The sequence below is a fragment of the Pseudomonas sp. TWP3-1 genome (genome assembly GCF_049896625.1).
Classification (GTDB): domain Bacteria; phylum Pseudomonadota; class Gammaproteobacteria; order Pseudomonadales; family Pseudomonadaceae; genus Aquipseudomonas.
On record NZ_JAFCUQ010000002.1, the window covers coordinates 230687 to 287068 of the forward strand.

Below are 56382 nucleotides of genomic sequence, written 5' to 3' on the forward strand. Positions count from 1 at the left end.
CCCGCGACAAGGCCCACATCGAGCTGACGCTCAATGGCGATATCGGCTGGAGCCTGTTCCCGTGGCTCGGCCTGGAACTGCACGAGGCCAGCGTCGCGACCCTGGCCAAGCCCGCCGAACCATTTGCCGATCTGCAGATGCTCGGCCTGTCAGTGCGCGTGCTGCCGCTGTTGCGCCGCGAAGTGCAGATGAGCGATGTGCGCGTTGAAGGCCTGAATCTGCGTCTCAACCGTGACAAGACCGGCCACGGCAACTGGGAAGACATCGGCAAGGTGCCGGTGAAACCCGGAGCAACGCCGCCGGCCACTCCCGGCGAACCCGCGAGTGAGCCCACTGTAGCGGTGGAAAAACCGGCGCAGCCGATCCGGCTCGACATCGACAGCCTGACCGTCAACAACGCCCGCGTTGAATACAACGACGAGTTGACCGGCAAGCAGTTCAGCGCCGAAAGCATCCAGCTCAGCACCGGCCCGGTTCACGATTCGACCAACATCCCGATCAAAGCCACGGCGTTCCTCGGCACCAATCAACCAGTGCTGCGCGTACGCACCGAACTCACTGGCGAGCTGCGCTTCGAGCGTGCCCTGCAACGCTATAAGCTGGAAGACCTGAAGCTCAGCGGCGAAGTCGCCGGTGATCCGTTGCAAGGCAAAACCGTGACCTTCGCCGCACAGGGCCAGATGCTGCTGGATAAAGCCGCGAACGTCGCCGAATGGACCGGCATCAAGCTATCCGTTAATCAGCTGCGCGCCTTGGGCGAACTGAAAGCCAACGACCTCGACAAGACACCGCAGATCAGTGGCGGCATCTCCATCGCCCAGTTCGATCTGGCAAAATTCGTCGACAGCATCGGCCAGAAACTGCCGGCCATGGCCGAAGGCAGCCTGAGTAAAGTCGAGCTGGTCAGCCGCGTCGCGGCCACGCCGACCAGCGTGGCGTTCGACAACATCAACCTGAAACTCGACGACAGCAGCTTCAGCGGGCGCATCGCCGTCGAAGACTTCGCCAAGCAATCGCTGCGCGCGATTCTCAAGGCTGACACTTTCAACGTCGACCGCTACCTGCCGCCGAAATCCGCTCAGGCCAATAGCGCCACGCAAGTGCGTCAGGCCGAAGTCGCCAGCACCGAAGCCGACGCGCTGGCCGGAGCCGGCAGCACGCCACTGCCGGACAAACCGAGCAAAAGCGCCTGGAGCACCGAACGCCTGTTGCCGGTCGAGCGTCTGAGCAAACTCGACGTGAATGCCGACCTGAGCTTCGGCCAGTTGACCCTCGACAAACTGCCGATTCAGAACGCCGTGCTCAAGGCCAACGGCCAGGGCGGTTTGCTGACCCTGGAGAACCTGCGCGGCGAGTTGTACAACGGCGACTTCGAGTCCAAAGGCACGCTGGACGTGCGCCAGGCGGCGCCGATCCTCAACCTGCAAACGCGGATCAACCGGGTGCCGGTAGAAAAAATCCTCGAAAGCCAGGGCAAGAATCCACCGGTCAAAGGTCTGGTCAATCTCACCAGCAGCTTCACCGGTAGCGGCAACAGCCAGCAGGCGCTGATCGAGACCCTCAACGGCAACGCCAGTTTCGTGATCAACAACGGCGTGCTGCTCAACGCCAACCTTGAACAGCAACTGTGCAAAGGCATCGCCACGCTGAATCGCAAAACCCTCAGCGGCGAGCCGCGCGGCAAAGACACGCCGTTCCAGGAACTCAAGGGCAACCTGACGTTCCGCAACGGCGTAGCAAGCAATCCGGATCTGAAAGTGCGCATTCCGGGCATGACCGTCAATGGTGACGGCGACATCGACCTGCGCGTGCTGGGCATGGATTACCGGGTCGGCATCGTCGTCGAAGGCGACAAGAGCGACATGCCGGATCCGGCCTGTCAGGTCGGCGAGAAATACGTCGGCATCGAGTGGCCGCTGCGCTGCCGTGGCCCACTGGAACTCGGCGCCAAGGCCTGCCGTCTGGACAACGAACGCATGGGCCAGGTCGCGGCCAGACTGGCGGGCGACAAGCTGAGCGAGAAGATCGACGAGAAACTCGGCGACAAAGTCAGCCCCGAGCTGAAAAACGCACTGAAGGGGCTGTTCAAGCGATGAGAGCGGAGCAGTTTTCAACGGCGGTGCTGGAATGGTTCGACCGCCACGGCCGCCACGATTTGCCGTGGCAGCAAGGCATCAACCCGTATCGGGTGTGGGTCTCGGAAATCATGTTGCAGCAGACGCAGGTCAGCACCGTGCTGAATTATTTCGACCGTTTCATGGCCTCGCTGCCGACGGTCGAAGCGCTGGCCGAAGCGCCGGAAGACGAAGTGCTGCACCTGTGGACGGGCCTCGGTTACTACACCCGTGCGCGCAATTTGCAGAAGACCGCAAAAATTGTCGTCGGCCAGTACGGCGGCGAGTTTCCGCGCGATGTCGAAAAGCTCACCGAGCTACCGGGCATCGGCCTGTCCACCGCTGGCGCGATTGCCAGCATCAGCATGGGCCTGCGCGCGCCGATCCTCGACGGCAACGTCAAACGCGTGCTGGCGCGCTTTACCGCGCAAGAGGGCTACCCCGGCGAGCCGAAGGTTGCCAAGCAGCTGTGGGCCACCGCAGAGCGCTTTACGCCGCAGGATCGGGTCAACGCCTACACCCAGGCGATGATGGATCTCGGCGCGACACTGTGCACGCGCAGCAAGCCGAGCTGCCTGCTGTGTCCGCTGGAAAAGGGCTGCGAAGCGCACATGCTTGGCCTGGAGACGCGCTACCCGATTCCCAAACCGCGCAAAGCCATCCCGCAGAAACGCACGCTGATGCCGATGCTGGCCAACGCGGACGGCGCGATTCTGCTTTATCGCCGGCCATCTACCGGACTTTGGGGCGGATTGTGGAGCCTGCCGGAACTGGATGATCTCGACGACCTGCAGCATCTGGCGGTGCAGCACTCGTTGCAAGTGCGCGAACAGCAGGCGCTGCCGACGCTGGTGCACACCTTCAGCCATTTCCAGCTGTCGATCGAACCCTGGCTGGTTCAGGTACAGGAGGCCGGCGATCACGTGGCCGAGGCCGACTGGCTCTGGTATAACCTCGCCACCCCGCCGCGCCTGGGCCTTGCTGCCCCGGTCAAAACCTTGCTCGAACGCGCGGCCACCGTTTTGAATGCAGGAGTATCGTCATGACCCGCACCGTAATGTGCCGCAAGTACAAAGAAGAGCTGCCAGGCCTAGAGCGCCCTCCATACCCGGGCGCCAAGGGTCAGGATGTTTTCGAACACGTCTCGGCCAAGGCCTGGGCCGACTGGCAGAAACACCAGACCCTGCTGATCAACGAAAAGCGTTTGAACATGATGAACGCCGAAGACCGCAAATTTCTCCAGGGTGAAATGGACAAGTACTTCTCCGGTGAGGAATACGCCCAAGCCGAAGGCTACGTGCCGCCAGCAGAATAACCCCCGGAAATCCGGGGGCGGATCGTAAGCGACGGAATTAATTTAAGAAATTTTAAAAAAGTGTTTGACGTAAATCCGAAAAACCCTTTTAATGCGCCCCGTTGCCCAGATAGCTCAGTCGGTAGAGCAGGGGATTGAAAATCCCCGTGTCGGCGGTTCGATTCCGTCTCTGGGCACCACCTTTCGTTTTCAGGTGATGCCAAGCACACCTGAAAGCACACAAGAAGCCCGCCTCGTGCGGGCTTTTTGCTTTCTACGGTTCCCTACCGTTCCCTTGTAAGCCCAAACATATATGAGTAGATTCGTGAGTAGATCCAGTTCGGTCTACAAATCTACTCACACCTCCGCGGCAAAAGCCCGGCTGGTGCGGCCTGCAAGGAGGCTGCGTGCCACTCTCAGATACCACCATCCGTACCGCCAAGCCGAAGGACAAGCTTTACCGGCTGACCGACGCCAATGGCCTATGCCTTGAAGTAACCACGACCGGCTCCAAGCTGTGGCGTTATCGTTACCGCTTCAACGGCAGCGCGAAGATGTTGGCGCTCGGCGCATACCCTGCGGTCACCCTTCTGAAAGCCCGTCAGCTTCGCGATGGAGCGCGCCAGCTACTGATTGAGGGCACCGACCCCGGCGAGCAGAAGAAAACGGCCAAGCAAGCGCAGAAGGTCGAGGGGCTGACTTTCGAGACGCTGTCGCGAGAGTGGTTTGCCTACAATGCTCCCCGGTGGGCTGAGAGCACTACCTACAAGGCCAAGCTGTATCTGGAGAATGATTTGATTCCGGGTATCGGCGCCCGCCCGGTAAAAGCAATCACCCGGCCAGATCTGGTGGAGCTGGTGCGCAAGGTGGAAGCCAGGGGCACACTGAATGCCGCAGGCAAGATCCGCCAATGGCTACACCAGATATTCCGGTACGGACTGGCCAAGGGCGTCATAGAGGTCAATCCGGCCACCGACCTCAACGTGGTAGCTGCGCCAACGAAAGCTGCCCGCCATCACCCACACATCACTTTTGCCGAATTGCCCGAGCTCTTGGCCAAGAGCGAAGCCGCGAATATCCATTTACTGACTCGGCACGCCATTCGCCTACTGGCGCTGACGGCCGTTCGCCCTGGTGAACTTCGCCAAGCCCCCTGGGCAGAGTTCGACCTGGATGCCGCTCTCTGGACAATTCCCGCCGAACGCATGAAAGCCCGCCGCCCTCATATCGTCCCGCTGCCCCGCCAGGTCGTCACCATCCTGCGCCAGCTCCATGAGATCACTGGACGCTACACGCTGGTCTTTGCTGGTGCCAATCCCGAACGACCTATGAGCGAGAACACCGTCAACAAAGCACTGCGAGTAATTGGTTACGAAGGTCGGCAGACCGGCCATGGTTTTCGTCACCTGCTAAGCACCGAGTTAAATGGTCGCGGGTACAACAAGGATTGGATCGAGCGCCAGCTTGCCCACGGCGACAGTGACGAGATTCGCGGTACATACAACCATGCGGCCTATGTCGAGCAGCGTCGAGAAATGATGCAGGCATGGGCTGACTCGATCGACGCACTGTGTGCCAGCACACGCTTGAGCAACCAATTGAAGAGGGCGTCATAAATGGCTTGCGATTACCTCAGGCACATCAATCTCCAAGAGGTCTATGAGCAGATTGAAGAGTTCACACCCTACAAGGGCGCAAGCCTGTCAAATATTCAGCACCAATTTGGAGAAACGCTTTCCTTCTGTTTTGAGGAGCTGTCCTACGCAGCGTTTGAGCAATGTCCTGATGACGCCTGGAAGGTTTTTCCAGCGGCCGAAGTGGCGGCCGAAGTGGGAGATATCATTGAGGCTAGCCTAGAGCGGATTGCGATGGCTGCCGAGATAAGCATGCCAAGCCGCAGAGCTTCGGCGAACGTGGCGATCAGCAAGCTGACAACCCTTTCTATCCACGCCTCATTTGGAGATTTTGACTACTGGGAAAAAATCAGCCTGATGACTTATCAGTATGACCTTTTATGCTGGCTTTATAGGAAAAGCAAAATCGAAGAAGCCTTCGAAGTATACGAGCTGATACTAAGAACTCACGGGGAATTAGCAACGCAGTATGCAAAGAGCTTTACCTCCGCGCTAAAGAGTGAACTCGCACGCGATCGAGCAACGAAACGTCACGCTCCGACCAACAGAATCAAACTCGATTTGCTCGCCGAGTGGGATAAGACATCTGGCGAATACAAAAGCCGCGCCGACTTTTGCCGAATTATTTCTCAGCGTGACGGGCTCCTCTATCGGACCGTGTATGACTGGATTGCCACGCACGATCGAAACAAGTCCTGATCTATCTACAGCCTGCGCAGCAAACTGTACTGTTTGCTGCGCAAATTGAACGGTGTGCGCTGCACGCCGGACTGTCAGTAAGGCCTTCCTAACACGAGCATTGCCATCGTCGATTACCAACAACGCCCTAGGAGGCGCAGACGATGGCAACGCAATCCCACCTTATTCGCAAATCTGAACAACCGGCTATTACGGATGATCTACCCGTACGATTTATCAAGCTAGCCGCCGTTAAAACACTGACCACGCTTTCCACGTCCGAGATTTACCGGCGCATTGCAGCGGGGCGATTCCCTAAACAGGTAATGCTCGGGCCAAAGTCTGCCGTCTGGATTGAGGCCGAGGTTATAGCGTGGTGCGACTCCCTGATCGCTCTGCGTGGGGAGGCGGCATAAATGACAGACAAAAAAATGGCCGACCAACAGGCCAGCCAAGAAAATACTCACGTAGAGAATACCAGCGGAACCGCACAACGTGCTCGCCTTTTGGAGCGCTTGAAAGCCGGCCCGATTGACACCTTCACAGCCATTCGCGAGCTGAACATCGTTCGCCCTGGTGCTCGCATCAACGAGCTGCGCGCTCTCGGCCACAAGATCCTCACCCATCGCCTCGACCTGACCGACGACCAAGGCCGCAAGCATCCACGCATAGCCCTTTACTACCTCAGCACCAACCCGCCTGCCGGGGTGTCTGTATGACGACTACCCCAATGTCCTGCGATGAATGGTCTATAACTTCTCTTGCCAGCAATCACGCCCGCCGGTATCGTTTCCTTTGTCACATTGCTGACAACGACCTTGGCGGGTCGAATAGTAAACGGCGCAACAGCGCCCCCATTACGATTGCAGGCGCTTTTTTTGTGCCCGCATTCTCGTGTTATGGCGGGTTGCGCAGGAGCACCTTCGGGTGCGCCGGGCTCCGTTTACCCCGGTCCGCCAATCCTGTGCAACTCGCCACCCTTCTCTGCTTGGCGGCAGATCGGAGTGGCTCCAATGAAGTAAACGGAGCTACACCCATGACACACGCCCTCATTCCATCAAAAATCCGCGCCTTTGCTCACCGCCGCCTGGCCGTGAGCGCTCTCCGCGCAAACTCTTCCCTTTCCACTCGCCTCTCCCGCTACAACGTCAGCATGGTCATCGCCCGCGCTCTTGAAGCTGATGGGGGTGCCGTATGAACGCCCCTATCCTCATGCCCGCCAATCCTCAAGCCGACGACCTCAGCGACGTGCAAGACATCCTCGTTCTACTGAGCCTCGCGCTTGCCCTCATAGCCTCGCCTACCACGCCCATCATCGTCGCCCGCGTCACTGCCGTCATGGCGCAGCACACCGCCATGGCCTGGGCTGAACTTCTCGACGATCTAATCGCAGTGCAAGGAGGCGCCCAATGAGCCGCCAACTTTCAACGTCGACAAGCGCCGAACGAGAACACGCATCTCAGTGGTGGAGTGTCCTCAATCAGTTGCGCATTTCCAACGAGTTGCCTGAGTGGGTTCACGCCCAAGGCATTGGTAGCGATGCCGACTATCAGGAGTCGTTGCTGGATAGAAGCATCGTCAATCAGGCCCTGTTTGGCGTCGACGAGATCCAACCGGGAGACGACCTCGATCCATGCGCCTATGAGTGTCAGCGTCTCATTGATCTGATTGAGTTGGAGCGCACCCGTTATCTGACATGGTGGACCATGCTCAGCGAAATGCGGGCACGTAGACAGCTACCGGATTGGGTTCTGACTAATCGCATTGGTAACGGCCCGGATCATGAGCGGTGGTCTGACAAATCGGCACAGGTCAACCAGATGCTGTTTGGACAATCACGCGTTCGCCACTTAGCGACGCAGCTTCGGCTGCCTGAGGGACCACGCCCCGACTCTCGCCAGCGCACAGCGTCGGTGACTCCCGTGAATTGCTGATTCGATAAAGGTTTAAGCACATGAAAATTCAAAATGGCGCGCCGGCGCCAACGGGATCGGCTTGCCCGAAAAAAGCCACAGAGCTGTTCTATGTGACCCATCCGAAAGCGCTGAAGGCGTTGCTTGGCCCGTTTCTGACGGAGTCTGACGCCGAGTGCGGGCGCGTCGTTATGCGCAGTGCTGACGCCCAGGTGACAGCCTGTCTCGTTGAATCCATCGACGACATCACGCACTGGCACGCAGTGAACAATGGCCGGGTTTGCCGAGTCTTCGCTGGGAGCGCTAGTCATGGATGACGCAGCGATCTTGTTCCGTGATGCGCTCCAGGCTGTTTATGGCTCGCTCGACTGGCTCCCTGTGCCCGATGGCAGCATTCACCGGTTCCGCGTTCCCGACGACAAGCCTGGCACTCTCAATGGTTGGTATGTCCTGTACCTGGACGGTATCGCCTCTGGTGCGTTTGGCAGTTGGAAAGTTGGTGATACCAGTACCTGGTGTAGCCGAGAGCCGGTAGACGCCCGGGAGGCAGCGCAGATCCGCGAGCGAATTGATCAGGCCCGGCGGCAGCGCGAAGCTGAGCAACTCCGGCGCCAGCAACAGGCCGCCGAGAAGGCCAACCACTGGTGGCGCAACGCTCGCCGCGCCGCGCCAGACCACCCATACCTCTCGGCCAAAGGAGTTCGCTCCTACGGCTTGCGGCAGCGCGGCGCTGATCTGCTGATCCCGCTGTACCTGGATGGGCGCTTGGTCAACCTGCAAAGAATTGCTCCGGACGGCGGCAAGCGCTTCCTGTTCGGCGGCCGGATCAAGGGCACCTACTCGCCGCTGGGCATCATCGAACCGGGTTCTGTGCTTTGCATCTGCGAAGGGTGGGCGACGGCCGCCAGCCTCCACCAGCACGGCGGCTACGTCGTTGCGGCAGCCATGAACGCGGGCAACCTGATCCAGGCGGCGATGGGCCTTCGCGCTCGCTACCCGGACCAGCCAATCGTCATAGCCGGCGACGACGACCGGCTCACCGACGGCAACCCGGGACGCACAGCAGCGAACGCAGCCGCGGCAGCGGTGGGTGCCGAGGTGGCCTTCCCCGAATGGCCAGAAGGTTCGCCCGATGACCTTACCGATTTCAACGACCTCGCAAACTGGAAGCTCGCCAATGGCCAAGCCTGATACCAACGTGATCAACCTTCGGCCAGAAGCCGCAACCATCGCGCCGGCTCGTCCTTGCTGGGCGGTGTACGAGCACTGGGTGACCAACGAGAACGGCCGCAAGTTGCGCCCGGGCGTTTACTGGCACAGCTTTAAGCGCACCGCTGCGGATCAGGACGACGCCGAGAACGACGCCGCCGACAGGCCGATCAGCGATGAGTGGATCTCAAGCCCAGTCATGGTCGTGGCGCGCACCACCAACAGTGACGACGGCAGCGAGGGGCGACTCCTCCGACTGGTGACCGAGGGCGGGATCAAGGAGTGGATCATTGCCATGGAAGTATTCGGCGGCAGCGGAGAGGATGCCCGGCGCGCCCTGTTTGGTATGGGCGTCATCATCGCCCTTAAGAAGCGCAGCACGTTCATGGAGTACCTGCTCGATCAGCACCCCGCCGAGGTGTTCGCCACTACCTGCCGGCCCGGCTGGCATGAGTCAGGTGCGTTCGTGCTGCCCGGGCGGACGATCGGCGCGGCCAACGTGCGATATCAGGCCAGCAACAAAGCCCAGGTGCTTTTCAGTCAGCGTGGTGAGCTCGCGCTGTGGCAATCGGCCGTCGCGGCCAAGTGCGCGGGCAACCCGGTACTTACGCTGGCGATCGGCTGCTCGCTGGCTGGTCCGTTGCTGAGCTTGGTCGGCGTGCTGGGTGGCGGTGTTCACCTGGTGGGCGACAGCTCGAGCGGCAAATCTCTGGCCCAACTGATCGGATCGTCGGTGTGGGGTGACCCGGGCGTGTTTGCCGCCAGTTGGGACATGACCAAGGGCGGCCTTGAGATCGAGGCGTCGAGCCGCAACGACACCATCCTGCCGCTGGACGAGATCAAGCGCGCCGACCCTAAGCGGGTACAGGAAATGGCGTACTCACTCGCCAACGGCCAGGGTAAGGGCACCATGACCCGGGAGCGAGAAGCCCGAGGCAAACTGAGCTGGCGCCTGCTGACACTCTCCAGCGGCGAGCGCTCCCTCTCTGAACACGCCGCCATATCCGGAAATGCCGCCCACGCCGGCGCCGAGTTGCGCATGGTCGACGTGAACGCCGGCACCCGCACGCACAGAGCCTTTGACGAACTACACGGGCTTGAGGGCGCGGACTTCCACCGGCAGCTCACCGTCGCGGTCGGCGCCCACCATGGCCACCTTGGGCCAGCCTTCGTGGAGCGCCTTGTCGCAACCGACGATAAGCCAGGCTTGCTCAGCGACTTTGACGGCATCCGCGCCCAGTTCGTCGAGGACAACGCCCAGGCCGGGCGCGTAGCTGATCGGTTCGCCGTGATCGCACTTGCGGGGGAGATGGCCATCGCTTTCGGCTTGCTGCCTTGGGAACAAGGGACCGCCCTCGCCGACTGCCGCCTGCTTTATGGGGAATGGCTCTCACGTGTAGGTGGCGGTAACGCAGAGGATCGCCAGATCCTGGCCGGCATCCTCGACTTCATCGACAAACACGGCAGCAGCCGGTTTTCCGATGTCGACGCCACGGAGGTGGATGCCAAGGTCTTCAACCGCGCCGGCTACTGGGAGCTGGTAGCGGGCAAGCGGCTCTACCTGTTCAACAAGTCCGCACTCGTCGAGGCAGCCCACGGATTCGGCCTCACCCGCGTGATCAAGGCACTGGAAGTTGGTGGGGCCCTGGCCAAGCGCGACACCGATCGCGATAGCCGCAAAACCAAAAAGTACCGCATCCCCGCCGGCGGGTCGGCGCGCCTGTACGTCATCGATCCCGAAGCAATGGACAGCGAAGGGGGCGGCGCATGACCACCATATCCACCAAGTACGAATGCCCGAGTTCACAGGAACCTATAAACGTGGGGAACAGGGGGAACGGGGGAACAGCCAGTAAACTCGTGGCCTGTAGTCGTTCCCCCTTATTAGATGTATGGGGAACAGGGGGAACACAAACATGTTTTTGAATATAGAACCCCCAGTCTTTCTGAGCATTTGGTTATCACTGTTCCCCACAAAAAAACGTGGGGAACAGAATCCCCCTCTGAAAGCCCCGGAAACACTGGCTGTTCCCACTGTTCCCCCGTTCCCCCGATTTTTTTCTAGAGACACATATGGGCAATGGAGCAATCAGGCCGAGGTGACGACATGAGCCTCCTCTCCGGCCTGCTAGATCACATGCCGCCACCCCACGCGCCGGAGCCGCCAGGAAGACCAGCGCCAGCTCTATCGCTTGTTCGCAACATCGAATATGCACCTGCCACATCACCCAACATGAGCGCCGCCAGCGCATCGCCCGAATGGCGCCACGCCCGTGACCAATACCTCAACCACATCATGGTGTGTCGGGCCTGTTATGCGCCGACATCCCGTTACTGCCTGGCTGGTGCCGATCTGCGCGCCAGCTACGAGAGAACCCCGATGGAGTCGCCACAAAAACCGGACGGCTGACACGCCAAACTACTGGTTAAATATACAGATAAGGTCAAATCTGCTAATATTAGGTTATAACCTTGCATCGGAGAATGAGTATGAGCTCAAGCACCAAGACCCGAGGCCATCAAACCAAGCCAACCCGCGCAGAGATCAGCGCCGCATATGAGCGCCTGCGCATTGCGGCGAACTCAGGAAGCGTACAAGCGAACGCCGCACTGATCGCCCTAGCGGAACGCCGCACTCTCCTTCCTATGGAGGTTTTGGTCGCATGACCGTTCCTCAAATTACCCAAGGCTCTCAAGCCTCCCTTCTCCCGCGCCGTCAGAAAATGACGGCCCAGCATCGCACCACGTGGAGCTGATATGGACGGACTACTCGATTTCGCTAAAACACCGGAAGGCCAAGGGTTGTTGGCAGCTGCTTTTGGTGGGTTGGCCGGCGCTCGCCGCGGCGCCCCAATAAACACACTCGGTGCTGCCGGACTGGCTGGGATCGGCGGATACAGCAATGCGTTGCAGCGACAATCCACCGATCAGTATCGAGGCATGCAGGCTCAACAAATCCAGGCCAATCTGAAGAAGCAAAACATGGCAATGGACATGGCTCAGCGCATGTTCGGCGGCCAGTCGGCGCCCGGAGCGCCGCAGGATAGCGCCATGCTGCCAGACGCGGCCTCGTACGGCGCGGCGCCCAGTGCAATGCCGCAGACCCAGGGTCGTCAGCCGCAAGGTGCTTTCCCGCTCGGCCTGAACGATGTCGCGGCTTACAACATGCTCGACTTGCCCAACGGGTCGACGCTCCTTGACCTCTACAAGCAGGCCAACAACCCGCAAGAGCGCAAGGGCGGTAACTACTACGTTGATCCGCGCTCTGGTCAGCAGACCTACATGCCGAAGATGGCCGAAGGCGTGATGATGAACGAGCAGGGCCAGGCCGCGCCCGTCCCTGGTGCCGCACAGGCCAATGCCGGCTACAAGGGTGCTGAGGCGGGTTCTGTGACGGCCGCGCAGTTCCCGTATGCCGTAGCCCAGAAGGACGCCGCGCAACGCGGGGCAGCAAGTTACGACCCCATGAAAGTGGTCGGCCAAGATGGAAACGAGTACTTCGTACCACGCCTTAATGTCGCCGGCGGCACGAGTGGCTCTCCGTCTGGGCAGGGTGGCGGGTTCATGGCCGGCCGAAATCCGGTCAATCAGGCCGCGACTCAAGACCTGAACAAAAACTGGATCACCAGCACGTACCAGCCAACTCTGGATTCCGGCAAAACCGCTGGGGACATGAGAAATTCAATCCAGGCGGCACGAAATATCGATCTGAATACGGGGTATGGCACTGAAGCCAAGGCGCTTGGAGCCAACGTCCTGACCAGCCTTGGGATCGCTCCAAAAAATGCGGAGTTGTTCGCCACAAACGCGCAGAAGTTTCAGTCTGTAGCCATGGATCGACTGCTAACGGTGCTTGGCGCACAGAAAGGCCCCCAGACCGAAGGGGATGCCGACCGGGCAAGCAAGACATTCGTCAGCCTCAAGAACACGCCGGAAGCCAATACTTTCATCCTGGATCTGGCAGAGGCAAAGGCTAATCAGGATGCGCGGAAGGCCCAGTTTTATCAGGATGCGTTACCTCAAGCGCAGAAAGAGGGCGATCTGATGCGCATCGATCGTGAGTGGCGAAACATTCAGGGTTCTATCTGGAACGACCCTGTGCTCGGCCGCTGGCAGAAACGCTAATGGATCTCTTCGGCCAGCTTGAGAAAAAAAACGGGCTGCCTTCGGGTCTACTGGACGCCATGTGGTCAGCCGAGTCGAGCCGCGGCCAAAACATGCAATCCCCAAAAGGCGCCCAAGGCCATTTCCAGTTCATGCCAGCAACCGCCCGGCAATACGGTCTGACCGACCCTAACAACCTCCCGCAATCAGCCACCGCAGCAGCACAAATGCTCTCTGACATGGTGCAGCAGACAGGCAGCGTGCCCAAAGCACTTGCGGCATACAACTGGGGCATCGGCAACGTGCAGCGCAAGGGCATGGATGCAGCCCCGGCCGAGACGCGCAATTACATTCAGAAGGTGACAGCCAACATGTCTCAACAGGAACCGCAAGACGATGCCTGGGCTGCACTTCGCAGCAAACACAGCCAACTGGCGGCACAAGCTCCCGCGGAGGACGATGAATGGAGTGCGCTAAGGCAGAAGTACTCTATGCCAGCGCCGCAGCAGGGTGAGCCAGGACAATCTGCACCGACCAGCCAATCCATGCAGCTCGCTCCTGTAGATGCGCAACAGGATCACAGCACTCTGCCGGATCGCCTTGCTGGCCGTGGCTGGCTTGAAAAGGGCACACTTGGCGCTGGCAAGGCTGTCGCTGACTTGATGGAAGGCGTTGGCCTGCGCAGCGTTCTGTGGCCCAACGGCTGGCAGCGCGCTCCTGGCGCAGACAAGGACCTCATGTCTGATCCGGCCGGTATCGTTGGGAATATCGGCGGACAGGTTGGGCTGGCCTATCTTGGTGGTCGCGGCTTGCAGGCAGGTGGTAAGGCCATCCAGGCTGCGAGCGCAGCACGCGCAATGCCAGCGGTAAAAACGGTCGGCAGCCTGATCGAGGGCGGCGGGAACGCCTTAATTAGCCCTGCGAGCTATAAACAGGCGGCCGGTGCTGGTGCGGCCTTCGGGGCTTTAGCGCAGCCTGGATCGTTGGCAGAGCGGGCGCAGCACTCAATCATCGGAGGTCTAGGTGGTGCAGCCGGTTTGGCGGTGGGGCGAGGCATTGGGAGCGCTGTTAATGGAGTTATCGGCGGTGCCAAATCTTTGCTTACCCCAAGAGCTCCAATTGAAATGCAGGTTTCAGCCAAGCTATCCAGTAAGGGGATCGACTTCGGATCGCTGCCGCAGGCTGTCAAGGATCAGGTGGTCAACCTTGGCAAGAAATCCATGGAAGACGTGGACAACTTGGATGCCACGCAACTCGGGCGGATGGCTGACTTCAATGCGCTGGGCATCAAGCCAACACGCGGATGGCTGAGCCGTGATCCTAAGCAGTGGTGGATGGAGAACACGCTTAACACCGTTGACGACCAGATGCAGAAGCGCTTTGTAGATGCCAACCGGTCGCTGTTGTATGGCGTGAGAAAAGGTGCAGGCGATGCGACGGACTACGAGCGCGGGCAAGTCCTGCAAAAGTCCGTTGGCGACTATGACGCAGGGCTGAAGTCGAAGGCAGACAGCCTGTACCAGGCCGCACGCAACACGGCTGGCCGCGACATCCCGCTCGACCCGCACAAGTTCGTCAATGACGCCTCTGTCGAGCTTGACCAGCAGATGCTGGGCTCGAAACTGCCGGCGGACACGCTGGCCTGGTTCCAGAAGGCAACCACCGGCAAGGAACCGTTCGACATGGGGACTGCCATGCAGCGCCTCCAGGCTCTGAATGGGCGGATCTACAGTACGAACGACAGAGCTGAAGCTGTAGCACTCGGGATCGTCAAAAAGCATCTGCTCAACGCCATCGACAATGGCGAGACAGCGGCATTCAACCCGACGCCAGGCATGCGCAGCCCGGGTTCGGCTCCGGGCGCCTCCAGCCAGCCGTTCACCGCTGCACAAATCGGCGGTCAGCCAAGGTTGCCAGGTTCTACGCAGGCTTCCAGCGGCAGCATGGCCCCGTTCCAAGGTGGTGTTGGCCCTGCAACTGGCGGCGCTGCACAAGCTGGCGAACAAGGAGCACCTGGCATTGCCGAGGCATTCCGCTCGGCTCGCTCGGCCGCGGCTGACCGGTTTCGATTCCAGGAGGCCAGCCCGCTGGTCGAGAAGATCCTGAAAGGCAATTACGCGCCCGAGGATCTGCCCGACATTGTCGGCAAAATGAAGGTGGATCAGCTCAAGGGCCTTTCGCAGCTTGAGCAGGAGCGCGGCGTTCCTATCATGAGCTCATTGCAGGATGCGGCGCGCGCCTATGTGCGCGATGCCTCGACACTCCAGGGCGAAACAGGTGGCGCCTTTTCCATCAACGGAATGCGCAAGGCCATCGACAAAATCGGGCCCGAAAAAGGCAAACAGCTCTTCGGAAATGATGGGTGGGCGGAATTCCAGCGAATCTTGCGGGTTGGCGGCGCTATCAACAATCCACCAATGAAGCCGGCCGGTTCGACCACGGCGTCGAATGCGTTGCGATTCATACAGGCGATGCCAAAAATCCCAGGCATCAATGGTCTGCTCAACATGACCGTTACTGCCGCCGGCAAGGCCAAGCAAATGGCTGACGTTGGCTCGGCGCTGAATCCGCCATTAAGCATGGTGATCCCGAAAAAACCGCAGCCAAGCATGCTGCCAATGCTCATGGGGCCAGGATTATTGGGGTTTACGGAGCAATAACGGCTAGTCCTCGTCGGGGTTGATCAGGACGATTTTCCTGATCCTGCTGCCTTTGGGCAGATGCTTTTTGGCCAGGATGGTAAGCCAGTCTTCCAGCTTTACAAGGAGCTGGACGCCAGCGAACACGGCGGACATCTGCAGCACCTTCAACAAATGCTCATCAACCACACGAACCTCCAGGGCGCACTACCCTTCACTCAACCAAGCCCGCTGACGTGGGCTTTTTACTGAGATGACCCAAACGTCGATCCCTGTTTCGATCGCTGCTGTTCACTACGGCTGACACCACCTACCGACCGGCACCCAGTTCGTCATTGAGTCTAGTCGCTCAGCGGCGCAAAGAAGGTCAACTAGATTGACCGTTAGTCGGGCTATTCGCGTGCGGTAACCACCAAAGGTAACCACCTCGCCTGGTTACTTTCCGTCACCCGGTATCCGCTCTGGTATCCACGGTTCAGGCCATTTCAGGCGGATACCGGAGACAGTGACCAAGCGCGGTGACCAGCATCAGTGACCACCTCCGCTTTCCCTGTCATCGTCGGCACGGATACCCGTGACTTGGTTGCCACTCAGGTTGCCAGGGTATTCCGAGTTTTTGGGGGCCATAAAAAAGGAACAGACGCCCATACCGACGACGTGTAACTAGGCAGGCTGTTACAGCCCCTGTTACAGCAAAACACGCTGTTTCGCGCAGCACTTCGCGCACAGATATCGCGCACCCGAGCGGCGTGAAAAACCACAAAGTACGCAGGGCTGGTACGCGCCATAAGTACGCGCTCTGGTGCGCGTGCCGCTCAAGTTCGCGCTCGAGGTTCGCACCTCCAGTTCGCACCCGCTAATGCGAACCTCGCTGTCGTTTACCAGCTCGGTTACCACGAAAAGTTACCAGAACGATCAGTTGCCAATCGTCAGGTTTCCACCATGGTTTCCACAGAAAGTTGCCATTCAGAACTGGCAACCAGACGACATGACAGCCGATTTACTCGGGAGGTTTCGGCGGCGGCGCTACCCATGACATCAGAGCCTCAACGCTGCCAGTGCTCGCGAGCAATTCTTTCGCCTCGTGCACCTTTTCTAAGAGTTCAGCGCGAGCGTCGTCAATCATATCCACTGAGCGGGTGGCGATGTCGTCAAAAAAATCCTGCAGTTTCCTATCAGAGCTCCACTTGTCGATGATCTTCAGTAGATTGCGTAGTGATTCTTCCCGGGCTTGGATGATCAGAGAGCGCTCGTAGCGCGCTGTCGCTATTGCGCGCTCAGCATCCCACCTCTTTCGCTCTTCTGCCGCCTGCCGGTCAGCCTCAGCAATCTGAGGCACTAAGATTTTCGCCTTCTCCACCAAAGCCAATACGATGCCGTCGAGTTGTTTCAGAAGACTGACTTTGCCCTCGGTCCAGGTACGAGCCCAGTCGACCCGCCCATAGGGGCTGTAAGCCCTGAGGCATAGTCGTTTGGAAGCGACACGCTGAGCACTTCGCCGGAAAAACGTCTTCGTCTTTCGGTCCCACAGCCCAGGTTTTAGCTCTTTAGCCTCCTTGACAGGCAAATATTCGCCATCGATGTAGACCATCTCCTTTTCGACCGTCGCCTCGTAGACAGTCAGCCCTATCCCTACCTCGCCGATGAATACGATTGTTGGTCGAGCTGGCGCCCAGATGTTTGTCTCGAAAACCGATCGTTTCAGCCGCCCTTCCTCGTCTCCGAGCGCCTTACGTGTGAAGCCGCTTTCACCGCAGGCGATTGAGATTCGACCATTCGTCTCACGAAGACAGTTCGCAAGCTTCAGCAGAACTGATGCCGCCCTCTGAAGCGTGGGCTCAGTAACTACAAGGTCAGGGAGATTTCGCTTCGCGGGTTTGAGGTAGCCGTCGCCAGCGACTCTGCCGCTCGTGAATGAATCCAGCGAACCCATCATCATCGTACGCCTGGCACCAGCTTTTTTCGGAGCGACTTCAATCTGTCCAGTTCCAGGCGGCGTTTCACGCGGCAACTGGTCACCCTTCCTCCACTCGATAGGATCACCTGGCTTGGACTTGGGCAGAGGTGGAGCCTTTGGTCTCTGTCCGGACTGCTTCCTTGCCCAATAGCCTCGTGGTGGACAAGGTACGTTCAGGCGAGCACAAACCCGCTTCAGGAACACAGCGGAAACTCCGTACTTGGGAGCGAGGGAGGTCATAGGTGTGGTCCAAACCTCGGAGTACAGGTTATCTCTGTGGACGCGATCTTGATCCATCTCCAGTTGCCTCTGAATTTCGCCCAGAAGGGAGATAACGCTGACAGTTTTCTCTTGGGTGGTCAAAACGGCAGCCAAGAAGTAATCCGGCTTAGCCCTTCTATCGCCTCGGCCGGAATCTGCGTCGAGGCTGGCGCTAAGGTTTCAAAGCCGCGATCTAGTGCCCGGCCGGCCAGCTTGGTATCCATTAACCATGGCCTCTCGCGGCACCAGGCTGACCGTTACCTTCATTCAGTGTTGAAATCTACACTCTGTGTAGATCCCAACACGCGACGACCGCGTCCTCGAAACAGGGTGGTGAGAATGCCACTGTGTGGCACTGTGACCACACGTTCGCGATGACGTGAAGTCGGTGTACCGGCACCTTCTCACGCCTCCTTAGCTGGCTATACACAACCCCCTGGGCATCGCTTAAACAATGGCTATACACAACCCCCCAGGCATCGAGCATTTCAATTGACTCGGAGCGCTCGTCAGTGAGTGAGCAGTGAGCAGTTTGTTTCATGCCCCGATCGAACCAGCGCTGCTACGCTTTCATTTTCTCGAATGGAGTCGAAGCGATGCCCCCACACGAATACTCTCTCCCAGATGTCCTAGAGCGCATGTATCACAATCAGCTCGCCTTGGAAGCTGCGCTAATGGAACTGACCTTGGTGGTCGAAAGCCAAGGGCATGCCGACGCCGGCGACAACATTCGGACCGCGCTGGAGACGATCGGCGAAAACGCCGGGCACATCAATCAAGGTTTCGCCCGACTGAAAGCGCAAGGGGCGCAGTAAGCAACCCCGAGTCAGGAGTGCATATGGACGATGACTGCGAAGTGGTGTTCGTAGCAGGCCTGGGCAAGATGCTTGGCCGAACTGAGGCATCGGTCAGAGAGGGGATTCGCCGCGGCGTGGACTGGTTGCCCAAGAGTTTCAGGATGGGCACCAGACATTGCTGGCTCAAGGAGGACGTGCGGGAGTTTCTGCGGGGGTGCCGGGACGGCGAGAACAAGACGCCGAAGATCGGTAGACCGCGGCAGGCACCGCCAACATTGAGAGATATCAGGAAATGACAGCGAGCATCGATCGCTTCATGCGCCTCGACGAGGTGCTGCACACCACCGGTCTGGGCCGAAATACGGTTTATCGTCGCATCCGGGAAGGCACCTTCCCAAAACAGATCAGGATAGGGCCTAACTCAGTCGCTTGGCGTCAGTCAGCAATCGCTAAATGGATGCATGACCTGGGCCTAGCCGGCGAGTCACGTCTGGATGGCGGGACATTGCCAGCAACGTGCGCGGCGCGCTAAAAACGCTCGACGATAACCTGGTGTTCATTCGCCAGGCCATTGCTGAGCTGACCGTCGCCGGCAGTCTGGGCAAGGCGTGAGGAGCGCTACGGATTCAAGGCAGGGCTAGGATTTCTAATCTGTTGGAGTTGGCCACAACCAATGAATGTGCGGACTTAGCCTGTTACAGCACAGTGCCAAATAGGGCATACGAGGCAACGAATGCTGATGCAATAATTATTCGATAAAAATCATAGTGTTCGCTCATTCACGACTATGCAGCGTGCTTTTGAGAGGGGGTGACCAGCTTTTCATCCTGAGTATTTAATAAGCTGGCTATGCGCCAATCTGTTCGTGGTGCTATCTTACGTTTACCATCCTTGAGGCCTAATAAGGCCCCAAGCGATGGTAAATGTAAGATCTGAGCCATCAGGATGGTGTCTTAGAAGCATGCCCTGCGGGGCGAATAAAATTCGGAAAGCTGGGAAGCGTCCATGACACAGCGTTTTGCAAATCCTCCTTTGGTTGAGCTCGTTGCCGAGATTAGGTGGGGAGAGGCTGCATCAGCTAAAGAAGGCGGAGGGAATATCCCTTTCGCTATTTTAGGTGATGCCTTCGACAAGCACGCAAGCGCGGTCACAAGCGCCTTATCAGCGATTGGCTACGGCAATTCTGAGCGTCTCATTCCTCATGGCTTTCCTGTGCCGTCAGGTGTGCCTATTGTTCGTTTCACATATGCTGGTGGCGACGATAAAGCAGGCAGTGACCAGCTTTCCTCAACGGTACTCCAATTGGGCTCCGGCTTGTTCACCGTGAATGCTGTCCAACCATATAAATCTTGGGCGGACTTCAGTCCTATAGTTGAGAAAGGTATCACTCAACTATTGAGCACCCAGAGGGGAGCTGTATCGGGATATACATTAACCCTTCGATACGTAGACGCCTTCAAAAAAGAATTAACTGGCGACTTGTCTCATGAGGAGTTTTTGAGCGAAGTGCTGGGTATTAAAATTTCCTTGCCCGATGCTTTTGGCGAACACGCAACTTCAGCAAAAGTTGCCATCCCTGTCATTCAGATTGTTGTGCCACTCGAATTGGGTCAGCTTCAGATGCAGTTGGCGGATGGCAAGATCGAATCTGAGCCGGTGTATCTTATGGAGATTGTTGTTCACTACGAACGGCAAGTTGCTCCTGATGTTGCGGCGATTATGGATGCTTTTTCTCAGGGCAGAAAAATCGTCCATGACTTGTTTTTGAAGTTGACTATACCGCTTCATGAAAGGATGAAGCCCATTGAGGAGGCGAGATGAAAAATTCAATGCTGAATTTCACACCTGCTTTTGTAGGCTCGGCTCATACTAGCATCTCCACGATAACTGTAGGCCTGGATAGTTCAGCTGTTTATAATCTTTGCCGGAAGAGTGCGACGTTTGTTGGGCAATTTAAGGATTTCGTGCGAGCAGCGTATGATTCCTATCTAGATAAAGAGACCGATCTGACCGCATTTCATTTGTATCGGATTGCAGCACAGCATAGGGATCAGTTTTTAAGCAAATGCGAAGATTATGATTCGGTTTTCAGTACGGATATGATTGCGAAGCTTACCCATATTCATTTTTTAGGTGAAATGCTAGGTGAGTCAGCGTTCGATAGGCTCAGTGAGTTGGTCAAAGTTGAACACGACTGGGATGACGACGGCGCTAAGCAGATGTCTATCTCCTCTCTGAGCCTGTTCCATAAATTTGCTCTGTTATCTGAGATTGCCCCAAAAGATTTAGGAATATTTTTGGGCTTTGAGGGAGAAATCTTAATCAATTGGCACATGCACGATGGCAAGTTGATTGACATTGCTTTCAGGGATGAGCAGATTGAAATTTACACTGACCAAGGAGAAGAATTTTATTCTCCAGATGACTCAGAATTGTACGTATTTATAGAAAGAGTTAAGTGAAGTTATTGAATGGACAAAGATATTGCAGCGGAAGCAAAGGAATACCCCCTTCGCGAAGTTACTCTTCATGAGGGGGAGCATCTCGTTAAAGGCATGTATCCACCGCAGTGGATGCCAGACTTAAAGCGTGGTTCAGCCGGAATATTTGAAAAAAATAATACTTCAGTAACTAGGATGAACGAAATTGGCTTGAATGAAGCTATTAAGCTAGTTAAAGCTGATATTGAGATTAAAGACGGAGTGCCAAACGGCAAGATCACAGCAGCAGTTGGCGTGATTGCTGTTGCAGATGTTGTATCGATTGGAAAAACCCCATTGGAAGGAAAAAAACCTCCTCCTGTAATTCATTTTAGAGTTTACGAAGAAAAAACTGAAAAAAATGAACACCATGCTGAAATTGTTCCTTTTGAAGACATTGAGTGCAGCAAATTAAGGAAAAACGTTTCGACTGGATACAGTCGGAAGTTGCGAGACAAACTTCACAACTACCTCCTCAATGCAGAAGGAAATATTACCGAAGAAAATCCCCCGGATTCTTCTTCGGCAAATGACACGGGCACGACAGGACACTAAGTCATAAACGTCGATTAGGAGCATATCGTTGTTCCGAAATTCTGCTCGGTCTAAGCTAGGCTCCTAATATGCAGGTGTGCGTCCGTTTCATTCCTCTCTTTATCGAACCAGCCATCATCTATGTTCTTCGCGCGTCACTCAATGCTTGACAGAGCCTTGACGGATTTTCGCCAACCGATGCCACTCAAATAGCTCACAGCCCAAGGTCTGTGCGGCTTCCTGCGTGAAAAGGTAGTGTGTTGACGTAGATGCTCGTCAAGAATTTACGGGAGCGTCCATCGACCTCGCATCAGGTCGGAGCTGAGGTAAACGATTCGTTCACCCGGAACCGGCACCTGGTCGGCTTGCCCACTTAGCAAACTACCCAGATTCTGGGTATTAACTCATGTCCCGTTGCTAAATTTTGCAGGTCATCTGCTGGCCCTGATTCGCTCCTGCGCCATCATCAACCGCGCATCGAGGATAGAGCCGTGTCCGTTATTGACTGTGATTATCTACTCGCCGATAAGGATGTGCTCCCGAGGGAGTTAGCGTTGCTGATTGTAAGGAAGGCCAGCGCACTGGCGGCGGCATTCGAGGAGCAAGCGCTCGACCAGCTCACTAAGGACGCCTGGCGTGCCCTGTCGCGGGGAGCTGAGCCAATGCGTGTAATCCCGGAAATGCGCTTGTAGGCGGGAAGGGAATTGCCGGGATCTCGGTAGTTTTTCCAGTACCTGCCATACCGGAATGGGAGCCCAGGCTAATTGCGGAAAATCCCGGACATCACCTTTTCGCAAAAGCTCCCATGAATGACCACTACCCTGATCCGGAGCGGTGAAGATGACCACACCTTAAGTCGGTGACGGCTTCGACGAGTCAGGTTTACCACTCGTCGGGATCAGCAGAGCGCGAATCGGCGTCGTTTTCGGCCACTCTTAAGATGGTCGGAAGGGTGGGAGCATTTCAAAAAGAGAGTAGATTTGTGAGTAGATTTTAATAGCACCACTCACAAACCCGTTATAAAACGCGACCTACAGACAAAAGTACGATTCCGTCTCTGGCACCAAATACCGAAAACCCTGAATCGCAAGATTCAGGGTTTTTTTATGTCTGCGATTTAATCCCCCCTGCGCAACACCCTCCTCGTCATCCCCGCCGACCGTCTGCAATGCACTTCCCCGTCAGGTGTACTGGAAAATAGCGGAAATCTGTATCTCTCGCCGTGTAGGAAAAATCGCCAGTATTTGATCAGCCTTGGCGAGCCCGGGATGGGCTCTACTTTGTGCCGCAAAAATACTCTGCACGCTTCAACCAGGCAGAGCGCGATACCTGATTTTTTGAATAGATCGGCGTCCACCGAAAGGTCACTTCCCGTCCAGCTAAAAAATCTGAAAACAATCTGAACAGCGAACCGTGAACACTGTTTTTCAACACTCCAGGACTGATGCTGGCGAGCCATTGCGCCCGGCATAAAAGCGACGAAAGGGACGACGTATGATCAAACAGCTCATCAATGAAGATAGCTATGTGCAGATAGGGGATCTTTGCAGTGCCAAGATCCAGTTGAAAATCGAAGGATTGAATCCTGCCGGCTCCATCAAGCTCAAAACCGCACACGCGATCATCACAGACCTGGAAAGCCAGGGTTTGATTACCCAGAGAACCCGCTTGATCGAATCTTCGTCAGGCAATCTGGGGGTCGCACTGGCCATGGTCTGTGCGGCCAAGGGCTACAAGTTTGTCTGCGTGATCGATCCGAACATCTCTGCTCCGAACAAAAAGTTGATGCACGCCCTCGGCGCCGAGATGCTCATGGTCGAGCAGCGCGACGAAAACGGGGGCTATCTCAATTCGCGGATTCGTTTGATCGAGCAACTGGTCGCCGACAACTCCGACTACATCTGGCTCAATCAATACAAGAACCCGGTCAATCCCCTGGCGCACTATCAAGCCACGGCCAGATCGATTGCCCACAAGTTTGCGCATGTGGATTACCTGTTCGTCGGCGCCGGTACGACCGGCACGCTGATGGGCTGCAAGAACTACTTCGCCGAACATCATCCACACACCAAAGTCATTGCCGTCGATACCGTTGGCTCGGTCACGTTCGGCTTGCCGGGCGGGCCGCGCCATATCCCGGGACTGGGCACCAGCCGCCGCCCGGAAATATTCGAGCCTTCCGGCATTCACGACTTCTTGTCCATACCCGAAGAACAGACGATCAAAGTCTGCCGCTGGCTGGCGCAACGCTATGGGCTGCTCTTCGGCGGCTCCACCGGCACGGTCCTCGCGGGCATCCAGCAATGGGCGCCGCACATCCGTCCTGACGATGTGGTTGTGGCGATTTCACCCGACATGGGTGAGCGCTACCTCGAAACCATCTACTCCGACGACTGGGTCACCCAACGCATCGGCGCAACGGCGTTGCAACCACTCTTCCCTGAAATCGCTCTGTTACTTTCGGCGTAATCCGCAATGACCAATCAGACTTTGATTCAACCGTTCCATGTGATTCCAGGCGCAGCCATCAAACACATACTCGGCGGACTTCATCAAGAAGCCATCGAGATCGTTGCCCAGACTTACTTGACCCATGAACGCGGGGAAACCGTTAACCCGGACAGTTACTTCCTGCGTTTCCCGGAAGAGCCGGCGAACCGCATCATTGCGCTGCCGGCGGCAATCGTCGACAGCGAGGGCGATCAATCGGTGTCCGGGATCAAGTGGATAGCCAGTTACCCCGACAATATCAAGGCGGGTATTCCGCGTGCTTCCGCAGTCCTGATCCTCAACGATCCGCACACCGGTTATCCCTATGCGCTGCTCGAAGGCGCGCTGATAAGTGCTGTCAGAACGGCGGCGTCTGCAGTGCTCGGTGCCTGGTGGCTGAATGGCCAAAAGAAAAGCGCACAGACGTTGTCGATCATCGGCGGCGGGGTGATTTCCCGGAATATCCTGCAGACATTCATCGCCGACGATTGGTCGTTCGACAGTGTCGGCATTCATGACCTCAATGCCGAGTCAGCCCACGCGCTGGCGGCATTCGGTGAACAACTCGGGCTGCCGGATGTGCAGACAGTGTCCCTCGATGATGCGCTGTGCGCCGACATCGTGGTGTTTGCGACCAGTGCAGGCACGCCCTACGTCAACCAGCGCGGGACCTTCCACGCCGGGCAAATCGTTCTGAACATCTCACTGCGCGACATCGGCGCGGACATCATCGAACAAAGTTACAACTACTTCGATGACGTGACTCACTGCCTGAAAGCCAATACCTCGCCGCATCTGGCCGAGCAGAAGTTCGGTCATCGCGATTTCGTCACCGGCACCGTGGCTCAGTTGATTCGCGGTGATGTGCGTATCGCCACAGACAAACCGTTGATCTACTCGCCATTCGGCATGGGCATCCTCGATCTGGCGCTTGGCCGGATGATTCACGACATCGCGGTCAAGGACGGCTCGGCAGTGGAAATCCCATCGTTCTTCGGGGAGGAGCGCAGATGGTGAAGGCTGCCCTGCACATCGGCCTGGTGGGCTGCGGATCTCGCGGGCTGTCGATCTTCGAGCGCCTGCTGAGCCTCAGCGAACAACGGCCCGAGCAACCCGTCGTCATCGACATTTTTGATCCCAATGTGCTCGGCAGCGGCGCGCATTGGCCGGATCAACCCGACTACCTGTTGCTCAACACAGTCGCCGGGCAACTCGGGGTTTTTCCAGATGCCCCGGCTCTGGGAAATCTGCCGGATGCACGCGAAAGACCCGGTCCGGATTTTCTCGCGTGGTGCCACGACCAGCGCATCAAGGTCGATCCGGACAGCGGGCTGCTTGCGCTCGATGGGCGTGATGTCGAGCCGCAGGACTTCCTGCCTAGGCACTTGCTCGGTGCTTACCTGGCCGATGCATTTTCACAAATCCTGGCAACGGCACCGGCCTGGGTCAGCGTGCGCCTGCACCATCAGGCCGTCACGGCTATCGAAGCCGGTGAAGGGCAGCAATATCTGCTGAAAGTGGCATCGGGTGCTGCGGTGAGCGTGGATCGGCTGATCCTGACTGTCGGCCATACCGGCCGCGTGCGTCCGTCCGATGAGACTCGCATCGACGACGTCTATCCGCTGCCCGGCAGCCTCGTCGCCATCGAGCCAGGCGAAACCATTCTGATCGAAGGACTTGGGCTGGGCGCCATGGATACCCTGGCCGCGCTGACCTCTGGCAGAGGCGGTCACTACAAGCGTATGGCCGACGCCAGCCACGTTTATCATCCTTCGGGCCATGAGCCGGTGATCCTCATTCAGTCGCGTGACGGCCTGCCATTTCGCACCCGCCCCAACGGGCTGACTGAATGCCCACGGCATCAAGCCGTGCTCCTGACGAGTTCGCGCATCCAGGCCTTGCGCGAGAATGCGCAGAATCGCCAGCTGGATTTCGAGAACGACATTCTGCCGATCATGCTCCTTGAGATGCGCGCGGCAGCGGTTGCCGTGATGCACGCCCAATCAGAGCCGCAGCAATACCAGGAAGTGTTGAACCGGCTCAGAAGTGTCGCCGCTGCAGGCCAGGCCGGCATCGTTGCTTGTGAGGCCTTGCTGTGCGAATACGAACAGACATGCGGCGCGATAAATCCGCTGGCGCTGATCTGCCATGCGCTGCCCGAGACCGTCACCGCCCACAATTACCATTCGTGGATCTACGAAACCATCGAAGTCGATCTGCACGAGGCGCGGCTTGGGCGAGCGCAATCGGCAATCAAAGCGGCCATCGAAGTCTGGCGCGATCTGCGCGACCGCCTGCGTGAAGCGGTCGACTTTGACGGACTGACGGACGCCTCGCACCGTCAGTTCTATGGCCGCTGGCACAAGGCAATCAACCGGCTCGTCGCCGGGCCTCAAAAAGAGCGCCACGCTGATCTGCTGGCGCTGTGTGACGCCGGCCTGCTGACCTTCCTCAAGCCCGGCACCCAGCCCGCGACCGAGCATTACCGACGTGTCGCCGGATATGTCCAGGGCAGCGGCGTGACGAACAGCGACTGCGCGCCAGTACGCGATCTCGCCCGCCTGGGTTTGATCCGCCCGAGAACCAACGACGCAGGCATCGACGGCATCGATGTGGACGCCGCGTGTCATCCCAAGTCGAGTCAGGGCGAGCCGGTAGAAAACATCTGGGTACTCGGGCCGCTCGCCGAGGGCTCTTGCTATTACAACCACTACGTCACCTCGGCGGGCGCACCCTCGCGTCTATTCATGGACGCGCACCGGGCGGCCACTGCAATCCTTCAGGCAGGGACATCGGCATGAAACTTTTCTACCAGACGCATTCACCATACGCCCGCAAAGTGCTGGTGCTGGCGCACGAACTCGGGATCGCCTCGAGCCTGGAAGTCATCCATCACGAGACCAGCCCGACGTCGCCCAACGCAACCATCTACAAGGCCAACCCGTTGGGCAAGGTGCCGGTGCTGATACTCGACGACGGCAGCGCGCTGTTTGATTCGATCGTGATTTGCGAATACCTCGACAACCTGAATGACGCGCCGACGTTCATCCCGCCAAAAGGGCCGGCACGCTATGCAGCGCTGCAGCTTCAAGCCCTCGCTCAAGGCATGTGCGACGTCGGCATCAAGTTGCGCTGGGAAGTCGAGCGCCGCCCGCAAGCCTTGCGCTATCCGGCCTACGCCGACGGCCAGGCCTACAAACTTAAAGAGGCCTATCGCTTCATCGAGCAACACGTCGACCTCAATGGCCCGATCACTCTCGGGCACATCGCGCTGGCGACTGCACTCGACTGGATCGCCTTTCGCAAGCTTTCGGACTTTTCTGCTCAGCCACGCCTGAGCGAGTGGCATCAGACTTTTTGTGAGCGCGCTTCGATGCGGGCGACCGAATACTGCGGGCAGACTCACGATTAAGTTAAGGAAAACAGTGTATGAGTTCTCTCTTGTTGCAAATGTCACCGATCGGTCTGGTGATCGCGCTGATTCTGATCGTGCGCAGGCCTCCGGTACAAGCGGCCCTGGCGGGCGTCGCGCTGGTGTTCCTGTTATGGGTGCTGGGAGCGGCGGGACCGGTGTCCGAGGCAATCACCACGGCGATCTTTCAGGACACGACGATTCTGTTCCTCAGTACCGCTTGCGTGATCGTGCCGGGGCTGGCGTTCGTCATTCTGGTCGAGCGCGGTGGTGCGCCACAGGCCATTGGCGCCTGGGTCAAGGAACTCGGCTGGACTCCACCGGCGCAAGTCATTTTCATCGTTCTGGGCCTGGCGCCGTTGCTCGAAGCGATGACCGGATTCGGCGTCTCGCTGATCGCCACCGTGCCTTTGCTGATGGGGCTGTTCACGCGTCAGTCCGGGATGAAAATCGCCCTGGCCGGCATGGTCATCATGCCGTGGGGCACACTGGGTCTGGCCACCGTGATTGGCTCACTGCTGGCGCACATGCCGGCAGAAACACTCGGCAGCCATTCGGCAATCGTCAGCGCACCGGTATTTCTCTGCCTGGCCGCCATTGCCATGTGGCAGGCCGGCATCCGCACCATCACTCCGTGGCTCGGACTGATTGTCGTGACGGCGTTGTTCGTCGCGGTGCTGTTCTCCATCAACCTGTGGATCGGGCCTGAAGTTTCAGGTGTGCTCGCAGGCCTCGCGGTTGCATGCGTAGGTCTGGGTATCTCGTTCGCGCAGCGCAAAAAACTGGTGCGCTGGCCGAGCGCAGCATGGCCTTACCTGGCATTGCTGGGGGTGATCGTTGCATCGCGCGGGCTGTTCGTGCTGTCGGGTTGGGATGCGCTGTGGATCATCAAGGGTGAGCATGTTTCGTGGAAGCCACTGGCCTCCCCCGGGCTCGCGCTGCTGATCGTCACGCTGCTGATGTCGATCCGACAAGCCGCGACAGCAGGCTTCCCATGGAAGTCGCTGTTCAACCGGGCCAAATTTCCGGTGACCACGATTTTCCTGTTCCTGCTGCTTTCGCAGGTCATGGTCAACGCCGGATTTCTGGTCGAAGCACAGCGCACACTGCAGTCGCTGTCGGGTATTTCCCTGGCGCCGACGATCGCGTTGCTGGCGGGGATTGCCGGCTATGTCACCGGCTCCAACGTGGGCGGCAACACCCTGGTCATGCCGTCAATTGCAGCGCTGACAAGCGGCCACGGGCCTTGGCTGGCCGCAATGGTCAACAGCGCCGCCGGGCATGGAGCACTCGGATCGTTATCGATTCTTTCGCTGATTACCGGCCTCGCAGCCGCCAACCGCAAGGAAGAGAATAATCTGATCCGGTTCGCCTTCGGACTGGTTGCCCTCAACATCGCCATAGTTGCTGCAATGGGGGTGGTTTTACTTTATTTTCTCTAAAGTATTTCCAGAAATAACAAGAGAACTTATGGACAGGTTTGATTTACCGGACAAACGTTGGCGGATAGTCAAGGACTGGGTTATCCGTCAAATCGAGAGCGGTGAGTGGGCGGCGGAGTCGAAGCTGCCGTCGATCCGAACTCTGGCCCGACTGTTTGAGACCAGCATCACCACTGTTCAGCGCGCGCTGGCTGACCTGGAAGCTGATGCCTATGTTTCGACTATCCCGCGTGTCGGCTATTTCGTCTCGGCATCAGGCCAGGCCAAACCTGCCAGCGCTTTTGATTTCTCCGGTGTCACCGTCAACATTAATCACGCGGTGGTTGCGATGCTCTCGCAGGCGGCGTCGCGCACCACGGCGTCATTGAGTTCCGCCGTTCTGCACAGTGACCTCACACCGCACGTGCTCTTGAACAAATGCCTTTCGGTGCTGGCTGCCAAGGCTGACAACTCGCTGACCGGGCTGGTGGCGCCTCCCGGCTTGCCGGCATTGCGACGAAGAATTGCCGGGCTGATGCTGACGCGCGGCGTGGTTTGCGGGCCCGATGAAATACTGGTGACCTCAGGCGACACGATCGCACTGGAACTGGCGCTCGAAGCCGTCGCGCCGAGGGGCTCTACCGTCGCCATCGAAACACCGACCTACTACGGCATATTGCAGACCATCGAACGCTTGGGCATGCGCGCGCTGCCGATTCGCACCCACGGCGAAATGGGCATGGACGTCGACCATCTCGAAGAAGCACTGAAGCTGAAAAAGGTCGCGGTGATCTTTCTCAATCCGACCCTGCAAAACCCGCGCGGCTTCATCATGCCGGAGGCAACCCGCGCAAGACTTTCACGGGTTGCCCGCGAAGCTGATGTGCCGATCATCGAGGACGATATTTTCTTCGACCTGGTGCCTGAGGGCGAGCGTCCACGCGCCATCAAAAGCTACGACACCAGCGGTCAGACGATCTATTGCTCGTCATTCTCGAAAACGGTCGCACCGGGTTACCGCGTGGGCTGGTGTGTCGCCGGCAAATACCGGGATGCGATTCTTGCGCAGATGTTTTCACGCAACCTGGCGGTCTCAAGCCTTGCACAAAATGTGCTCAACGAATTTATCGGGCGCGGCTACATGGAAGAGCACTGCGCCAGACTCCGTGCGCAATTGGCCTCGCTCTCAACTTTCGTGGAAACACTGGTGCGCACGGACTTTCCCGTCGGAACCGTTTACGTCCCTCCACGCGGTGGATTCATCCACTGGATCGAGTTGCCCATGCACACCGACATGGCCGCACTGACGCGTCTGGCGCACGAGCGCGGCTGTCATATCGCAGGAAGCGGAATCTTCTTCGCCGACGGGCACCCGACCACAGGCCTGCGCATCTGCCTGGGAACGACGTTGTCACCGGGCGTCCTGCAGATCCTCGGCGTGATTGCCGAGTGCGCGCACCTCGCCGAGGGATATTCGCCAGTGCCGCAAAAACTTACCGAGCAAGCGCCAGAGTCTGCGGTCTCCTGACTGCAGCTGGATGTTCGCGAAGGCACCTGATGAATCAGAAAAGAACCCGCATCCCCCTGCCCCACCCACCGCCGTATCGGCAGAGCCGGGCGTCATTCTGGCTGCTCGTCCTGGTCGGCGTGCTGATCGCCTTCGCCTTCAGCGCGTCGGTTTACCAGAACATCGACAGCCTGCTCAGCGGCTCGATCACCACCACCAACCGCGGGCCGCGCTCGACCTACGCCCTGGCCCTGCAACCGCGGATGTACTGGTTCGAGTTCTGGCGTCAGTGCGTGGGCAGCGTGATGCTGCTGGTAGTCGGAGTGGTCGGGTTGTGGGTCTGGCGCAAGGCGAGCGAACCGACGGAAAAGCCCAAGGGTAAGGGCGCTCGCCGGTGAGCGGACCCGCTGTACGAAACGGACTACAGGTAAAACCCTGAAATACAGGTTTGCCCGGTAACTTCCTGCAAACCTCATCCCCCCTTCCCTCTGCTTTACCAGCGGCGCCCGACATCGCCACCGATTGGCTATTGGCATCCTGTGTTTTCCGTTTCTCCTGACGTGGAAGACCTGATGAGCCAGCTACAACCTGCTGACCCGCAAGACCCAAAAATCGATTCGCTGTTGGGCGAGCTGGGGCAACTAATACGCGAAGCGCGGCAGAAAGTGCTGCGTACGGTCGATGTGATTCAAGTTCAGACCAGTTGGCAGATCGGGCGACATATTGTCGAGTTCGAGCAACAAGGCGCCCAGCGGGCGGGATATGGCAAACATTTGCTGGCCAGGCTGGCGAAGGAGCTGACAGCGCAATTCGGCAAAGGATTTGATGATCGAAACTTGCGCTACATGCGCAGCTTTTATCAGCTGTTTCCAATTTGGAACGCACTGCGTCCCGAATTGAGTTGGTCCCACTATCGCCGACTGCTGCGGGTCGATAGCGAAAAGGCCCGAAAGTGGTACATGGATGAATCCGCCAGCCTGAACTGGTCGAGTCGAGCTCTGGATCGTCAGATCAACACCTTCTACTACGAGCGCCTCTTGATGAGCCGTGACAAGGCAGGCGTGATTGAGGAAGCCACCACCAACATCGAGGCGATGAATTGCAATCCGCGCGAGTTCATTCGCGATCCCGTCATTCTCGAGTTTCTTGGCCTGCCATCCCCGGGCAAGGTCAAGGAGAGCGAACTCGAACAAGCACTTATTGATCATCTGCAAAGCTTTCTGCTTGAGCTGGGCAAAGGCTTCTCGTTTGTCGCGCGCCAGCAACGCATCAGCACCGACGGCTCGGATCTGTTCATTGATCTGGTGTTCTACAACTACCTGCTCAAATGCTTCGTGATCATTGATCTCAAACGCGGCCAGCTCAGCGCCCGGGATGTCGGGCAGATGGACATGTACGTGCGCATGTACGACGAACTCAAGCGCAGTGAAGGCGACAAGCCGACAGTCGGGATCATTCTGTGTACGGAGAACAACGAGTCGGTCGCACGCTATTCGATTTTGAAGGGCAACGAGCAACTGTTCGCCAGTAGCTACAAAACGGTGCTACCGAGTGAGGAAGAACTACGGGCAGAGCTGAATCGGGAACAGGCGCTGCTGGAAGAACGCTTGCTCAATCAATCCACAGAATAATCCTGCGGATTGTTCACCCGGCCGAGTGAGCCTATCGTTGGCAGCTAACGTGCAAAGGTCGAGAGCCATGAGCGTTCAGGACGCCCAAGAGAACGCAATGCGGCCGGATTGGGCGCTTTCGGGCATTTGATCCGACGACTGGTGACGGTCGGTGCGCACTTCGCTTACTGGCGCGACTACGCGCCGAGCATCGACCGAGCGGTCGCAAGATGATCGCGGAAAACGGCCGACTGCCGTTCGCCAACGTCCATGCGCCGACCTTGGCGATCAGCATCTGCGACGATCCCTATGGCACGATTCCAGCGATCGAGAGACTGCTGGCGTACTTCAGCAACGCGCAAAAGACCCACCTGCGAATCCACCCCGAGGACATCGGCGAACAACAAGTCGGACATTTCGCCTTTTTTCGCAGCGCATACCAAGCCACACTATGGCCCATCGCTCTGACCTGGCTGCAGACCGGTCAACTGGCCCCCGACACACCCGGGCGGCAAGTTCCGCGCAGTCAAACCCTTTAACGCACCACGGAACAGCACCCATGGCCTCCGCCAACAAGCAGCAAAAACGCGCCGCCCGGGCCAAGACCAAGGCCAAGCAGAACCGCACCAAACGCACCGAGGCGCCGGTCGAGCTGGACCCGAACGATGATCGCATCGACTTCGAATCGGTGGATCTGACCGAGCTGTTCAAGAAGATGATCGACGCCGAGAAGATCAGCCAGCAGGCGTTGTGCCGCGCGTTCCTCGAAGACCCGTTGCTTGAGCTGGTGTACGAACAGGAAGGCGAAGAAGGTGCGATGGACTTTATCCTCGCCGCGCTGATCGAGTATCGCCAGTGGTCCACCGAAACCGACGAGGCCGGCGCGCTGGCGTGGATCGAATCCCCGGCCTTCCAGGCTGACTATGTGGCGGCGTCCGACGCGATCGCCGCACAAACCCAACAGAAAGATTGAGCTCCCATGGCATCCCTGAACAAGCAACAGAAACGCGCCAAACGCGCCAAGGCCAAAGCCAAGCAAATCCGCATGGTCGGACGCAAACCGCTGGATCAGGACGAGGATCTGGGCCACCTCGCCGAGCCGATCCCGGATTACACCCTGGCGATGTTCAGCAAAATGCGCGACGCCGAAGCTGTCAGCCGCAACGAAATGCTGCTGACACTGCTGCGCGAACTGGCGTTCATCATCATCGATCATCCTGATCTGCTGGACATGGAAAACGCCGACAACGAAGGCATGGCCGCCACCCACCTGGCCGCCGACATGCTGATCGACTACCGCATGTGGGCCGACGGCATGACTATCGAAGCCGCCCAAGCCTGGCTGAGCGAGCCGCAGTTCATTACTGATTTCGGAATTGCGCTGGATGCTTACGGGAAGTCGGTCGAAGCGCAGGAAGACAAGAGCGAATAAACACCGCTCGCAAACAAAAACGGCCGCTCGTCATCACTGACAGCGGCCGTTTTTGTAAGTGGCTCTGAAGTAGCAGTTCGTCGAGCACCACGTATATCCCATTGACATATCCCTCATTAAACCTATGCTCTGGACATGCTCCATTGCAAAAGTGAAGGAGGTTCACATGGAACAAACCACCATTTTTATGAGTAATAGAAGCCAGGCTGTACGCCTTCCAAAAGCTGTAGCGATGCCAAGCGACGTGAAACGAGTGAATGTTGTCGCGATCGGCAGAGCTCGCATCATCACACCGGCCGGGGAAAGCTGGGACAGCTGGTTCGATGGAGACGCCGTCACTGGAGACTTTATGACCGATCGCGAACAGCCTGCTGATCAGGAGCGCGAGTCTTTCTGATGATTAAATTCATGCTCGATACGAATATCTGCATCTTCACTATCAAGAACAAACCAGAAGTCGTGCGCGAAGCGTTCAATCGTCATCATGGCCAATTGTGCATAAGCACAGTGACGTTGATGGAGCTGATCTATGGCGCGGAAAAATCCGCAGCTCCTGAAAAAAACCTCGCAATTATAGAAGGCTTCGCTGCAAGACTCGACATCATGTCATTTGACGAAGAGGCAGCGGCCCACACGGGGATGATTCGATCCGAACTCGCCAAGGCAGGCACTCCCATCGGCCCTTACGATCAAATGATTGCCGGACATGCTCGCTCGCGAGGGTTCATCATCGTTACGAATAATGTGCGGGAGTTTGAACGCGTCCCGGGTTTACGCGTAGAGGATTGGGTGCATCCCGCGTGAATCGCCATATGCAAACAAAAACGGCCGCTCGTCATCACTGACAGCGGCCGTTTTGCATTACGCGTTACCGATCAATTCAGCACCACAGCGCCACGCTTCTCGATCTTGCGCCGACGCGCTACCAGCAGACCGGTAGCCACCACCAGCAGGCTCAGCAAGCCGGTCGCGAGGATTTCCACGCGGTGCGCGTCCTGGAACAGCATGATGGTCAGGGCCGCGACGATGAACACGATCACCGCGTAGGTCAGGCCCGGGAACAGCCACATGCTGAAGACGATCTTCTCGCCGCGTGCCATGCGTTGTTTACGCATGCGCAGTTGCGAAATCGCGATCACCAGGTACACCAGCAGCGCGATGGCGCCGGAGCTGGCCAGCAGAAATTCGAACACCGCCGCCGGAGCCACGTAGTTGGCGAAAGTTGCCAGGAACGCCGCGCCGGTGGAGAGCATGACTGCCCAGTACGGCGTGCCGCTCTTGTTGGTGCGGGTGGCCACGGCCGGAGCATCACCGCGCTTGCCCAGCGAGAACAGCATGCGCGAGGAGGTGTAGAGCGCCGAATTCAGGCAACTGGTCACGGCGACCAGCACCACGATGTCGACGATCATCTTGGCGTTGGGAATGCCCATACGTTCAAGCACAGTCTGGTAGGAACCAAGGCTGGCCAATGCAGGATCATTCCACGGCACCAAAGCCACAACGATGAAGATCGACACGAGATAGAACAAGCCGATCCGCCAGATCACCGAGTTGGTGGCCTTGGAAATCTGCTTGCCCGGGTTCTTCGATTCGGCAGCCGCGATGGTCACGATCTCGGTACCCATGAACGAGAACATGGTGGTCAGGATTGCGCCCAACACCGCGCCCATGCCGTTCGGCAGGAAGCCCTGAGTGTCGAACAAGTGCGAAACGCCGCTGACCTGGCTGTTCGGCAGATAACCGAAGATCGCCGCGAGACCCAGCCCGATGAAACCGATGATCGCCAACACTTTGATCAGGGCAAACCAGAATTCGAACTCACCGTAATTCTTCACGCTGAACAGGTTGGTCACCGTCAGCAGCATGGTAATCACCAGAGCAAAGGCCCAGATGCCCACATCCGGAAACCACGCGTGCAGGATGGTTGCGGCCGCGTTGGCCTCCAACGGGATGACCAGAACCCAGAACCACCAGTACAACCAGCCAATAGTGAAACCGGCCCAATGGCCGATGGCGCGGTCGGCGTAAGTCGAAAACGAACCGGTGTCCGGCGAGGCGACGGCCATTTCACCGAGCATGCGCATCACAAGGACCACCAACATGCCGGCAGCGGCGTAGGCCAGCAACACGGCCGGGCCTGCAGCGGCGATGGCGTGGCCGGAGCCTACGAACAGACCTGCACCGATCACCCCGGCGATCGACAGCATGGTCACATGACGCGGTTTGAGCCCCTGTTCGAGGCCGTTGGAGCTTTGAGTACTGCTCATCGAAACTACCTTTGCGAGGAAAGCGATTCAGTCCGGCCCGCCTGGTTTTCCTTCTCGTAAAAAGAAACCAACGGGGCGTTCCTTATTCTGCACGCAATATTTGCGCCAAAATGTTTCAAACTCCCGCGTGCCGCGGCTTCGCGCGCGACCGGACAGTCATCGCAAGTCATTGAGATTAATGGCTATTCGCCAGAGCGTTACCCTGCGACTCACTTTTTAAACGAATCACCGCACCAGAAACACACGCAAAAAGTGTGGGATGCACAATAAAAGGGCGAATCCGGAACGATCGGCCGGTTAGCGCTTCCAACACCCCGGCAAAGGTGGCAACATCGCGCCTTTTTTTACCCGGCACCCTCGGGCTTGCACGTTCAAACACCCGTTCGGTTGTTGATGGGGCGACAGTCTTCTGCGCCGATGCGACAACCTGCCACACGCCATCCGTTTACCGCGCCCAGCGCTGTTGGCTGCCATTGAAACGCTATGCTAGCTTGGCCGCCTCGCCAGGAAGGCCAACCAACAGCAGGAGCGCAACATATATGAGGAACGCACATGGCTGAGGCCACGCCCGCGCTTGAAATCCGCAACTTGCACAAACGCTACGGCAAGCTTGAGGTGCTCAAAGGCATCTCGCTGACCGCCCGCGACGGCGACGTGATCTCGATCCTGGGTTCCTCCGGTTCCGGCAAGTCCACGTTCCTGCGTTGCATCAATCTGTTGGAAAACCCGCATCAGGGCCAGATTCTGGTTGCCGGGGAAGAACTCAAACTCAAAGCCGCCAAGAATGGCGAACTGGTTGCCGCCGACGGCAAACAGATCAATCGGCTGCGCTCCGAGATTGGTTTTGTATTTCAAAACTTTAATCTGTGGCCGCACATGAGCGTGCTCGACAACATCATCGAAGCGCCGCGCCGCGTGCTCGGCCAGAGCAAGGCCGAAGCCATCGAAGTCGCCGAAGCGCTGCTGGCCAAGGTCGGCATTGCCGACAAACGCCACGCCTACCCGGCGCAATTGTCCGGCGGCCAGCAACAGCGTGCAGCGATTGCCCGCACACTGGCGATGCAACCTAAGGTGATTCTGTTCGACGAACCGACATCCGCCCTTGACCCGGAAATGGTCCAGGAAGTACTTAATGTCATCCGCGCATTGGCCGAAGAAGGCCGCACCATGCTGCTCGTGACCCATGAAATGGGCTTCGCCCGTCAGGTCTCCAGCGAAGTGGTGTTCCTCCACCAAGGCCTGGTAGAAGAGCAAGGATCGCCACAGCAGGTGTTCGATAACCCGCTTTCGGCGCGCTGCAAACAATTCATGTCCAGCAACCGCTAACGGAGCTACCCACATGCAGAACTATAAAAAGGTCTTCCTGGCCGCCGCCGTCACCCTCGCGTTCAGCGCCGGTGCCATGGCCGAGACCCTGAAGATGGGCATCGAAGCGGCTTACCCGCCGTTCAACAACAAAGACGCCAGCGGCAACGTGGTCGGCTTCGACAAAGACATCGGCGACGCCCTCTGCGCGAAGATGAAAGTCGACTGCACCGTGGTCACTTCCGATTGGGACGGCATCATTCCGGCCCTGAACGCCAAGAAGTTCGACTTCCTGATCTCCTCGATGTCGATCACCGACGAGCGCAAAGGCGCAGTGGACTTCACCGACCCGTACTACTCGAACAAGCTGCAATTCATCGCACCGAAAGACAAAGACTTCAAAACCGACAAGGCTTCCCTGCAAGGCAAAGTGATCGGCGCACAACGTGCGACCCTCGCCGGTACCTGGATGGAGGACAACATGGAAGGCGTCGAAGTCAAACTCTACGACACCCAGGAAAACGCTTACCTCGACCTGACTTCCGGTCGTCTGGACGGCATCCTCGCTGACAAATACGTCAACTACGAGTGGCTGAAAAGCGAAGCCGGCAAGCCTTACGAGTTCAAGGGCGACCCGGTTGAAGAAAGCGACAAGATCGGTATCGCTGTACGAAAAGGCGACCCGATTCGCGCGCGTCTGAACCTTGCGCTGAAAGAAATCGTTGAAGACGGCACTTACAAAAAGATCAACGACAAGTACTTCCCGTTCAGCATCTACTGATCCTGACCTGCCGGATCGACGCCGCACTTTCGCGGCGTCGATCCCCGGCCTTGCCTGCCGCGATTTGAAAAGAAATCCATGATTATCGACCTCTACGGATTCGGCCCGGCGCTTGCCGCTGGCGCGCTGATGACCGTCAAACTGGCACTCACGGCCCTGTGCCTGGGGCTGGTGCTCGGTCTGCTCGGCGCCTTGGCCAAAACTTCCCCGTACAAGCCACTGCAATGGCTTGGCGGAACCTATTCGACCCTGGTGCGCGGCATCCCGGAATTGCTCTGGGTGCTGTTGATCTACTTCGGTACGGTCAACCTGATGCGCGCCCTCGGTGAGTTCTTCGGCAACCCCGATCTGGAACTCAACGCCTTCGCCGCCGGTGTGATTGCACTCGGCCTGTGTTTCGGCGCCTACGCCACAGAAGTGTTTCGTGGCGCGATTCTCGCGATTCCCAAGGGCCACCGTGAGGCTGGCGTCGCGTTGGGCATGTCGAAAGTGCGGATCTTCACGCGCCTGATCATGCCGCAGATGTGGCGCATCGCTCTGCCCGGCCTCGGCAATCTGTTCATGATTCTGATGAAAGACACCGCGCTGGTGTCGGTGATCGGCCTGGAAGAGATCATGCGGCACGCGCAAATCGGCGTGACCGTGTCCAAGCAGCCGTTCACCTTCTATATGGTCGCCGCATTCATGTACTTGGGCCTGACGGTGCTGGCGATGACCGGCATGCACTTCCTGGAAAAACGCGCCGCCCGTGGCTTCGCGAGGAGCGCTTAATGAATTGGGAAGTCATCATCAAATGGCTGCCGAAACTGGCGCAGGGTGCGACCCTGACCCTGGAGCTGGTGGCCATCGCCGTGATCGCCGGGCTGCTGCTGGCGATTCCGCTGGGCATCGCCCGTTCTTCGAAACTTTGGTACGTGCGCGCTTTTCCCTACGCCTACATCTTCTTTTTCCGTGGCACGCCGTTGCTGGTGCAATTGTTCCTGGTCTATTACGGACTGGCGCAGTTCGACGCGGTGCGTAACAGCTCGATGTGGCCGTACCTGCGCGATCCGTTCTGGTGCGCCACTGCGACCATGACCTTGCACACGGCGGCGTACATCGCTGAAATCCTGCGCGGCGCGATCCAGGCGATTCCGCCGGGCGAGATCGAAGCGGCGCGGGCGCTGGGCATGTCCCGGCCCAAGGCGCTGTTCTACATCATCCTGCCGCGCGCGGCGCGCATCGGCCTGCCGGCCTACAGCAATGAAGTGATCCTGATGCTCAAGGCCAGCGCCCTGGCCAGCACCGTAACTTTGCTGGAACTGACCGGCATGGCCCGCACGATCATTGCCCGCACCTACCTGCCGGTGGAGATCTTCTTTGCTGCCGGCGTGTTCTATCTGCTGATGTCCTACGTGCTGGTTCGCGGTTTCAAACTGCTGGAACGCTGGCTGCGCGTTGATGCCTGCCAGGGGCGTTGAATCTTCCCACGTGCTGACGGGCGAGGAACTACTCGCCCGCTTCACCGCGCTGGATGCGTTTCTCGCAATGCATCAAGCATTGTGGAAACCTCGACCGTTCACTCATCTTGCGCTTCCGTGGGAAACCTCCTACCCCGAACTGTCTGCGTGGCTACGTGGGCGATCGCTGGAGGACGCGGAAAGTGCGCATAACCAGCCTGCCGATCTTGTTGATGCGCCGGAGCCATTCGCAACGTTAGCCGCGCTGTCACTTGAGCTGAGCGCAGTTGGGGAATTGCCGACCCATGCGCTCGAGGCGGCAGGTCATCGCTTGAACGTCGATGTGCCGGGGCGCAAGTTGCAGCAGATCGAAGCGTTCGCAGGTTGCCTGTCGTTTAGCTCAACGCCGCAGCACTGGCTGGATTGGTGCTCGGGCAAAGGTCACTTGGGCCGACGCCTGTTGAGCCGCGGACAACAACTCACCTGTGTGGAATACGACCCGGCGCTGGTCGCCAGCGGTCAGGCATTGAGCCAACGTCATCATCTGCACGCATTGCACGTCGAGCAGGATGTTCTGGCTGCTGACGCCGCTGTGCTGCTAAGCGCCAATCACACGCCCGTCGCCCTGCACGCCTGTGGCGATCTGCATGTGCGGCTGATGCAACTGGCCAGCGCCGCCGGTTGCCGACAACTGGCGCTTGCACCGTGCTGTTACAACCGGATCAGTCTCACTCAATATAAGGCGCTTTCCTCGGCCGGTGCAGAATCCGCCCTACAGCTGTCGCGGGAAGATCTGGCGCTGCCGATGAGCGAAACGGTCACCGCAGGTGCCCGCATCCGACGTCAGCGCGACACCTCCATGGCCCGGCGCCTTGCCTTCGATTCGTTGCAACGCAAAGTACGTGGCGTCGATGAATACTTGCCAACGCCTTCCCTGCCCAGCGCCTGGCTGGAAAAACCTTTTGCCGATTACTGTCGCGACTTGGGCGCGCTGAAAGAGTTATCCACAATCGGCGAGCAAAATTGGCTGGCTCTCGAAACCGCCGGTTGGCAGCGATTAGCCGAAGTTCGCAACCTGGAACTGCTGCGCGGATTATTCCGACGGCCGTTAGAGCTTTGGCTGAACCTCGATCGGGCGCTTTTCCTCGCCGAACAGGGATATGACGTACGGCTTGGGACCTTCTGCGACGCACATCTCACTCCGCGCAATTTATTGCTAGTGGCCGAACGCGTTTAAATCTTTACAGCCTGTGGATAACTCTGTTGATGAAATTATCCTGGATCCAATATCCACGCCTGTTTCACGCCATTAACAGTGCTGGTCATTTTTTGTTCACATGAATAAAAAACCAGTAAAACAGGGCTTTGCGAGACAAATGAGAATGCGTTCACAAAATCCGCCTTGAGTGCGCCTATGGGCCAGCCCGTTGTGCATAAGCCTCCAAGCAAAAGGACATAACCGCCGAATTGCGGACCTGTGCAATGCACAATTGCGCCCCATATCTACCCTTGCTATACAGGTTTACGCCGTGCAGGTAGCGCACACTCGAAAAAGAAAAATCTGACCGACAGGAAGCCACCGTGACGTTCATTTCTTACGCACAGAATTTCGAAGACATCCGCTTGTGGCGGGCACTCAAATTCTTCGAAAACGGCTTCTATATCGATGTCGGCGCCAACGATCCGCTTCACGATTCGGTTACCAAAGCCTTTTACGATCGCGGCTGGAGCGGCATCAACGTCGAGCCGATGCAAAACTTTCACGACGCCCTCCGCCAACAGCGCCCCCGCGACACCACGCTGCAATGCATCGCCAGCGATCAGCCCGGCGAAGTCACGTTCTACGGCATTCCCGGCACCGGCCTGTCCACTGCCGACCCGGTCGTGGCTCAGGAGCGCCGCGACCTTGGCCTCGACGTCCGCAGCCTGACCGTCAAGGCCCGTACCCTGACCTCGATCTGCGAAGAACACGCCAGCGAGCGCCCAATCCACTTTCTGAAAATCGACGTCGAAGGCCACGAAGAAACCGTGCTGCGCGGCATGGATTTCAGTCGCTTCCGCCCGTGGATCATCCTCATCGAAACCCCGTTCGAGCGCGACCACACCTGGGAACACCTGGTCACCGACGCCGGCTACCAAAACGTCTGCTTTGACGGCCTCAACAGCTACTTCCTGGCCAATGAACACATCAACCTGAAACCGGCATTCGAGATGCCACCCTGCCAGCTCGACAACTTCCAGCTCTGCCTCGGCCACCCCTTCGCCCACCCCGTCAGCCCCAACGAAGCCGCCGCCCTGGAGCAGATCAGCGCCGCCACACAACGCGCCGAACACGCCGAAGCCCAACTGCGCGCCATCCAGAACAACCGCGCCTGGCGCGCCATCCAGAAACTGCGCAAAGTCCTGCGCCGGGCCTGAATTTGAGCCTGTGCAAAAATAGTCTGAATTCAGGGGTTTACAGAATTTTCCCAATGGCTATAATCGTCGCCCACACGCCGGTATAGCTCAGTTGGTAGAGCAACTGACTTGTAATCAGTAGGTCCCGGGTTCGACTCCTGGTGCCGGCACCATACAAAACGAAGCCCCTGCAGAAATGCAGGGGCTTTGTTGTTTCTGGAGTGTCCACATTTCGTCCACACACTGGACTCTGACTGTACTCAGAGCTTCGTTGTAAACTGCGCGCTCGAACATGGACTTTCGGGAATAAGCACGTGGCTCCCCTCGCTCAGGCAACAACACTCGCAATTCTGGATTACTGGCATAAAGTCGAATTCTTCATTCCCTACGGGCTGGAGCAATATCTGGATGATCTTGAAGAATGGCAATCCAAAGCCCTTCTGCGTAGCGCCCTTGAACTGTCTGATGACACCGACTGGCTAGACATTGATGTGGCCCAAGATAAGGCCGTCACTGGCTATAACCTGTTTCTTGGCATCTTCGACAAATCGCAAATAAACCGTGTCTGCGAACAGGTGATACCGCGCGCACGCGGCGCTTCGGCCGATGAAAGAGAGTATGAGAATGCAGAGCGGGCAGAGCTTGAGGGCATGACTTGCTTCGCCAAGTTGCCCTTGGATGGGGCTGGCAATCCATTGATCGACTCGATTTCCATTTCCACTGCGCCGTGGGCCCTAGGGCGGACACTGGCTAGCGGCCTCCAATCCCTCAGTCATGACGCGTTCGATGCGGCACGAGAAGACCTCATACAGAGGCTGCATAATTTCATGAGCAGCCGCGGTTCTTTCGCCGGGCAGGCAATGCGCGCCAGTGAGGTTGTGACGCTCCAAACGCTGCTCTGCGAATGGAGCGGTTTTACTCCCGACACCGCACAACCCATCGCAGTGCTGACGGCGAAGGTAAAAGCCTTCGACAGCAAACAGCCCGAGAAAGCCAAGCCGGACGAGGCAGACAAAGACGACGAGGAAGAAGATACCCTTGAGGAACTGGATATCCTCAACAGCTTTTTTATCCGCGATATCGAACGTGCCATTGAAGGAGTCAGCAGCGGCAACATTCCATTGACGCTGGCGCAGTACCTGATTGCCTTGCCCCCTGCCCAACGAATAGACCTTTATAGCGAGCAAGGCTGCACGGCAATATTGAATGCACTGCGTCCACGGTTCCTTAACCGGGGGCACTGGTTGGCCGAGACTGACCAGTCAATGAGCCTGATGCAACAGTTCGCCCTGAACCAAATACGCGAGGAAACCGAAATCGGTGGACTCTTCGCTGTCAACGGCCCGCCCGGCACCGGCAAAACCACATTACTGCGCGATCTGTTTGCCGACAATATTGTTCAGCGTGCTCGCATTCTGGCGGAACTGGTCAAGGCGGATGACGCGTTTGTCAAAGAGTCCTGCAGGGTTCGTTTCAAAGGAAATTCGGGCTTTGTCACATTGCGTCCATTGATCAACGCCCTGACCGGATTTGAGATGGTCGTAGCGTCGACTAACAATGCCGCGGTCGAAAACATTTCTGTTGACCTGGTCAAGCGCAAGGCTTTGGGCGAACACTGGCGCCCATTCGGTTATCTGCAACCCGTGGCCCACAACATCGCGGTGCAAGAAGGTAAGCGTGGCGCCATTTCTCCACAGGGAGAGCAGATGCCTTGGGGGCTGATCAGCTGCGCTTTGGGCAACTCCCGTAATCGGCGCCATTTTAATGAGCGCTTCAGCATGTTCACCATCAAGACTCAGAGCAGCGATCAACCTAAACGCTTTTGGGACTGGCTCAAAGAGCCTAATCCACTGAGCTTCAGCCAGGCCCGCGAGCGTTTCCGCCTGGCCGACAAAGCTGTAGACAGCGCCCTGATCGAGCGCGAGCGACTGGCCGAATTGCTCGACATTGTTGGCCAAGGCAGCGAGTCTGATTTTCTGGCGTGTCAGATCGCCTGTATTCAAGATACAAAATCGCAAGTCGATGCCATATCGGCTGATCAGACCGACAATTTGCAGAAAGTGAGCACTCAGCAGCAGGCGCTTCAACAACTGCTTCTGGAGCAGCAGTTGATCGACCGCTCATCTCCCGGTTTTTGGGCGCGCTTGTTCCGTACTCAGGAAGCGAAGGCCTACGATCAACGCCGAAAATCCAACGCGCTGGCTCAGCTTGATAACCATCAAGTGCTAACAGCGCTGCAGGCGAAGGTAAAGAAATCTGCCTGCAATTTGCGCGAAGCAACAGGCCTCTTGCAGGTGCAAGAACAGGAACTCAGCGTTTTGACGGAGCAATGGCGCAGTTGGAGCGCCGAATATGACCAGCTTCGCACTCGGCTGCTTATTCCTCGCATGCTCGCTAACGCGCTGGACTTGGTGAGCGATGAGCAATTGCAGATTGATGGACTCTGGCACGACGAAGAGTTGGCGCGAATGCGCTCGGAACTCTTCGCCGCCGCATTGCGGCTTCAGCAAGCGTGGGTACATGAAACCGCGCAAAAGGGTGGCGCGCTCGGGGCCAATCTCGTCGCGGTCAATAAGCTGCTTTCCAATCAAGTACCGCAAGATCCGAACCACATCCTGAGCATCTGGCAAAACCTGTTCATGGTCGTACCAGTGGTTTCCAGTACGTTTGCTTCTTTCGCCAGTCAGTTTCGCGGTCTGGGCCCGGGCTCTCTGGGCTGGGTCTTTATCGATGAGGCCGGGCAAGCTGTCCCGCAAGCGGCGGTCGGCGCCCTCTGGCGCGCCCAGCGCTGTGTCGTCGTGGGTGATCCGTTGCAAATCGAGCCGGTTTTTACTCTGCCGACTCCGTTGATCGATGCTTTGGGTGAACTCCACCCGGTAACTGCAGACAATGCTTACGCGCCGCATTGCGTTTCCGTGCAGCGTCTCGCCGACCAAGCCAATCGTTTTGGTGCCTACGCCCCATGCATGGACGAGAACATATGGGTCGGAAGCCCCCTGCGCGTACACCGCCGTTGCCACGAGCCGATGTTTTCTCTGGCCAACCTGATCGCCTACGACAACAAAATGGTTTACGGCCTACCCAATCGCGAGCCCATCGCCGAACCCTTGATCGCCCTCGCCAGTGGATGGGTCGATATTCGGGGCTCAGTTGACCGCAAGCAATCGGTGCCCGAACAGATCGAGTTCATGACCAAGGTCATTGTGTCCCTCTTCCAGCGCGACCGCCTACTGCCCGAGCTGTATGTGATCTCGCCTTTCAAAGCAATTCGGCAGGCAATGCGAGAGCAGATCATGCAAGTTGCGTGGCAACATCCAGCGCCGAAGCGGGAGGAGTTGAAACGCTGGGTCAAACGCAGCATCGGCACCGTCCATACCTTCCAAGGCAAGGAAGAAAAAACCGTGTTCATGATTTTGGGGGCTGATCCCGAAACTGCTGGCGCAGCGCAGTGGGCGTCGTCAAAACCCAACTTGCTCAATGTGGCGCTGACGCGTGCCCAGCATCGCATTTACTTGGTGGGGGATGACGAACTCTGGGGCACGTTGCCCTACTTCAAGGAAGCGTCGAGAGGGGAAACCACGCTGCCACGTTGGAAGCGCGGAGACTTTGCAGTTATTGCGCAAAAAGTGAAATCCGACAAAACAGACAGTAAAGCGCCCTCGCTCTAGTGCGAGGACGCTTTAGACGAAATGAGTGGACTTGGTGTTTCAGACCTGGCTGACCTCGAATACAAACGAAATCTTGCGCAAACTCGCACTCCAAACATAACGCAGATGTTTACCCTGCTTCGGAATCGACACAGTCGGCGGGCGAAACGCGGCGACGCATTCATGCCCGGGTAAACGCACGCTGTTGTAAAGCAAACCCCATGACAGATTTTCGCGCAGTTGCCGGGCGAATGCCTGAGACGGGCCATAAGCATCGGGATCAGGCTGATGCAAATGCGGGAAATCGTGGCGGATGTCGTGCAGTGGCTTGATCACGCGATTGATGTAGGTGCGCATGGTCAATTCCAGATCGGCCTCGTTGGTTGCGGCGAGGAACCGTTCTTGGTGGTAGCAGGTTTCGGCGATGGCCGCGGCCTGGCTGCTGGCGGCGTAATACACGCCGAACGTGCCGTCGGTGAAGCGGCTGCTTTTACCGATGTGAGTGAACGCCGCCATCACCGGGGTTGAACCGGGGCCGGAGAGACGGTCTTCAGGTCGCACGCGGTCGAGGACGCCGGCCTGGGCGATCAAACGATCATTGGTCAGCGCTTCGAGGGCGTAGGCGATTTCCAGATCCTCCGGGTCGAGCACATCTTCGAACAACGCAATCGGCGGGAAGCTGCTGTTGACGATCCGATACGCTCGCGGCCATTGCGGCTCGACCAGCGCCGGCGCCTTCAACCGCGCACACCGTCGAGATAACGACGCACGTCGGCGATGTCCACTACCCGCCCGGCGAGCATGTAATCCAGCGCGGTTTGGCCGTTGAACGGCGCGGCAGTGTTCGGACTGCTGACCCACGTGTAAGCCCGCTCGCGACTGTTGCTGAAGATGATGCTCAGTGCTTTGTGAATACCCATCAGATAGGAAATTCGCTCAAGCGTGTCGTGCGGCAGACGCACATTCGGCGGTAGGTGTTTGTATTTGTAAAACGTCGTATTGCCGACCCCGCCCAGCAGCGTTCTTTGTTGCTCGGCGTTACAGCCCCAGCGCTCCATGAGGTTGAAGAAGAACTTCAACGCGACACGACCGGCTTCGGGGACGTTGAGTTGCTCGCGTGGGGTCAGGGCTGGGGATGAGGTGGGCATAGGGTCGTCCAAAATTACTGCGCATACGTCAATGCTAGTACACATACGAATAAATGTTGAAAACCTATCCACAAATGTATCAAAGCCATCCTTCTCTTCACATATCAGGACACTTGAACATCTCCTCTATCAAATCGAAACGCTGGCAAATATTTCTGGCTTCTCTCATTGCACTTGCCGTCTTCTTTGAAGGTACTCGTACGTCAAAAGGCATTCGCTGGTTCGAAACGACCTGTAGGAGGAACAGTCGCATTGCATCTTCGATAGTGAGTCCGCAGACGTTAAAAACCTGAGTGGCACGCACTATTAACTTCTCGTCAATGCGGCAACACACGTCTGTAGTTTTCGATAGCGCAGCCATTTCTCACCTCTGCCAATTGATGTGCGATTTCCTGAGTTCCTGGTTCGCACGTCTTGGCCTTATTCCAGCCGCTTTGTCGTCGCCTCGCTATCAGCCCAATCCCAACTTCCCATACGACCCGTCCACAGTTCTCGCAGGTAAAACCCGCCCACCGTGTCAGCCATTTCCCTCAGCAAAACAGCCGAACGCCCCAAAACCATGCACTTTTTTTGACCCCCATCACCCCCATGTCGCCTAAAACCCCGATCCTGTGTCAGCCTCCAGCCATCGGCGGAGACATCAATTGGCTACTAATTGCGCGACAACTATGCTCAGGTACAGGAATATAGCCAGCATATGGCGCCGTACCGGCACTGACGTACTCAACAATACCCAGCCCACTTCAGAGGGCATTACCCATGGATAGCAGAACCTTACGCAACCTCATGCGCATTGTGCAGACCGGCTCGTTGTCGGCCGCAGCCGAGCACTCGTGCCTGACTGTGCAGGCGTTGGCCGCGCAGTTGAACAAGGTCGAAGAACAGTTCGGTTTCCGCTTGTTTCGCCGTTCCAACAAAGGTCTGACGCTGACGCCGCAAGGCACCGAGCTGACGCCTTATATGGATCGAGTGCTGATTGCTACACGGCAGATGGAAGAGAAGGTGGAAGCCTTGAAGGTGCCCGGCCAGCGCACCTTGAAGGTCGCGCTGAACAACACCTTGCCGCCGGACTTCAATCGACGAATGATCGGACGCCTGATCGAGGTTTTTCCCGACTATCAGATGGAATTCAGCTACGCCGAGTCGATGGAAAACCTCAGCAAGCTGAAGAATGAAGACTTCGATCTCGCGGTGCTGATCGGCCCGCAGCGGCCGGGGCTGCCGAGTATTGTCCTGCCGGAAGTGCAGGTACAGGTGGTTGGCGCGCATTGTGGTCAGGAGAATGATCCGCTGACCTTGCTCGGCAACAAGTTTCAGGTGCGTCCTGCAGAAGATTGTCCATATTCCCACAGCTTTTTGCGTTTTCTCGACGCCGGGCTGGGCAATCACGAGAACGGCCAGCGCATGATTTATTCGTGCAGCGAGACGTTGACCCTGTCGCTGATCACGCAAATGGATGCCGTCGGCATGGTTTCTCGCGAGGCCGCGCAGAAATACGGCCTGACGATTTTCCCCGGTTTCGAGGACTTCCTCGAAGTGCGCCTGGCGGTGAACAACCCGAATCTGTCCGGCAAGGCGCTCAACGACGTGGTCGATCTGCCGCTACATGAACGCGCCGAGCGCAATGTACGCAGCCGTCCCAACCGCCACACTGAGAAAGAGGTTTTTGCTGAAATACGCACATAACAACGTCGGAATGGCTGCGTAAAATTCCGGGCGGTCGAGCTGTATGTGCTGATCCTTGATCAACAAGGGAGTCAGGCTGATCGCAGCGACGATCGCCACCGGCAAGTATTCCAGCGCACGCGCGACGAACGGCGGCCAGTGCTCGGTGTTGATTTGCAGGGGCAAGGCGCGCGGCAGGAAGGTCACGGCCATCATCAGCGCTACCACCAGAATCAGGAACGTTTGGTCAGGCATACACCCACCCCGCAACCCACGAACGTGGCGATGAAGACATTGAACGGCGAGTTGCCGACCAGACTCAGCGCGCCCATGCAAACCACAGCGGCCAGCGCGGCGATGAGTTTGTTGCGCGTGTTGCACAACGAGACCAGCACATAGAGCATCATCGCGGTCAGCGCGTAATCCAGCTGATACTTGATCAGGTGCGCTGCATATTGCGCGCACAGCGCTCCGAGTAGCCCGCCCAGCACCCACGAGGTGTGGCAGAACAGATTGAAGCCAATCAGATAACGCACGTTGACCGGCGCGCCTTTGCCGAGTTTGACGCTATGGAAGGCGAACGACTCATCGGTCAGCCCGCCGGCGTAGCACCAGCGCTCCATGCGACTCAACCCCAGCGCGCGCAAGGCCTTGGCCATGTAGACCGACATCAGCATGTGCCGCGCGTTGATCAAGAACGTAGTCAGCACAATGGTCGTCAACGAAGCGCCGCTGCTGATCAGCGCCAGCGCCGCGAATTGCGAAGCCCCGGCGTACACGAACAAGCACATCGCCACCGGCAGCCACAGCGGCAGCCCGGCATTCACCGCCATCAGTCCGAAAACGAACGACACCGTGAAGTAACCGGCCACCACCGGACTGGCTTCGGCAAACGTGCGCGACGGCTGATGGCTGACCATCAGCGGCGCACTGCCGGACCTTTCATTCATAGATCCCTCTCAAATGTCCGTTCGCCGTGAGGCTCGCAAAAACCCTGGGCAGTCCAAAAACGCTTGCCCGCGAGGTTAGCATCGTCGACGAACAGAAACATCCGCAGCACACCGACCCGCTTCATGTCGGCGGATGCCGCTTCCACCAGGCGCTGGCCGACGCCTTGGCTGCGATAGCGCGGGCTGACGGCCAAGTGGTTGATGGTGCCACGACTGCCGAGCATGCCGCCGAGCACCGCACCGACGATTTCACCTTCGATGTCGAAAGCAAGATAGGAGGTGGTGGTCTTCTGGATCAGCACGCCGCGCAGGCATTTGGCATCCTGCCATTCGCAGAACGACACTTCGTCGAACTGGCGAAAGAAGCGCTCCATGCGCTGCGCGTCCTTGGCCGTGGCGCGTCGCAGCACCACCGGCGTCGAGCACTCGACGCCATCGATTTGAGTGATCTGATTAGCGAACAATGTCGAAAGCGGTCCCGGGCCGCGAGAAGGAGATCGCCAGAATCTGCCGGTACGCCATGGCATGGGAATGCGTGTTGCGCGCAGGGGTTACGTAATGGCGCATGTCGCGGTCGAGGAAGTAGGTGGTATCGAGGATTTCCTGGTAGGTGGTCGACGCCAGTTGCTCGCCATGGATGTCGTACAAACGACTTTCCGCGCCCTCGACGTTGTTGCGGCCCCAGAAGTGCACACCGCTGAACGGATAGCCGTCGCAGTGAATGCCTTCCGGGGTGATTTCAAGTTGTTTGCCGGGTTTGATCTCGATGCGGATCTGGTGAATCTGGCACTGCCAGATTTCCTCGTGCAGCTCTTCCGGCAAGACGTTTTTATACACTTCGAAATCGGTGTCGATCAGGCTGCGCATCACCGGCGAGTGCAGGACTTCTTCAGAGAAGTCGGCAAAGTGCCGCACTACGCCGCCAACGTAACTGTTGTTAGCCTTGGATTGCACGTACGCGCGATGTTCAAGTTGCGTGAGTTCGCGCGTCTTGGGGTTGTACTCGAAGTCGCTGTAACGACGGTAACGCATGCCGGCCTCGGCCTGACCGTAGTAGCTGTCAGGCTCCATGTTTTCCCAACTTTTGGTCAGTCTGACGAAGTCGGCGAAATGACCGTATAGATTGAAGTCGGCGCCCTGCACATTGGCGTATTTGTCGCGCCGTAGCGATTCGCCCACTTCTCTGTTTAAAACGATCATTACCAAATTCTCCGCTGCGTTGAGCGGCCTAATTTATTAGGTGGAGAATTTGCGTCCATGAGAAAGAATTTCAGGCATTTAAAGCCCCGTTTGAAACGCGATCTGCAGCAGCTGAAAAACAACTTTTTAATGACAAAAACACGGGTTATTTGCGCCTCTCAGGGAAAAACAGTCGAAAAAAAACCCCGAGCGATTCGGGGTTTTCTTACGAGTTTTACAACTCAACCGATCATCAGAAGATATTGATCGGGTAATCGACGAACACACGCAGCTCGTTGCCGCTGACGTTGTATTCGCTGGATTTCTGCGAAACACGCAGGATCGAGCTGCGCAGTTTCACGCTCAGGTCTTTAGCCGGGCCACTTTGCACGACGTACTTGAACTGGTTGAAGATCTCGCGCTCGGTGCCGCCTTCGCTGGTGGACGTGGTGATGTTGTCGCCACGGACATAGGCAAAGTTGTAGCTCAGACCCGGTACGCCAAATGCGCCGAAGTCCAGGCCGTAGCCCAGCTGCCAGCTGCGTTCGTCTTCGGCGTTGAAGTCCGACCAGTAGGAGTTGGCCAGGTAGATGGTGTTGCCACCGTCACCGACCCGACCCTGACCTTTCTGGTAACCGCCGTAGGCGTAACCCAGGTTGCTGTCGCCGGTGGAACGCTGGTGCGCCACGGTGAACGAGTGCGGGCCGGTGGCGAAAGTCGCTGCCAGGCTCCAGATCTTGTTGTCGTCGCCGGTCACACCGTTTTCGCGGACATAGGAATTGTCCAGCTTGGTGCGGTAGCCGTTGAAGTCCAGGGTCAGCGACTGATCCTTGTTCAGCGGGTACACGTAGTTGGCGTTGATGTACTGCTTCTTCAGCACGTCTTCAACGTCGGAAGCGTACAGCGCGCCCTTGAAGTGCTCGGTGAACTGGTAGCTACCGCCCAACACGTTGATCGCCTTCAGACCACCGCTGTCACGGCCTTCAGCGCTCTTGCGCGATTCGGCGGTGAAACGACCGGCATCCAGCTTCAGGCCTTTGATCTCTTGCGAAGAGATCATGGTGCCGGTGTAGCTTTCCGGCAGCAGACGCGAGTTGTCGTAGTTCAGCACCGGCAGGGCCGGCATCTGGTCGCCGTAGGTCAGCACTGTGTTCGACACACGGAATTTGACCGCTGCGCCAACCTTGGACAGATCATCAGCCGCGTTGCCGCTATCACCCTGCTTGAAGAAGTCGATACCGCCGGCGCCGCTGCGACCCTTGCCGCCGTCCAGACGCAGTGCGTACAGACCGAAGGCGTCTACACCGACACCAACGGTGCCTTGAGTGAAACCGGACGAGAACGTACCGATGGCCGCTTGGCCCCACTCGGCTTTGTCATCGTTGCCGTTTTTGTAATCACGATTGATGTAGGCATTGCGCAGCAGCACTTTGAGGCTGCTGTCTTCAACAAAACCCTTGGACTCGGCCTGGTCGTTAGCCATGGCCTGAGTGGCGCTCAACATCCCCAGAGCGATCAGACTGATTCGCTTATTCAACATTTTATTTTCCTTATTACGGGTTGAAACGCGCTGTGTCGAACGGCTGAAACGGCGCTATCGCGCTCTTTTTTCACCCCGAAACAAAAAGGCCCGCCCACGACAAAGTCATGGCGGGCCTTTTTATTATTTTGAGTCATGGCGGTTGGCCACAGGCGTTGGGCCGAATCGTAGCCGCGCCCTCAACAATGTGTCAATTTCAAGAATCGTCTTTAAATAGGCAAAAATCGTCTAAGGAAAGGCTTTATTGCGATAGGCGATTGCAGGAAAACGCCGGTAATCAGTGATTCTGTGGGGCTCAGGCGCAGCTGTCCGGCGTGCAAACCATCGAGGAAACGGACGACGCCGAGGCCGGAATCGCCTGACGCAACCATTCAGAAAATTCCTGCGGCTTGCCTAACCATGGGCTGATGTCGATCAGCGTGAAGTGGCCGTCCTGTTCCAGGGCAAAGGTCGGAAAGCCCTGGCCGCCAACCTTGGCCAGCAATGCGCGGCTGTTCTTGATGTGCTGCTCGATGTCGGCAGATTCGAACGCGGCTTCGAAGCTGCTCGCTGCATAACCGACTTCCAGCGCCAATTCGATCAGCACTTGTTTATCGGCGATCCGCCGACCTTCGAGGTAATGCGCGGTCTGCAATCGGCCAAGCAACTGTAAGCCACGGCCATCGAGTTTTTCCGCAGCGAGCACGGCAGCAATCGGCGGCGCAGAATCGAACACCGCTGTGTGATCGCGCAGCAACCCTTCGAAATAGGCTTCGCCAAATGGCTGCCCGCTGAACTCGGCAATGCGCCGGTCGTGGGGCATCACGTAATCGCGCAATTGCGGTGAAACGTTCTGGCGATTGGCGCCGGTCATCATTCCGCCGCCGTGGGCAATCACCGGCAGTACTGCTTGTGCCGCTTGAACCAGCGGTTTAGCGCCGTAGCACCAGCCGCACAACGGGTCGTAAATGTAATGAAGGATCATCGGAAAACTCCGGCAGGAAAGTAGGGAAAAATCGATGGCCGCACGTTAGCCCTTTGCTCGTTGCGGAAAAACGCTGGATTGGCTTCCAGTCTGTTTCGCCAATCGGTCGAATTCCGCCTCTGATAATTTGTATCAATCTGGAAACAAGTTGAAACAATCAAACCGGGGAACCTATAAGGAATTATTCACTACAGCAAATGCAAAGCATTACCATTCGCGCCCTCGAATTCCCCTACCCTTTCGGATGCGCCGATCAATGCCTGCCCCGTTCCGTCTCACGCCCGTCACTCTTGGTCTTTCTGCCTTTTTGTCTTCCGGTTTGGCTTACTCCGCGACCGAACTCCCCGCCACCTCGATCAGCGCCGAAGCGCAGGCCGACGACCCGCGGGTGAAAGTCAGCAACACCGCGACACGCACCTCGACTCCGGTGCGCTACGTGCCGCAGGCGATCGATTCGATCAAGACTGCCAACGTTGCGGATTACGGCACCAATGACATCGAAGATGCGCTGAGCGGTATTCCCAACGTCAGCGGCGGTGGTGACACGCGTTTTGACAGCCTGCGCATCCGTGGTTTCGACGCCAGTAACGACTTCTATCTGGACGGCATCCGCGACGACAGCCAGTACAAACGCGACCTGCACAACATCGAGCGTGTGGAAGTGCTCAAAGGCCCGGCGGCGGTTCTGTACGGTCGTGGCAGCCAGGGCGGGATCGTCAACCGCGTGAGCAAAATGCCGGAATCCGGCCGCCGCTCGACCATCGAAGCCCAGGGCGGCAGCGAGGATCTGCGCAGCCTGTACGCCGACCTCAGCACCGACCCGAGCGAGAACATCAGCCTGCGCCTGAACATGGGCAACATGGATGAAAACAGCTTCCGCGACGGTGTCAGTGGCAACCGCAAACTGTTTGCGCCGTCGATGAGCTGGCAGCTCACGCCAGACTTGAACTGGTTGGTGCAGTACGAATACAGCCGCTACAACCGCACGCCGGATCGCGGCATTCCGGGTGTCAACGGGCGCCCGGCGGACGTCGGCCGCGATACCACCTACGGCAACGATCACGATTTCATCGACGACAAGTCGCAATCCCTGCGTTCGAAACTCAGCTACGAACTCAGCGACAACTGGCAACTGCGCCACACCCTCGGCGTGTTCAAGCTCGACAGCGATTTCGACAACACCTACCTGACCGGTTACGTCCCCGCGACCAACAAGGTCACCCGCCAGCACTGGCAGCAGGATCTGAACACCCGCAACATCTACAACAACCTCGAACTCGAAGGCGGATTCGACACCTTCGGCCTCGAGCATCGCCTGCTTACCGGAGTCGAGACCGGCAGCCAGCGCCGCGACCCGACGCTGTACAACGCCGCCACCGGCCGTGGCATTCAAGCCGTGCCAGCGCTGGATCTGTACAACCCGGATCGCAGCTTGCGCCACACCGGACGCATGCAGGTGGCGAGCAGCAGCCACACCGAAGTCGAAAGTCGTGCGATCTATGTGCAGGATCAACTGCGCCTGAACGATCAATGGCAGATTCTCGCCGGCCTGCGTTACGACACCTTCGACATCGAGTCGACTAACAAGCTGCGCAATATTTCCGAAGACCGTGACAGCCACAGCACCAGCCCGCGTGTGGGTGTGGTCTGGACGCCGCTGCAAAATCACTCGTTCTACGCCTCGTGGACCAAGACCTTCTCGCCGGTCGGCGGCGGCTTGATCGGTATTACGCCGGGTGTGGCCGGCAACAGCAACGACCTGAGTCCCGAGCTGACCAAGCAGAAAGAAATCGGCGTCAAAAGCGACTGGCTCGACGATCGCCTGAGCACCACGCTGGCGATCTATGAACTGGAACTCTACAACCGTCGCACCACCGACCCGGTCGATCCGACCCTGACCGTCATGAGCGGTTTGCAGCGTTCGCGCGGGATCGAGTTGACCGGTACCGGCCAGATTGCCGGCAACTGGTATGTGCGCGGTGGCGTCGGTGTGCAGGACGCGAGCATCGTCAAAGACAACAACGGCCTGGAAGGCAAACGCATCAGCAACGTGGCCAAGCGCAACGGCAGCCTGTTCCTGACCTGGAAACCGGAGATGGGCTGGTACGCCGAAACCGGTCTGACCCTGGTCGGCCAGCGTTACGCCGACAATGCCAACACCACGGTACTGCCGGGTTACGGCCGCTGGGACGCGCTGGCCGGTTACCGCATGAAGGATTGGGATCTGCGTGCAGCGCTGAACAACATCACTGATCGCGAGTATTACGATTCGGCGACCAGTGCTTTCCAGATTCAGCCGGGCGCGCCGCGTAGTCTGGTAATGACCGGGACTTACAGTTTCTAACGCAAAAAAAAAGCGCTGCCATCCCGGCAGCGCTTTTACCAATCCTTGTTGTTCTGCTTATCCCTCCATCACATCCCACAACGCATCCAGTTCGGCCTCGCTGAACAGGTCAGCGGGGTAACGCTCGATCATCATCCGGCGCGGATCAGGTTCCCTGATCTGACGCGTTCCATTGGACTTCAACCAGTGCGCGACAATCTGGAGCGACTCAGTATTCACAGGCATGGGATGCAACGTTCGCTCGCTGATTACGTTCACTTCGGCGTTCATTTCAGCGCTCCCTCCCCGTTCGTGAGCGGCTACGTTATCCAAGGTTCATGACAGAATTGTTGAAGTTGTCCTTCACTCTCTGTGCATCCAGACCAATACAAGAGCTATGCCAATGTCTCGCGATTGTCGACCAGCGGACATAAAGAAACCCGCAGTCCTGTCGGGCTGCGGGTTTCTCTTCAAACGGCGATGGCTCGGGCGATTATTTAATCAACTCAAGCTGTTACGTCGGCACTCACTCTTTGTGCGGCGCGGGCTGCTGTTGGGTAAGGCAGTGAATATTGCCACCGCCCAGTAACAGTTCACGGCCCGGCACCATTACCACTTCGTGCTGCGGGAACAGGTTCTGCAGAATTTCTCTGGCCGGACCGTCCATCGGATCGTTGAAGCTCGGCGCGATGATGCCGCCGTTGACGATCAGGAAGTTCACGTAGGAGCCTGCCAGCCGCACCGCAGGATTACGCTCCTGAGTGCCGTCCACCGGATCGACGCCAGCGCACTCTTCCTCGGTCGCATACAGCGGCCCCGGAATCGGCATCTTGTGCACCGTAAATGGGCGACCCTTGGCATCGGTGCTGTTTTGCAGCACTTTCATTGCGGCCTGGCAGCGCGGGTAGTTCGGATCCTGTGGATCATCAGTCCACGCCAGCAGCACTTCACCCGGACGCACGTAGCAGCAGAAGTTATCCACATGGCCGTCGGTTTCGTCGTTGAACAGACCGTCCGGCAGCCAGATGATCTTATCCACAGCCAGATTGGCGCTGAGTACCGCTTCGATTTCTTCGCGGCTCAGGTGTGGGTTGCGATTGCGGTTGAGCAGGCATTCTTCGGTGGTGATCAGCGTGCCTTCGCCGTCGACATGAATCGAGCCGCCCTCCAGCACGAAGCCTTCAGTGCGATAACGCGGGCTGCGCTCGATTTCGAGGATCTTGCCACCGACCTGCGAATCGCGATTCCACGGCGAGTACAGACCGCCATCAAAGCCGCCCCAAGCGTTGAA

General features: G+C 57.9%; 55 protein-coding genes, 2 tRNA genes and 1 pseudogene (2 of these 58 only partly in view). 44 read left to right on the forward strand and 14 right to left on the reverse strand.

The window, feature by feature from the left end; genetic code table 11:
• The 15 genes from ACP7BN_RS04215 to ACP7BN_RS04285 form a co-directional block, all read left to right on the forward strand.
• Positions 1-2096, forward strand: partial view of an AsmA family protein gene (locus tag ACP7BN_RS04215; protein ID WP_426201863.1) — the 3' portion only. The gene continues 127 nt to the left of window position 1, outside the view; the window shows 2096 of its 2223 coding nt (coding positions 128-2223); its start codon lies off the left edge, out of view; it ends in the stop codon at positions 2094-2096.
• Positions 2093-3160, forward strand: a complete 1068-nt coding sequence (gene mutY, locus ACP7BN_RS04220) for an A/G-specific adenine glycosylase (RefSeq protein ID WP_426201864.1) — start codon at positions 2093-2095, stop codon at positions 3158-3160. The genes ACP7BN_RS04215 and mutY overlap by 4 nt, the downstream gene beginning before the upstream one ends.
• On the forward strand, positions 3157-3429 hold the full coding sequence (locus tag ACP7BN_RS04225) for an oxidative damage protection protein (RefSeq protein WP_420646824.1): 273 nt from the start codon (positions 3157-3159) through the stop codon (positions 3427-3429). The genes mutY and ACP7BN_RS04225 overlap by 4 nt, the downstream gene beginning before the upstream one ends.
• A gap of 103 nt (positions 3430-3532) precedes the next feature.
• A tRNA-Phe gene (locus tag ACP7BN_RS04230) sits at positions 3533-3608 on the forward strand.
• Between the two features lie 207 nt (positions 3609-3815).
• Positions 3816-5024: a tyrosine-type recombinase/integrase gene (locus ACP7BN_RS04235; RefSeq protein WP_426201866.1), complete on the forward strand. Its 1209-nt coding sequence runs from the start codon at positions 3816-3818 to the stop codon at positions 5022-5024.
• Positions 5025-5741 (forward strand): hypothetical protein, encoded by a 717-nt coding sequence (locus ACP7BN_RS04240; protein ID WP_426201868.1) that lies wholly within the window; start codon positions 5025-5027, stop codon positions 5739-5741.
• Between the two features lie 143 nt (positions 5742-5884).
• A complete protein-coding gene (locus ACP7BN_RS04245) occupies positions 5885-6136 on the forward strand; it encodes a helix-turn-helix transcriptional regulator (RefSeq protein WP_426201870.1) in 252 nt (83 codons plus the stop codon).
• Entirely contained in the window at positions 6137-6439 is a 303-nt protein-coding gene (locus tag ACP7BN_RS04250; RefSeq protein WP_426201872.1) for a helix-turn-helix domain-containing protein, read from the forward strand.
• A gap of 475 nt (positions 6440-6914) precedes the next feature.
• Positions 6915-7133, forward strand: coding sequence for a hypothetical protein (locus ACP7BN_RS04255; RefSeq protein WP_426201873.1), 219 nt, complete (start codon positions 6915-6917; stop codon positions 7131-7133).
• Positions 7130-7654 (forward strand): hypothetical protein, encoded by a 525-nt coding sequence (locus ACP7BN_RS04260; protein WP_426201875.1) that lies wholly within the window; start codon positions 7130-7132, stop codon positions 7652-7654. The genes ACP7BN_RS04255 and ACP7BN_RS04260 overlap by 4 nt, the downstream gene beginning before the upstream one ends.
• Positions 7655-7674: 20 nt before the next feature.
• Positions 7675-7950, forward strand: coding sequence for a hypothetical protein (locus ACP7BN_RS04265; protein WP_426201877.1), 276 nt, complete (start codon positions 7675-7677; stop codon positions 7948-7950).
• The gene (locus ACP7BN_RS04270; protein ID WP_426201879.1) at positions 7943-8824 is read left to right on the forward strand and encodes a toprim domain-containing protein; all 882 of its coding nucleotides are present in this window, start codon (positions 7943-7945) and stop codon (positions 8822-8824) included. Before ACP7BN_RS04265 ends, ACP7BN_RS04270 begins: the two co-directional genes overlap by 8 nt.
• Positions 8811-10613: a DUF927 domain-containing protein gene (locus tag ACP7BN_RS04275; RefSeq protein WP_426201881.1), complete on the forward strand. Its 1803-nt coding sequence runs from the start codon at positions 8811-8813 to the stop codon at positions 10611-10613. The genes ACP7BN_RS04270 and ACP7BN_RS04275 overlap by 14 nt, the downstream gene beginning before the upstream one ends.
• A 986-nt stretch (positions 10614-11599) precedes the next feature.
• Positions 11600-12967: a hypothetical protein gene (locus ACP7BN_RS04280; RefSeq protein WP_426201883.1), complete on the forward strand. Its 1368-nt coding sequence runs from the start codon at positions 11600-11602 to the stop codon at positions 12965-12967.
• A complete protein-coding gene (locus tag ACP7BN_RS04285; protein WP_426201884.1) occupies positions 12967-15606 on the forward strand; it encodes a lytic transglycosylase domain-containing protein in 2640 nt (879 codons plus the stop codon). The genes ACP7BN_RS04280 and ACP7BN_RS04285 overlap by 1 nt, the downstream gene beginning before the upstream one ends.
• 3 nt (positions 15607-15609) lie before the next feature.
• Here the strand turns inward: ACP7BN_RS04285 and ACP7BN_RS04290 are convergent, their stop codons facing one another.
• Both ACP7BN_RS04290 and ACP7BN_RS04295 read right to left on the reverse strand, forming a co-directional pair.
• Positions 15610-15774, reverse strand: a complete 165-nt coding sequence (locus tag ACP7BN_RS04290; protein ID WP_426201886.1) for a hypothetical protein — start codon at positions 15772-15774, stop codon at positions 15610-15612.
• An 811-nt stretch (positions 15775-16585) separates the two neighbouring features.
• Positions 16586-17917, reverse strand: a complete 1332-nt coding sequence (locus tag ACP7BN_RS04295; RefSeq protein WP_426201887.1) for a hypothetical protein — start codon at positions 17915-17917, stop codon at positions 16586-16588.
• A gap of 482 nt (positions 17918-18399) precedes the next feature.
• Here ACP7BN_RS04295 and ACP7BN_RS04300 point away from each other — a divergent pair, with 482 nt between their 5' ends.
• From ACP7BN_RS04300 to vapC, 19 genes and pseudogenes are all read left to right on the forward strand, one after another.
• Entirely contained in the window at positions 18400-18618 is a 219-nt protein-coding gene (locus ACP7BN_RS04300) for a hypothetical protein (protein WP_426201889.1), read from the forward strand.
• Between the two features lie 23 nt (positions 18619-18641).
• Positions 18642-18896 (forward strand): hypothetical protein, encoded by a 255-nt coding sequence (locus ACP7BN_RS04305; protein ID WP_426201890.1) that lies wholly within the window; start codon positions 18642-18644, stop codon positions 18894-18896.
• On the forward strand, positions 18893-19132 hold the full coding sequence (locus tag ACP7BN_RS04310; protein WP_426201891.1) for a helix-turn-helix transcriptional regulator: 240 nt from the start codon (positions 18893-18895) through the stop codon (positions 19130-19132). Before ACP7BN_RS04305 ends, ACP7BN_RS04310 begins: the two co-directional genes overlap by 4 nt.
• 473 nt (positions 19133-19605) lie before the next feature.
• Entirely contained in the window at positions 19606-20421 is an 816-nt protein-coding gene (locus tag ACP7BN_RS04315; RefSeq protein WP_426201893.1) for a TIGR04255 family protein, read from the forward strand.
• Positions 20418-21062 carry a hypothetical protein gene (locus ACP7BN_RS04320; RefSeq protein ID WP_426201894.1) on the forward strand — a complete coding sequence of 215 codons (645 nt, stop codon included), beginning with the start codon at positions 20418-20420 and terminating at the stop codon, positions 21060-21062. Before ACP7BN_RS04315 ends, ACP7BN_RS04320 begins: the two co-directional genes overlap by 4 nt.
• A 9-nt stretch (positions 21063-21071) precedes the next feature.
• A complete protein-coding gene (locus ACP7BN_RS04325; protein WP_426201896.1) occupies positions 21072-21635 on the forward strand; it encodes a hypothetical protein in 564 nt (187 codons plus the stop codon).
• 1473 nt (positions 21636-23108) lie between these two features.
• Entirely contained in the window at positions 23109-24083 is a 975-nt protein-coding gene (gene sbnA, locus ACP7BN_RS04330; protein ID WP_426201898.1) for a 2,3-diaminopropionate biosynthesis protein SbnA, read from the forward strand.
• A 6-nt stretch (positions 24084-24089) separates the two neighbouring features.
• The gene (sbnB, locus tag ACP7BN_RS04335) at positions 24090-25121 is read left to right on the forward strand and encodes a 2,3-diaminopropionate biosynthesis protein SbnB (RefSeq protein WP_426201900.1); all 1032 of its coding nucleotides are present in this window, start codon (positions 24090-24092) and stop codon (positions 25119-25121) included.
• On the forward strand, positions 25115-26905 hold the full coding sequence (locus ACP7BN_RS04340; protein ID WP_426201902.1) for an FAD/NAD(P)-binding protein: 1791 nt from the start codon (positions 25115-25117) through the stop codon (positions 26903-26905). The genes sbnB and ACP7BN_RS04340 overlap by 7 nt, the downstream gene beginning before the upstream one ends.
• Entirely contained in the window at positions 26902-27516 is a 615-nt protein-coding gene (locus tag ACP7BN_RS04345; RefSeq protein ID WP_426201903.1) for a glutathione S-transferase, read from the forward strand. Before ACP7BN_RS04340 ends, ACP7BN_RS04345 begins: the two co-directional genes overlap by 4 nt.
• A gap of 17 nt (positions 27517-27533) precedes the next feature.
• Positions 27534-28958: a transporter gene (locus ACP7BN_RS04350; RefSeq protein ID WP_420646819.1), complete on the forward strand. Its 1425-nt coding sequence runs from the start codon at positions 27534-27536 to the stop codon at positions 28956-28958.
• Between the two features lie 28 nt (positions 28959-28986).
• Positions 28987-30465 carry a PLP-dependent aminotransferase family protein gene (locus ACP7BN_RS04355; RefSeq protein WP_426201906.1) on the forward strand — a complete coding sequence of 493 codons (1479 nt, stop codon included), beginning with the start codon at positions 28987-28989 and terminating at the stop codon, positions 30463-30465.
• Between the two features lie 29 nt (positions 30466-30494).
• Positions 30495-30842 carry a hypothetical protein gene (locus ACP7BN_RS04360; RefSeq protein WP_426201908.1) on the forward strand — a complete coding sequence of 116 codons (348 nt, stop codon included), beginning with the start codon at positions 30495-30497 and terminating at the stop codon, positions 30840-30842.
• Between the two features lie 174 nt (positions 30843-31016).
• On the forward strand, positions 31017-32075 hold the full coding sequence (locus tag ACP7BN_RS04365; RefSeq protein ID WP_426201910.1) for a PDDEXK nuclease domain-containing protein: 1059 nt from the start codon (positions 31017-31019) through the stop codon (positions 32073-32075).
• Positions 32076-32174: 99 nt separating this feature from the next.
• Positions 32175-32593 (forward strand): annotated as a pseudogene (locus ACP7BN_RS04370) (alpha/beta hydrolase); the annotation flags it as partial.
• Between the two features lie 20 nt (positions 32594-32613).
• Positions 32614-33027 (forward strand): hypothetical protein, encoded by a 414-nt coding sequence (locus tag ACP7BN_RS04375; protein WP_426201911.1) that lies wholly within the window; start codon positions 32614-32616, stop codon positions 33025-33027.
• 6 nt (positions 33028-33033) lie between these two features.
• Positions 33034-33486, forward strand: coding sequence for a hypothetical protein (locus ACP7BN_RS04380; RefSeq protein ID WP_426201912.1), 453 nt, complete (start codon positions 33034-33036; stop codon positions 33484-33486).
• 166 nt (positions 33487-33652) lie between these two features.
• A complete protein-coding gene (gene vapB / locus ACP7BN_RS04385) occupies positions 33653-33883 on the forward strand; it encodes a type II toxin-antitoxin system VapB family antitoxin (protein WP_426201913.1) in 231 nt (76 codons plus the stop codon).
• Positions 33883-34290 carry a type II toxin-antitoxin system tRNA(fMet)-specific endonuclease VapC gene (gene vapC / locus ACP7BN_RS04390; protein ID WP_426201915.1) on the forward strand — a complete coding sequence of 136 codons (408 nt, stop codon included), beginning with the start codon at positions 33883-33885 and terminating at the stop codon, positions 34288-34290. The genes vapB and vapC overlap by 1 nt, the downstream gene beginning before the upstream one ends.
• A 71-nt stretch (positions 34291-34361) precedes the next feature.
• On the opposite strand, the gene gabP is transcribed toward vapC, so the two are convergent.
• Positions 34362-35753 carry a GABA permease gene (gene gabP, locus ACP7BN_RS04395; RefSeq protein ID WP_420646813.1) on the reverse strand — a complete coding sequence of 464 codons (1392 nt, stop codon included), beginning with the start codon at positions 35751-35753 and terminating at the stop codon, positions 34362-34364.
• 552 nt (positions 35754-36305) lie between these two features.
• Here gabP and ACP7BN_RS04400 point away from each other — a divergent pair.
• The 8 genes from ACP7BN_RS04400 (at position 36306) to ACP7BN_RS04435 (ending at position 45343) form a co-directional block, all read left to right on the forward strand.
• The gene (locus ACP7BN_RS04400; RefSeq protein WP_133837806.1) at positions 36306-37079 is read left to right on the forward strand and encodes an ABC transporter ATP-binding protein; all 774 of its coding nucleotides are present in this window, start codon (positions 36306-36308) and stop codon (positions 37077-37079) included.
• A 13-nt stretch (positions 37080-37092) separates the two neighbouring features.
• The gene (locus ACP7BN_RS04405; RefSeq protein ID WP_426201916.1) at positions 37093-37839 is read left to right on the forward strand and encodes an ABC transporter substrate-binding protein; all 747 of its coding nucleotides are present in this window, start codon (positions 37093-37095) and stop codon (positions 37837-37839) included.
• 78 nt (positions 37840-37917) lie between these two features.
• Positions 37918-38610, forward strand: coding sequence for an ABC transporter permease (locus ACP7BN_RS04410; protein ID WP_420646810.1), 693 nt, complete (start codon positions 37918-37920; stop codon positions 38608-38610).
• Positions 38610-39299, forward strand: coding sequence for an ABC transporter permease (locus ACP7BN_RS04415; protein WP_426201918.1), 690 nt, complete (start codon positions 38610-38612; stop codon positions 39297-39299). Before ACP7BN_RS04410 ends, ACP7BN_RS04415 begins: the two co-directional genes overlap by 1 nt.
• Positions 39280-40515: a methyltransferase gene (locus ACP7BN_RS04420; protein ID WP_426201920.1), complete on the forward strand. Its 1236-nt coding sequence runs from the start codon at positions 39280-39282 to the stop codon at positions 40513-40515. The genes ACP7BN_RS04415 and ACP7BN_RS04420 overlap by 20 nt, the downstream gene beginning before the upstream one ends.
• Positions 40516-40859: 344 nt before the next feature.
• Positions 40860-41696 carry an FkbM family methyltransferase gene (locus ACP7BN_RS04425; RefSeq protein WP_426201921.1) on the forward strand — a complete coding sequence of 279 codons (837 nt, stop codon included), beginning with the start codon at positions 40860-40862 and terminating at the stop codon, positions 41694-41696.
• A 76-nt stretch (positions 41697-41772) separates the two neighbouring features.
• Positions 41773-41848, forward strand: a tRNA-Thr gene (locus ACP7BN_RS04430).
• 141 nt (positions 41849-41989) lie between these two features.
• Positions 41990-45343, forward strand: a complete 3354-nt coding sequence (locus tag ACP7BN_RS04435; protein WP_426201922.1) for a DEAD/DEAH box helicase — start codon at positions 41990-41992, stop codon at positions 45341-45343.
• Between the two features lie 39 nt (positions 45344-45382).
• On the opposite strand, the gene ACP7BN_RS04440 is transcribed toward ACP7BN_RS04435, so the two are convergent.
• The 3 genes from ACP7BN_RS04440 to ACP7BN_RS04450 all read right to left on the reverse strand — a co-directional run bounded on the left by ACP7BN_RS04440 (position 45383) and on the right by ACP7BN_RS04450 (position 46831).
• The gene (locus ACP7BN_RS04440) at positions 45383-46063 is read right to left on the reverse strand and encodes an RES family NAD+ phosphorylase (RefSeq protein WP_426201924.1); all 681 of its coding nucleotides are present in this window, start codon (positions 46061-46063) and stop codon (positions 45383-45385) included.
• Positions 46060-46470, reverse strand: coding sequence for an MbcA/ParS/Xre antitoxin family protein (locus ACP7BN_RS04445; protein WP_426201926.1), 411 nt, complete (start codon positions 46468-46470; stop codon positions 46060-46062). The genes ACP7BN_RS04440 and ACP7BN_RS04445 overlap by 4 nt, the downstream gene beginning before the upstream one ends.
• A 97-nt stretch (positions 46471-46567) precedes the next feature.
• Positions 46568-46831: a type II toxin-antitoxin system RelB/DinJ family antitoxin gene (locus ACP7BN_RS04450; protein ID WP_426201928.1), complete on the reverse strand. Its 264-nt coding sequence runs from the start codon at positions 46829-46831 to the stop codon at positions 46568-46570.
• Between the two features lie 398 nt (positions 46832-47229).
• On the opposite strand from ACP7BN_RS04450, the gene ACP7BN_RS04455 reads away from it, so the two are divergent.
• Positions 47230-48156 carry a LysR family transcriptional regulator gene (locus ACP7BN_RS04455; RefSeq protein WP_426201929.1) on the forward strand — a complete coding sequence of 309 codons (927 nt, stop codon included), beginning with the start codon at positions 47230-47232 and terminating at the stop codon, positions 48154-48156.
• Here the strand turns inward: ACP7BN_RS04455 and ACP7BN_RS04460 are convergent.
• From ACP7BN_RS04460 to ACP7BN_RS04485, 6 genes are all read right to left on the reverse strand, one after another.
• Positions 48073-48390: an AzlD domain-containing protein gene (locus ACP7BN_RS04460; RefSeq protein WP_420646795.1), complete on the reverse strand. Its 318-nt coding sequence runs from the start codon at positions 48388-48390 to the stop codon at positions 48073-48075. The two genes, ACP7BN_RS04455 and ACP7BN_RS04460, sit on opposite strands and share 84 nt — an antisense overlap.
• Entirely contained in the window at positions 48369-49085 is a 717-nt protein-coding gene (locus tag ACP7BN_RS04465; protein WP_426201931.1) for an AzlC family ABC transporter permease, read from the reverse strand. The genes ACP7BN_RS04460 and ACP7BN_RS04465 overlap by 22 nt, the downstream gene beginning before the upstream one ends.
• Entirely contained in the window at positions 49082-49459 is a 378-nt protein-coding gene (locus ACP7BN_RS04470) for a GNAT family N-acetyltransferase (protein ID WP_426202207.1), read from the reverse strand. Before ACP7BN_RS04470 ends, ACP7BN_RS04465 begins: the two co-directional genes overlap by 4 nt.
• Positions 49460-49538: 79 nt before the next feature.
• A complete protein-coding gene (locus ACP7BN_RS04475) occupies positions 49539-50285 on the reverse strand; it encodes a 2OG-Fe dioxygenase family protein (RefSeq protein WP_420646793.1) in 747 nt (248 codons plus the stop codon).
• A gap of 232 nt (positions 50286-50517) precedes the next feature.
• Complete coding sequence (locus ACP7BN_RS04480; RefSeq protein WP_426201933.1) at positions 50518-51804, reverse strand: OprD family porin; 1287 nt, start codon at positions 51802-51804, stop codon at positions 50518-50520.
• 295 nt (positions 51805-52099) lie between these two features.
• Complete coding sequence (locus ACP7BN_RS04485) at positions 52100-52768, reverse strand: DsbA family protein (protein WP_426201935.1); 669 nt, start codon at positions 52766-52768, stop codon at positions 52100-52102.
• A 256-nt stretch (positions 52769-53024) separates the two neighbouring features.
• Between ACP7BN_RS04485 and ACP7BN_RS04490 the strand changes: the two genes are divergently transcribed.
• Positions 53025-55112: a TonB-dependent receptor gene (locus tag ACP7BN_RS04490; RefSeq protein WP_426201938.1), complete on the forward strand. Its 2088-nt coding sequence runs from the start codon at positions 53025-53027 to the stop codon at positions 55110-55112.
• Positions 55113-55169: 57 nt separating this feature from the next.
• On the opposite strand, the gene ACP7BN_RS04495 is transcribed toward ACP7BN_RS04490, so the two are convergent.
• Both ACP7BN_RS04495 and aguA read right to left on the reverse strand, forming a co-directional pair.
• On the reverse strand, positions 55170-55382 hold the full coding sequence (locus ACP7BN_RS04495) for a hypothetical protein (protein WP_420646789.1): 213 nt from the start codon (positions 55380-55382) through the stop codon (positions 55170-55172).
• 235 nt (positions 55383-55617) lie between these two features.
• Positions 55618-56382, reverse strand: the 3' portion of a protein-coding gene (gene aguA / locus ACP7BN_RS04500; protein WP_426201940.1) for an agmatine deiminase. It continues 342 nt past the right edge of the window; only the last 765 of its 1107 coding nucleotides appear in the window; its start codon lies beyond the right edge, outside the window; the stop codon is at positions 55618-55620.

What these genes read in the sequence shown, in the direction of transcription:
- ACP7BN_RS04350 (WP_420646819.1), top strand. Translation starts at nt 27,534, where the DNA reads ATGAGTTCTCTCTTGTTGCAAATGTCACCGATCGGTCTGGTGATCGCG.
- ACP7BN_RS04465 (WP_426201931.1), bottom strand. Translation starts at nt 49,085, where the DNA reads ATGAATGAAAGGTCCGGCAGTGCGCCGCTGATGGTCAGCCATCAGCCG.
- ACP7BN_RS04455 (WP_426201929.1), top strand. Translation starts at nt 47,230, where the DNA reads ATGGATAGCAGAACCTTACGCAACCTCATGCGCATTGTGCAGACCGGC.
- ACP7BN_RS04490 (WP_426201938.1), top strand. Translation starts at nt 53,025, where the DNA reads ATGCCTGCCCCGTTCCGTCTCACGCCCGTCACTCTTGGTCTTTCTGCC.
- ACP7BN_RS04320 (WP_426201894.1), top strand. Translation starts at nt 20,418, where the DNA reads ATGAAAAATTCAATGCTGAATTTCACACCTGCTTTTGTAGGCTCGGCT.
- mutY (WP_426201864.1), top strand. Translation starts at nt 2,093, where the DNA reads ATGAGAGCGGAGCAGTTTTCAACGGCGGTGCTGGAATGGTTCGACCGC.
- ACP7BN_RS04485 (WP_426201935.1), bottom strand. Translation starts at nt 52,768, where the DNA reads ATGATCCTTCATTACATTTACGACCCGTTGTGCGGCTGGTGCTACGGC.
- vapB (WP_426201913.1), top strand. Translation starts at nt 33,653, where the DNA reads ATGGAACAAACCACCATTTTTATGAGTAATAGAAGCCAGGCTGTACGC.
- gabP (WP_420646813.1), bottom strand. Translation starts at nt 35,753, where the DNA reads ATGAGCAGTACTCAAAGCTCCAACGGCCTCGAACAGGGGCTCAAACCG.
- ACP7BN_RS04340 (WP_426201902.1), top strand. Translation starts at nt 25,115, where the DNA reads ATGGTGAAGGCTGCCCTGCACATCGGCCTGGTGGGCTGCGGATCTCGC.
- ACP7BN_RS04265 (WP_426201877.1), top strand. Translation starts at nt 7,675, where the DNA reads ATGAAAATTCAAAATGGCGCGCCGGCGCCAACGGGATCGGCTTGCCCG.
- ACP7BN_RS04375 (WP_426201911.1), top strand. Translation starts at nt 32,614, where the DNA reads ATGGCCTCCGCCAACAAGCAGCAAAAACGCGCCGCCCGGGCCAAGACC.
- ACP7BN_RS04275 (WP_426201881.1), top strand. Translation starts at nt 8,811, where the DNA reads ATGGCCAAGCCTGATACCAACGTGATCAACCTTCGGCCAGAAGCCGCA.
- ACP7BN_RS04460 (WP_420646795.1), bottom strand. Translation starts at nt 48,390, where the DNA reads ATGCCTGACCAAACGTTCCTGATTCTGGTGGTAGCGCTGATGATGGCC.
- ACP7BN_RS04445 (WP_426201926.1), bottom strand. Translation starts at nt 46,470, where the DNA reads ATGCCCACCTCATCCCCAGCCCTGACCCCACGCGAGCAACTCAACGTC.
- ACP7BN_RS04240 (WP_426201868.1), top strand. Translation starts at nt 5,025, where the DNA reads ATGGCTTGCGATTACCTCAGGCACATCAATCTCCAAGAGGTCTATGAG.
- ACP7BN_RS04355 (WP_426201906.1), top strand. Translation starts at nt 28,987, where the DNA reads ATGGACAGGTTTGATTTACCGGACAAACGTTGGCGGATAGTCAAGGAC.
- ACP7BN_RS04405 (WP_426201916.1), top strand. Translation starts at nt 37,093, where the DNA reads ATGCAGAACTATAAAAAGGTCTTCCTGGCCGCCGCCGTCACCCTCGCG.
- ACP7BN_RS04420 (WP_426201920.1), top strand. Translation starts at nt 39,280, where the DNA reads ATGCCTGCCAGGGGCGTTGAATCTTCCCACGTGCTGACGGGCGAGGAA.
- ACP7BN_RS04225 (WP_420646824.1), top strand. Translation starts at nt 3,157, where the DNA reads ATGACCCGCACCGTAATGTGCCGCAAGTACAAAGAAGAGCTGCCAGGC.
- sbnB (WP_426201900.1), top strand. Translation starts at nt 24,090, where the DNA reads ATGACCAATCAGACTTTGATTCAACCGTTCCATGTGATTCCAGGCGCA.
- ACP7BN_RS04280 (WP_426201883.1), top strand. Translation starts at nt 11,600, where the DNA reads ATGGACGGACTACTCGATTTCGCTAAAACACCGGAAGGCCAAGGGTTG.
- ACP7BN_RS04305 (WP_426201890.1), top strand. Translation starts at nt 18,642, where the DNA reads ATGGACGATGACTGCGAAGTGGTGTTCGTAGCAGGCCTGGGCAAGATG.
- vapC (WP_426201915.1), top strand. Translation starts at nt 33,883, where the DNA reads ATGATTAAATTCATGCTCGATACGAATATCTGCATCTTCACTATCAAG.
- ACP7BN_RS04255 (WP_426201873.1), top strand. Translation starts at nt 6,915, where the DNA reads ATGAACGCCCCTATCCTCATGCCCGCCAATCCTCAAGCCGACGACCTC.
- ACP7BN_RS04325 (WP_426201896.1), top strand. Translation starts at nt 21,072, where the DNA reads ATGGACAAAGATATTGCAGCGGAAGCAAAGGAATACCCCCTTCGCGAA.
- ACP7BN_RS04410 (WP_420646810.1), top strand. Translation starts at nt 37,918, where the DNA reads ATGATTATCGACCTCTACGGATTCGGCCCGGCGCTTGCCGCTGGCGCG.
- ACP7BN_RS04495 (WP_420646789.1), bottom strand. Translation starts at nt 55,382, where the DNA reads ATGAACGCCGAAGTGAACGTAATCAGCGAGCGAACGTTGCATCCCATG.
- ACP7BN_RS04260 (WP_426201875.1), top strand. Translation starts at nt 7,130, where the DNA reads ATGAGCCGCCAACTTTCAACGTCGACAAGCGCCGAACGAGAACACGCA.
- ACP7BN_RS04470 (WP_426202207.1), bottom strand. Translation starts at nt 49,459, where the DNA reads ATGGAGCGCTTCTTTCGCCAGTTCGACGAAGTGTCGTTCTGCGAATGG.
- ACP7BN_RS04365 (WP_426201910.1), top strand. Translation starts at nt 31,017, where the DNA reads ATGAGCCAGCTACAACCTGCTGACCCGCAAGACCCAAAAATCGATTCG.
- ACP7BN_RS04450 (WP_426201928.1), bottom strand. Translation starts at nt 46,831, where the DNA reads ATGGCTGCGCTATCGAAAACTACAGACGTGTGTTGCCGCATTGACGAG.
- ACP7BN_RS04480 (WP_426201933.1), bottom strand. Translation starts at nt 51,804, where the DNA reads ATGTTGAATAAGCGAATCAGTCTGATCGCTCTGGGGATGTTGAGCGCC.
- ACP7BN_RS04475 (WP_420646793.1), bottom strand. Translation starts at nt 50,285, where the DNA reads ATGATCGTTTTAAACAGAGAAGTGGGCGAATCGCTACGGCGCGACAAA.
- ACP7BN_RS04315 (WP_426201893.1), top strand. Translation starts at nt 19,606, where the DNA reads ATGACACAGCGTTTTGCAAATCCTCCTTTGGTTGAGCTCGTTGCCGAG.
- ACP7BN_RS04285 (WP_426201884.1), top strand. Translation starts at nt 12,967, where the DNA reads ATGGATCTCTTCGGCCAGCTTGAGAAAAAAAACGGGCTGCCTTCGGGT.
- ACP7BN_RS04360 (WP_426201908.1), top strand. Translation starts at nt 30,495, where the DNA reads ATGAATCAGAAAAGAACCCGCATCCCCCTGCCCCACCCACCGCCGTAT.
- ACP7BN_RS04345 (WP_426201903.1), top strand. Translation starts at nt 26,902, where the DNA reads ATGAAACTTTTCTACCAGACGCATTCACCATACGCCCGCAAAGTGCTG.
- sbnA (WP_426201898.1), top strand. Translation starts at nt 23,109, where the DNA reads ATGATCAAACAGCTCATCAATGAAGATAGCTATGTGCAGATAGGGGAT.
- ACP7BN_RS04300 (WP_426201889.1), top strand. Translation starts at nt 18,400, where the DNA reads ATGCCCCCACACGAATACTCTCTCCCAGATGTCCTAGAGCGCATGTAT.
- ACP7BN_RS04250 (WP_426201872.1), top strand. Translation starts at nt 6,137, where the DNA reads ATGACAGACAAAAAAATGGCCGACCAACAGGCCAGCCAAGAAAATACT.
- ACP7BN_RS04380 (WP_426201912.1), top strand. Translation starts at nt 33,034, where the DNA reads ATGGCATCCCTGAACAAGCAACAGAAACGCGCCAAACGCGCCAAGGCC.
- ACP7BN_RS04245 (WP_426201870.1), top strand. Translation starts at nt 5,885, where the DNA reads ATGGCAACGCAATCCCACCTTATTCGCAAATCTGAACAACCGGCTATT.
- ACP7BN_RS04310 (WP_426201891.1), top strand. Translation starts at nt 18,893, where the DNA reads ATGACAGCGAGCATCGATCGCTTCATGCGCCTCGACGAGGTGCTGCAC.
- ACP7BN_RS04400 (WP_133837806.1), top strand. Translation starts at nt 36,306, where the DNA reads ATGGCTGAGGCCACGCCCGCGCTTGAAATCCGCAACTTGCACAAACGC.
- ACP7BN_RS04270 (WP_426201879.1), top strand. Translation starts at nt 7,943, where the DNA reads ATGGATGACGCAGCGATCTTGTTCCGTGATGCGCTCCAGGCTGTTTAT.
- ACP7BN_RS04415 (WP_426201918.1), top strand. Translation starts at nt 38,610, where the DNA reads ATGAATTGGGAAGTCATCATCAAATGGCTGCCGAAACTGGCGCAGGGT.